Consider the following 56,532-nt stretch of genomic DNA (forward strand, 5'->3'; position numbering starts at 1 on the left):
TCAAATCACCCGACGCCCTCATCGCCCTCGCCATGCTCAGCCTCGGCGGCCACAAACCAGTGCTCCCCGGCCGGGATTAACCCACAGAAGCAGCAGGAGAGCCGAGATTTTGCCCGAAACGGCCCCAGAACCTTCGGGAACCGCCTTTTTCCCAGAATCTCCGTCGAATTGGTTCGACGCGGGCGGCAGGGACGGGCCAGGACAGGGACGCGACGGGTCAGTCGCGGCCTGTGAACGCGGGCTTGCGCTTCTGCTGGAAGGCGGCGAAGCCCTCGCGGTAGTCAGCGGTGTCGCAGAGGGCCGCCTGCGCCCGGTTCTCGGCGGCGACGCTCTGCCAGAGGCCGAGCCGGTCGTCCCGGAGGGCGCGCACGAGCTCCTTGCTGGCGAGGAACGCCTGAGTCGCCCCTTGTGCGGCCCGTTGGGCGGCCGTCAATGTGGCATCCGTCACCTCGTCGGCCGGGAATGCCTGGCTGAACAGGCCGGCGGCCACGGCCTCCGCGCCCGACATGAGCCGGCCGGAGTAGATCAGGTCGAGAGTGCGGTGCGCGCCGAGCCGGTCGACGAACAGGGCATGGCCGCCGGAGTCGAGCGTGGCACCGAGGTTCGCGAACGGGGACCCGATCTTCGCGGTGTCGGCGACGTAGACGACATCCGTGGCGATCAGCAAGCCGAGGCCAACCCCGAGGCAGGCCCCGGTCGCGGCGGCGAAGGTGGGCGCCGGGAAGGCGCTCATCCGCTGCAACAACGGCGTGACGAGTCCCCCCAGGAAACCCATCACATCGTCGTCGCGCGGGTCGACGCCCGAGATGTCACGGCCCGCGCAGAATGCGCGGCCCTCGCCGCGCAGCGCGAGGGCGCGCACGCCGGCCGCCTCCGCGGTCTCGTATGCGGCCGCGAGCTCGGCCAGGCCGGCCTCGTCGAGCGCGTTCAGCTTGTCGGGGGCGTTCAGGACGACGTAGGCCACGTCGTCCCGGATAGACAGCTCGATCACGGGAACCGCTTTCTGCGCTTGCGCGCCATACCTGATGGGCGAGTGGCGCTACACGTCGTAGTCGACGACGACCCGGTCGGTCGTTGGGTGCGACTGGCAGGTGAGCACATAGCCGCGGGCCAGTTCGTCCGGTTCGAGGGCGTAGTTCTCGGTCATCGTGACGTCACCGCTGACGAGCTTGGCGCGGCAGGTGCCACACACTCCCCCAGCGCAGGCAAACGGAACGTCCGGCCGCACACGCAGGGCGGCGTTCAGGATGCTCTCCTTCGCGTTGACGGGCGTGGTCACCGTGGCGCTCTCGCCGTCGAGCGTGAACTCGATCTCGAAGGTCTTGTCACCGATTCCGACGACCACCGGCCGCCCAGTGTCGCCGACCGCGTGCGTCGGCTCCCCCGTCGTGAACAGTTCGAACCGGATGTGGCCCGGTTCGACGTCCACGCTCTCCAGCGTGTCGCGGCACAACTGCACCAGTTCGAACGGCCCGCAGAGGAACCACTCGTCGACGGCGTTGGGACGGATGATGCTGGCCAGCATCAGGCGCAGCTTCTCCTCGTCGATCCGGCCGGAGAGCAGGGCGGAGGAGCGAGACTGGCGCGAGAGCACGTGGTGCAGTGCCAGCCGGGCCGGGTACCGGTCTTTCAGGTCGGCAAGCTCGTCGAGGAACATCACGTCGAGCGCGGTGCGGTTTGTGTAGACGAGCGTGAAGCGGGAGGTCTCCGAGCGTTCGAGCACGGTGTGTGCGAGCGACATCAGCGGCGTGATGCCGCTGCCGGCGGCGATGCCGACGATGTGCTTGTCGTCCAGAGTGTCCAGCGCGGTGGTGAACGTGCCCTGCGGGCTCATCACGTCAAGGCGGTCCCCGGCCCGGAGTTCGGTGTTCGCCCAGCTGGAGAAGACCCCGCCGAGGTCGCGCTTGATCGCGACGCTGACCGAGCCGAGCGCGTGCGGACGACAGATCGAGTAGCTGCGGCGCAGCTCCCGGCCGCCGATCGTGGCGCGCAACGCCAGGTGCTGCCCGGGGTCGTAGTCGAACTCCCCCTGCAGCGCCTCGGGAACCAGGAAGGTCACCTCGACGCTGTCCTGGGTGAGCTGACGCACCTCGCCGACGGCGAGGGTGTGGAACCGGGCGCGGCGCTTTGTAGGCTCGGTGGCAGGGTCGAGAACGGCTGAATCGGTACTGCGCAGATTGAGTGCGGCCATGGTTACAACACCTTGAAGTAGTCGAACGGTTCGAGGCAGTCCCGGCACTCGTAGAGTGCTTTGCACGACGTCGAACCGAAGCGGGCGAGTTCCCGCGTATTCAGTGAGGAGCAGCGCGGGCACTTGACCACGAGTTGGAGCCGGACGGTGCCGGTCGGGCGCACGCCGGAGTGGCCGGTCGGGGCAGCGATGCCATAACTGACCAGCTTCGCCTTGCCCTCCTCGCTCATCCAGTCGGTGGTCCAGGCCGGGGCGAGCACGAGTTCGACGGTGACGTTCTGGTAGTGGGCATTGGTGAGGGCCGCCCGGACGTCGTCGCGCATGGCCTCCATCGCGGGGCATCCGCTGTAGGTCGGCGTTAGGATGACGTGGGTTCCGTCGGCCGAAACGGCGACCGACCGAAGCACTCCCAGATCTTCAATCGTGAGCACGGGGACCTCCGGGTCGCAGACCTCGGCGGCGATGTCCCAGGCCTTCTGCGACGCCGCGTCGCCCGGACGCGGACGGGCAAGGGAGGCCACGGTCACCATTTCGCGCCGGGGTGCGCCCGCGCCAGCACCTGCATCTCGGCGAGCAGCGGCCCGAGGTTCTCGGAGTGGTCGCCGCGGCGCCCGCCCCCGGAGGAGATGAAGCCGCGGGGAACCTCGAGCTCGGCTTCGGCGAGCACGGGGAACATGGCGCTCAGGACTGAGGCCTGGAGAGAGGACGGCCGCACGGCGACGCCCTCGAGCCGGTCGATCAGCGGCTCGTCGACGAAGAGCTCCTCCACGAACGGCCATAGGTCGGAGAGACCGGTGATCATGCGCCGGCGGGATTCCTCGGTGCCCTGAGCGAGGCGCAGCACCCACTGGATGGAATGGTCGCGGTGGTAGTCGACCTCCTTGACGGCCTTGGCCGCTATCGCGGCGAGCGTCGCATCCGTCGACTGCATCAGCGCGCTGTAGAGCTCGAACAGGTAGTGCGCCGCGATGAACTGACGGGCGATCGTGTGCGCGAAGTCACCGTTGGGCTGCTCGAACAGGTGCGCCGAGCGCCACTGGGGTTCGTCACGCCAGTACGCCAGGTCGTCCTCGGTTCGGCCGGATTCGGCCCCGGCGTAGTGCAACAGGGAACGGGCGTGCCCGATCAGGTCGAGGGCGATGTTGCCGAGAGCGATGTCCTCTTCCAGCTCCGGGGCGCGGGAGATCCACCAGCCCAGGTTCTGGGCCAGCACGAGCGAGTCGTCGCCGAGCCAAAGCGCGTATTCCGCCACGTCGTGCGAGGCGACGGATGCCGCTTCGACCAGTTCCGCGGAGAGCTGGACCGTGTCGACGTCGACGTGGCCGTGGCCGTCCTGCTCGATGGTGTCGCTCACAGGTGCTTCACCCCTTCGCTCTTCGTGTAGTAGCTCGCGTGGCGGTAGTTCTTGCCGGCGGGCGATTCGAAGAAGGCACCCTTCGCATCCGGATCGCTCGTGGTGATCGCGTCGGCAGGCACGACCCAGATCGAGACGCCCTCATTGCGGCGGGTGTAGAGGTCACGCGCGTTGCGCACCGCGAGGGTGGCGTCGGGGGCGTGCAGGGAACCCACGTGGGTGTGGCTGATTCCGCGGCTGGAGCGCACAAAAACCTCCCAAAGGGGCCAGATCTCCTTCTCGGATGCACCGGGAGCGCTCATTATGCGACCGCCTTCACGCCCTGCTTGGCGGCGTACGCGGCAGCAGCCTCACGCACCCACTGACCCTCGTCGTGCGCGTCGCGGCGGCGCTGGAGGCGCCTGGCGTTCGCCGGTCCGCGGCCCGCGAGCACCTCGTGGAATTCGGTCCAGTCAATTTCGCCCATGTCGTACGCACCCTTTTCTTCGTTCCAGCGCAGGTCCGGGTCCGGCAGCGTCACACCGAGCACCTCGGCCTGCGGCACGAGCATTCCGACGAAGCGCTGGCGCAGGTCGTCGTTGGAGAACCGCTTGATGTTCCAGGCCATCGACTGCGCAGAGTTGGGCGAGTCGTCATCGGGCGGCCCGAACATCTGCAGGGCCGGCCAGTACCAGCGGTTGACCGATTCCTGGGCCATCTCGCGCTGGGCGGGCGTGCCTTTCATCAGCTCGAGCAGGATCTCGAAGCCCTGCCGCTGGTGGAAAGACTCCTCCTTACAGATGCGCACCATGGCGCGCCCGTACGGACCGTAGGACGCGCGGCAGAGCGGCACCTGGTTGCAGATCGCGGCGCCGTCGACGAGCCAGCCGATGGCGCCCATGTCGGCCCAGGTGGGACTCGGGTAGTTGAAGATGGAGGAGTAGCGCGCCTTGCCCGCGATGAGCTGGTCCGTCATCAGGTCGCGGCTGATGCCGAGAGTCTGCGCGGCGGAGTAGAGGTAGAGACCGTGGCCGGCCTCGTCCTGCACCTTGGCCAGTAGGATCGCCTTGCGCTTCAGGCTGGGCGCCCGGGTGATCCAATTGCCCTCCGGCTGCATCCCGATGATCTCGGAGTGCGCGTGCTGGGAAATCTGGCGGATGAGGGTCTTGCGGTAGCCGTCCGGCATCCAATCACGCGGCTCGATTCGCGAATCGGCGGCAATCAGGTCGTTGAACTGCTGCTCCTCGGCAGACACCGTGGCGGCGCTGTCCGGGGCGATAGCGTAGGGAACTGGCGGGATTGTCATCGTTGACTCCTGGGTTTGGCGAACTTTTACCAACCGATCGTTCAGTTAGTATATGGTTTCCCTACGACCCCCACAACCATGCGTTGCGGCCCGCGGAACTCAATGAGGAGAACCACATGACGGAAGTTTTACCGCCCTCCAACGGGGCCATGATGGAGAACGACCGGGCATCGGCCGCACTCGGCATGGTCGTGCACGCCTCAGAGCCCGGCCGCGCGGTCGTCTCCATGCTCCTGCGGGACGACATGATGAACGGCTTCGACGTGACGCACGGCGGGATCGTCTTCGCTCTGGCCGACACGGCGTTCGCGATCGCCTGCAACGACGACCACCACGTCACGCTCGCGTCGGGCGCCGACATCACCTTTCTGAAGCCCACCGCCGCCGGGCAGACCCTCACCGCGACCGCCGTGTTGCGCACCAAGAGCGGTCGCTCCGGACTTTATGACGTGCGCGTTGCCAACGAGCACAACGTACCGGTGGCGGAGTTTCGCGGGCGCAGCCGCACCACCAACTTTCCCGTGCCTGGTTCCGTCGCTCCTCTACTTTAAATCCGCATTCCACCAGGAGGCCTCATGTCAACGATGACCAAGACCCGCTTGCACGCCCCGGCCCAGGATGAACTCGATCCCGAGGAGCGGATGTCCCGTGACGAACTGCAGGCGTTACAGCTGACCCGGCTGCAGAAGACCGTACGGCTCGCCTACCAGAACGTTCCTCTCTATACCCGCAAGTTCAACGAGGCCGGAGTGCACCCGGACGACATCCGCACCCTGGACGATGTGGCCCTGCTGCCCTTCACGACCAAGGACGACCTGCGCGTCTCCTACCCGTTCGGCATGTTCGCGGTGCCGTTGGACCAGGTCGCGCGCATCCACACCTCCTCCGGGACCACCGGGCTGCCGACCGTCGTCGGCTACACGAAGAAGGACCTCAGGATGTGGGCGGGCCTGGTGGCGCGCAGCCTTCGCGCCTCCGGCGTGCGGCCCGGCATGCGCGTGCACAACGCGTACGGTTACGGCCTCTTCACCGGCGGCCTCGGCGCGCACGCGGGCATCGAAGCGCTGGGCGCCACCGCCATCCCGATGTCCGGCGGCCAGACCAACAAGCAGGTCAAGATGATCCAGGACTTCGAACCGGACGTCATCATGGCCACGCCCAGCTACCTGCTGACGATCACGGATGCGATGGTCGCGGCCGGCATGGACCCTCGCTCGTCCAGCCTGAAGGCGGGCGTGCTCGGCGCAGAGCCGTGGACCAATCAGATGCGGCTCGAGCTGGAAGACCGCCTCGACTTCGACGCGCTCGACATCTACGGGCTCAGCGAGGTGATGGGCCCGGGCGTGGGCAACGAGTGCATCGAGACGAAAGACGGACCGCACCTCTGGGAGGACAACTTCCTGCCCGAGGTCATCGACGGCGACAGCGGACTCGTGCTGCCTGACGGCACCCAGGGTGAGCTCGTGTTCACGTCGCTGACCAAGGAAGCTTTCCCGGTCATCCGTTACCGAACCCGCGACCTGACCCGCCTGCTGCCCGGATCGGCGCGCCCCGGCATGCGCCGGATGGAGAAGATCACGGGTCGCAACGACGACATGATCATCCTGCGCGGCGTCAACCTGTTCCCGACCCAGATCGAGGAGATCGTGCTCAGCATCCCGAGCCTCTCCCCGCACTTCGTGATCGAGCTGACCCGGCCGAACCGGATGGACGAACTGACCGTTCGGATCGAACGGCACGAGCACGCCAGCGATGTCGCCTCCGACATCGCCTCAGCGCTGCTGATCCATAAGATCAAGGACCTGATCGGGTCCAGCGTCAACGTGTTGATCGTCGAACCCGGCACGCTCGAGCGCAGCACCGGCAAGCACAAGCGTGTCTACGACCTGCGCTGAGTCTGCCGCACAACCCGCGCAGTCACGGGCCGGTCGTTCCTCCGGAAACCCGGCTCGTGACAGACTTCTCGATTATGTCTGAACCAGCCCTGGCCAAGCGTGGCCGCCCCGGATACGACCAGCCCGCCATTCTCGAGGTGGCGGTCGCCGCCTTCAACGAGTTCGGTTACGACGCCACCTCGATGGGCGTGCTCGCGACCCGCCTCGGCCTGTCGAAATCGGCGATCTACCACCACTTCACCTCGAAGGAGGAGCTGCTGGAACAGGCTCTCGGCGAGGCCCTCGACGGACTCGAAGGGGTGCTGCTCAAGCAGAGCGCCCAGTGCGGCCCGGCCATCGACCGGCTCGCCGCGGTGCTGCGCGGAGCCGTGGAGGTGCTCACCTCCCGGCTGCCCTACGTGACGCTGCTGCTACGGGTGCGCGGAAACACGGATGTCGAGCGCGCCGCGCTCGCCCGCCGCCGCTTATTCGACCGGGCCGTATCCGCCCTCGTGGTGGAGGCCCGCGATGAGGGTTCCCTGCGCGGCGACATCGACCCTCGGATCGTGACCCGGCTGCTGTTCGGCATGGTGAACTCGATCGTGGAGTGGTACCGGCCGGAGGGGCCGGAAGATGCCGGTCAACTCGCCAACGATGTGCTCGCGGTGGCGCTCGACGGGCTGCGGGTGGCGCCGGGCTCGCGGGTCTCGGCGAGCTCGACCACCGAATAGAGGAGACACGTGAACGAGAACTGGAAGATCACGCTCGGCGAACTTGACGAGAAGATGGGCGTGACCATCCTCGAGCAGTCCGCGGAGCGGGTCGTCGCGACGATGCCGGTGGAGGGCAACCGACAGTCCTTCGGGCTGCTGCACGGCGGGGCATCCGTCGCCTTCGCCGAGGCTCTCGGCTCGTGGGCTGCCGTGATCCATGCGGGCCCGGGGCGAAGCGCGGTGGGCCTCGACATCAACGCGACCCACCACCTCGCGGCGCGGTCGGGAATCGTGACCGGGGTGGCGACGGCCATCCGGCTCGGGCGCACGATCGCCTGCCACGAGATCGTGATCAGCGACGACCAGGGCCGTCGGTTGTGCACCGCGCGCATCACGAACCTGATCGTCGACGCGCCCGACCGGCCGCCGTTCGTGCCCCGGGCGCAAGACGGCGCGACACCGGTGGACTAATCTCACTTACATGAACGCATCGGACCCTGACCAGGAGCCCCGGCCCACCCCCGGGAGCGACGCCCGCTGGACGTTCCTGACCAACCACGCACACGTTCTCGTCACGATCGCGCGGGATCCGCAGTGCCGGATGCGCGAAGTGGCCTCCCGGGTGGGCGTCACCGAGCGCGGGGCCCAGAAGATCATCGCCGATCTCGTGGCGAGCGGTTACATCACGAGAACCCGGGTCGGGCGGCGCAACAGCTACCAGATCGCCCCCGGGAGACTGTTCCGGCATCCGGTGTCCGAAGGACACGAACTCGACGAGCTGCTCGCCGTGCTCGTGCCGGTCTCACCCCCCAAGTTGGACACCTGAACGGCAGTTCGCTAATCTGGGAGTGTTCTGATCGTTCTTCCTCATTCATCCCCCAGTTTGGAGAGTCCGCCGTGAGCACCGAAGGCACCACCCCTGCAGGCACACCGGAAACCGCCGAGGCGTCCACGCCGGCGCCGTCGCCGGCCGGCAGCATCGTCGTCGGCCACGACGGCTCGGCCTTCGCAGACCACGCGCTCAGCACGGCGCTCGGGCTCGCCGATCAGTTGCACGCCCCGGTCGTGATCGTGCGCGCCTGGTCAATCGACACCGCCCCCAGGCCCGCGAACTGGGAGTTCGGCTACGTGTCGACGTTCGCCGAATACTCGGAGGCGGTTCGGGCCGCACTGATCGAGGACACCGCTGCGCTGGTGCATGCCTTCCCGAACGTGACCGTCGACTACCGGGCCGTGCATGCGGGGCCTGCCCGCAGCCTGATCGAGGTGTCGCGTGAGGCGCGGATGCTCGTGGTCGGTTCCCGCGGGCGCGGCAACCTGGCCGGACTGTTGTTGGGCTCGGTCAGCGACCAGTGCACCCGGCTCTCGGTCTGCCCAGTGCTGGTGACGCGCAAACGGCCGAATCGCTGACCCAGACGGATGTCCACCACCTCTCCCGCAGCGGCGGCCACCGAGCACGCCGCCTGGCACACCCTCTCGGCCGCTGAAACCACGGCGGCCCAGGACGTCGACGTCCGCGCCGGGCTCGCCGCATCCGAGGTCGACGACCGCCGTCGGCGATACGGACCGAACTTGCTGCGTAAGCCGAAACGCGTGCCGACCTGGCGCAAGATCGTGCGCCTTCTCGGCGAGAAGATGACGATCGTGCTCCTGGTGGCCGCGGTCGTCAGCGCCGTCGTCTCGCAAGAACTCGAGACACCGATCGTAATCCTGGTCGTGATCATCCTCAACACGGTTCTGAATTATGTGCAGGAGCGGAGGGCCGAGAGCAGCCTCCAGGCGCTGCAGCAGCTGTCGGAAGGCAAGGCCGTCGCTCGGCGGGACGGAACCGAACTCGAGGTGCAATTCTCCGATCTTGTGCCGGGCGACATCGTGCTCCTCGATGCCGGGGACTCCGTTCCGGCGGACGGTCGCATCATCGAGAATGCCGGCTTGCAGGTGGCCGAGGCGACCCTGACCGGGGAATCCGAGCCGGTCGGGAAGACGATTCCCGCTCTGGACGATGCGGAACTGCCGCTCACAGACCGCACCAACATGCTTTTCATGAACACCCTGGTCACTCGCGGCCGCGCCACCATGGTGGTCACCGACACCGGCATGGGCACGGCCGTCGGCGGCATCGCGGTGCTGTTGAACGAGGTGAAGAACGACCAAACACCGTTGCAGCGGAGGATCGACCAGCTGGCCCAGCTGCTCACCGTTGCGGCGCTGGTCGTGGTGGCGATCGTCTTCGTGCTGGGCCTCCTGCGCGGGGACTCCTGGACCGAGCTGCTGATCACCGCCGTCTCGCTGGCCGTGGCGACCATTCCTGAGGGTCTCACCGCGGTCGTCGCGTTCACCCTGGCGATGGGCGCCTCCCGGCTGGCCGCCCGAGGCGCCATCATCAAGCAGCTCTCGGCGGTGGAAACCCTCGGCAGCGTCAGCCATATCGCCACCGATAAGACCGGCACGCTGACCATGAACGAGATGACGGCCCGCCGACTGCACACCCATGGCCGCGATTTCCGCATCACCGGCGAGGGCTACTCCACCGACGGCCGGATCCTCACCGGTGATGACCGGCCCCTGCCTGACCTCACCGAGGCGTTCCTAACCATGGCCCTGTGCAATGACGCCGTACTGAACGACGGCGTGCTGGTCGGCGACCCCACCGAAGGAGCCCTGGCCGTTCTCGCCGAGAAGGGCGGCATCGACGTCGCAGCTGCGAGGCGGACCCACCCCCGGGTAGCCGAAGTGCCCTTCGACTCCGACTACAAATTCATGGCCACATTCCACCGGCCGGCAGAGCCGACGACCGGACTGCCGCGACCGCCCGGACACCGCTGCTTCGCCAAGGGCGCACCGGGCGCACTGCTGCCCCTGACCGACTCGGTGCTCACCGACGACGGCATCCGCCCTCTCGATGCCACCATGCAGCAACGAATCCACGACACCATCCAGGAACTGGCCGGTGAGGGCCTGCGCACGATCATGGTCGCCGGACGCACCCTCGACGCCGGCACCGTTCCGGGCGACGACTCGGGTCGCTCCCTGGTCACCGGTCTGACCCTCTACGCCATCGTCGGAATTGTCGATCCACCCAGGGTTGAGGCGGCCAAGGCCATCGCGGTGGCGCTCGGCGCCGGCATCCGCGTGCACATGATCACGGGCGACCATCTCGTGACGGCCTCGGCCATCGCCCGCAACCTGGGCCTGCCCGGAGAGGCTGCTGCCGGTCCTACGCTGGACGACCTCGACGATCACGCGCTCGCCGCCCGGGCCGCTGACTACGGGGTACTCGCCCGGGTCACCCCGGCCCACAAGATCCGGGTGGTCAGGGCGTTGCAGGCCGGCGGCAATGTCGTTGCAATGACCGGTGACGGCGTCAACGACGCGCCGGCCCTGAAGCAGGCCGACATCGGCATCGCCATGGGTATCACCGGCACGGATGTCTCCAAAGGCGCCGCAAACATGATCCTCACCGACGACAACTTCTCCACGATCGTCGCCGCGGTGCAGGAGGGACGCGGCATCTACGCCAACATCCTGAAGTTCGTCAGGTTCCAGCTGACCACGGCGTGGGGATTCGTGCTCATCTTCCTGATCGCGGGCGTCACCGGGTGGGCCGCGGGCGCGCCGTTCACGGCGCTTCAGATCCTCTGGGTCAACATCATCATGGACGGCCCACCCGCACTGGCGCTCGGCTTGGATCCGGCCGAACCCGGAACGATGAGCTGGCCTCCGCGCCCGTCCGACGAACCTCTGCTCACTCGGGACAGGATGCTGCGTATTCTCGGGCTTGGCCTCGTCATGGCCGCGGGAACCCTGACCGTGTTGACCCAGGCGTCCGCCCTGTTCCCGGACAGTGCGGGCAACGCGGCCTTCGCCACCACCCTCGCGTTCACGACCTTCGTCTTCTACCAGGTGTTCAACCTGCTCAACGTGCGCTCGGACACCCACTCCGTCTTCTCACTCCAGACGTTCACCAACCGCAGCATCTGGCTGGCACTCACCGCCGTGATCATCCTGCAGGTCCTCGTGGTGCAGATGGACGTGCTCCAGGGACTCTTCGACACGACCTCCCTCACGTCGGGCCAATGGGGTCTGTGCGTGCTGGTCGGGTCGTCGGTGCTCTGGATCGAGGAGGTCCGAAAAGCCATCGTGCGGGCAGCCGGGCATCGCGCAGCTCGCCGCTGAGACCTGCCCGACCCGCAACGCGAGAAGGGGCATCCACCGTGACGGCGGATGCCCCTTCTCGCGTTATTTCAGGAGGTGCTGGAGTTGCTGCCGACTACATTCCGGCGAGGTCGCGCACCGACGTGTCGCCGGGGGCCGCGTTCGTGAAGGAGGCCTCGATCTCGGCGCGGCCCAGCAGCTCATCCATGCGGCGGCGACGCTGCTTCGGGATGAGCGTGACGACGGTACCGGACTTGCCGGCGCGCCCGGTACGACCGGAGCGGTGCAGGTAGGTCTTGTACTCGTCGGGAGCGTCGGCCTGGATGACCAGGTCGATGTCGTCCACGTGGATGCCGCGAGCCGCGACATCCGTTGCCACCAGCACGTTGACGCGACCGCTGGTCAGCATCTGCAGGTTGCGGGTGCGGCGAGCCTGGTTCAGGTCGCCGTGCAGGCTCGTGGCCTTCACGCCGGCGTCTTCGAGCTGCTCGGCGAGCTGTTCGGCGTAGGCACGGGTGCGCGAGAAGATCAGCGTCTTGCCCTGGCGGTCGACGAGCTGGCCGATGATGGCGCTCTTGTCGCGGTGTTCGATGACGAGCACACGGTGGTCAATGGTGGAGGAGGCCTGATCTTCGCCGGCAACCTCGTGCACGGCCGGGTTGACCAGGAATTCCTTGACCAGCGAGGCGACGCCCTTGTCGAGGGTGGCCGAGAAGAGCAGCTTCTGGCCGCCCTTCTTGGTCTGACGCAGGATGCGCTGAACCGGCTCGAGAAAGCCCAGGTCGCACATGTAGTCGGCCTCGTCAAGGACGGTGACGACGACCTCGCTGAGGTCGAGGCGACCCTGCTCGATGAGGTCTTCGATGCGACCGGCGGTGCCGATGATGATGTCCACGCCGCGCTGGAGGGCGCTGACCTGGCGGTACTGCGGAACGCCGCCGTAGATCTGGGTGGTGAAGAGGCCGACGCTGCGGGCGATGGGCTGGATGGTGCGGTCGATCTGCAGGGCCAGCTCACGGGTCGGGGCCAGAATGAGCGCGCGGGGCTTGCGGGCCATCTTGCGGTCCTTGGCGCCGTTGTTCTCCAGCAGCTTCTCCACGAGGGGAGCGCCGAAGGCAATGGTCTTGCCGGAACCGGTCTTGCCACGGCCGAGCACGTCGCGCCCGGCGAGTACGTCCGGGATGGTCGCGGCCTGGATCGGGAACGGCGCTGCGGCACCGAGGGTGGCGAGCTCGCGCACGATGTTCTCACCGAGGCCCAGGTCGCCGAAGGTCACGCCGACGACTTCGGCAGCCGTCGTCGCGATGGCTTCGAGGCGCTCAAGCACGACGTCGTCACCAGCGGCGAAGTGCGCCTTGGTGTCGCGGTCGGGGTAGAAGTTGCTGGAGTGGCCGCCATCGGACGCCGAGCGGGCCGGACGCGCCGGACGGTCGGAGTTCGAACGCTCGGAACGGTCGTAGCCGCCACGCTCGGTGCGGGCCGGACGGTCGCCGTAGGACGAACGGTCGTTGTTGTTGTACGCCGGACGATCCGTACGCGGGGCACGGTCGCCGTAGGAGGGTCGGTCGTTGCCGTAGGACGGACGGTCCGTGCGCGAACGGTCGTTGTTGTACGCCGGACGATCCGTGCGCGGGGCTCGGTCGCCGTAAGAGGGTCGGTCGTTGCCGTAGGACGGACGGTCCGTGCGCGGACGGTCGTTGTTGTACGCCGGACGATCCGTACGCGGGGCACGGTCGCCGTAAGACGGACGGTCGTTGGTATACGCCGGACGATCCGTACGCGGGGCGCGATCGCCGTAGGACGGACGGTCAGTGCGCGGACGGTCGTTGTTGTACGCCGGACGATCCGTACGCGGGGCACGGTCGCCGTAGGACGGACGGTCAGTGTTGTACGCGGGACGGTCGCTGCGGGGACGGTCGCTGTTGTACGAGGGGCGGTCTCCGCGCGGGGCGCCACCAGAAGAGGGACGGTCGCTGCGGTTCGGGCGGTCGCCGTAGGCGGGGCGCTCGGAGCGCTGGCCGTAGGCCGGGCGGTCGTTGCCGGCAGGGCGGCCGTTACCGTAGGCCGACCGGTCATTGCCTGCGGGGCGGCCGGCGGCACGGTCGGCCCGCTCGCCGGCGTTCCACCGGGCTTTCTTGGGTGCACCCTCGGCGGCGTTGTGGCCGCGGTGTCCGGGGCTCTTGCTGCCGCCCTTGGACGGTCCACCCTTGGCGGAGTACTTGGGATCGAAGTTCTTAGGCATGAAGAATGTTCCTGGGTTGTATTGGGTACATGGCAGAACAACGCCGCACACGCGACGCAACCTGAGAACCCGGGCAGTCTATGGCCGGGGCCGTTCACATACAGTGATTTTTCACCAGCGGATTACTGGAAAACCGGCCCATCCTGACTTACAAACCCATCCGCGCACACAAAAAAACACACGGTGTCAAGAGCCGACCTGTCTACGTTACCTGATCGATGCCGCAATGTCACGGATCACCTTCACCGCTTACTCTGTTCACATGCTGACGACCATCAACATTGAGTCCCCGCGGCAGCCGGAGATCGCCGAGTTGCTGCGACTGAGCGGCGATTACGCCCACTCACTGTACCCACCGGAGAGCAACTTTCTGCTCGACGTCGACGAGCTCGAGCAGCCGGGTGTCGCCGTGTACGTCGTGCGGGATGCGACGGCCCGCGCCCTGGGGATCGCCGCGCTGGTGGGTGGGGCCGGTACGACCAGCGCGGCGGAGCTGAAGCGCATGTTCGTGCACCCCGACGCCCGGGGCCGCGGCGTGGCCGCCCGCCTGCTGGCGGGGATCGAGACGGATGCCGCGGCCCGCGGCATCCGAGAAATCGTGCTGGAGACCGGACCGGAGAGCTATGCCGCGCTCTCCTTCTATCGGAGCGTCGGCTACCGGGAGGTTCCCCTATTCGGTCAGTACGTGGGCGAAGCCTTCAGCGTCTGCTTTGCCAAGACGATCCCGGGAACCCTGCCATGACCCGGGATCGGGCAGCCGCCGGCACTTTGGCGCAGGTGAGTGTGCATCGCGCACGGAGGACGGTGTCCTGGCTGGGAGTGGCCGCGACCAGCCCGAGAATCGTGCAGGCGGTCAAGGCCGCCATCGCCGTCGCCATCGCCTGGTCGATCGCGCCGTTGCTGCCTGGTGTGGCGGATGACTACCCCTACTACGCCCCGCTGGGCGCGCTAGTGAGCATGTACCCGACGCTGATGAGTTCGGTGCGGAACGCCCTGCAGACCCTGGGCGGCCTCACCGTCGGAATCCTGCTCGCGGGGGCGGTCATCGTTCTGAGCGAGCCGAACGTTCTCACCATCTCGCTCGCGGTCGGCGTCGGCGCCGCGATCTCGGCCACCGGCTGGTTCGGCTCCAGCCGGGAGTACATTCCGGTGACGGCGCTGTTCGTGCTGATCGTCGGCGGGCCGAATGCCGACGGTTATTCCATCGGGTATCTGGTGCAGATGACGCTGGGAATCGCGATCGGCCTCGCCGTGAACCTCCTCTTCTTTCCGCCGTTGGCCTTCGAAGCCGTCGGCCAGCAGCTGATCCGCTTTCGCCGCACCCTGGCCGACCAGCTCTCGGAGGTGGCCGACGCCCTGGCCGACAGCTGGCCGCCTGAACGGGACGGTTGGGCCTTCCGCAGTCAGGAGCTCGTGGCGGTCGGCCGCGCGGTGCGCGTGGCGGTCAGTCACGCCGATGACAGCCGCAAGGGCAACCCGCGCGCCCGCGTGCATCAGCGGGATCTTCGCTCGGACTACGACGAGCTGTCGGCCCTTGAGGACGTGACCTTCCACGTGCGCGACTTGACGGAGGTGCTAGCCGCGGCGGTCTGGGGTCAGCCGGTCCAGCTCGAGTTGCACCCCGAGTTGCGGCCGGCGCTCGGCCGGACCTTACACGCCGCGGCCGCCGTGCTGCGGGACTGGGACACGGATGATGACGAGCAGGCGGCATTCGCCGAGGCGGGTGCCGCTCTGACGGACCTGATGACCGAGCTGGACGAGCGGCGAAACTCTGCCCCGGTGATGTCGCTGGGGGTCGCGGCGACGGTCGCGATGGACGTCACCCGCATTCTCACCGCCCTTCGGCCGCATATCCTGCCGGAGGCCGACGAGGGCGACCAGGCCGACGAGGCCAACGCCGCCCCGGGCCCGACGCCGACGCGCTAATCCAGGCGAGGACGCCCCGCCCCGTTCCCGGACGGGATTCGGTGCGGCGCGAGAAACGAATTAGTCTCGATGCACTACCCCGCAGCTCGGAGCACACGTGAACACCGGCCCACGCCATCCCCGATTCGGCTCGCATCGCATCCGTTTTCTGACGATTGCCGGCGCGGTGAGCATCGCCGTGGCTGCGACGGCCCTCCTCGGCGGCTTCCGCCCCCAGCTGTATTCCGTGACGCCCGACGAACCCGGCGACCAGCGCAGCGAGCTCGTCACGACCCAGATCGTCGGCATCCGAACATTCGAGCGGCCAGGTGGCATCACGGTCGACGAAAATGTTGAGTACGGCACCCAGGCGGACGGTGCCGTGCTCACTCTCGACGTGTGCTCGCCGGCGATCACCCCCGCTGCGGAAACGACCCTCGAGGCGGCGCCGCCGATCGTGCTGTCATCGGAGGACGCGGCGGCCGCGCTGCGTCCGGCCGTCATCTCCATCCACGGCGGCAGTTGGGCTCGAGGCGACAAGGGCAACAGCGACTGGCGCGCAGTCTGCGCCTGGCTCGCCTCCGAGGGATTCGTCGCCTACTCGGTGAACTACCGGATGGTACCGGATGCCGTGTTCCCCGCCGCGCTCGACGACGCCGTCCTGGCCGTGGAGTGGGTCCGCGACCCCGTCAATGCGCAGACCCACGGCATCGACCCCGACCGGATCGGCGTGTTCGGCGGCTCGGCCGGCGGCAACCTCGCCGCACTGCTCGGCACCCGCGGTTCCGGGTCGCTGACCACGGGGGCCCGGGTCGCCGCGGTCGCCGAACTCTCCGCGCCGCTCGACCTCAGCCACAAGGCGCTCGTCACGGGCCGGGCCCCCGCGGGGCTGCAGAACATTGTGCGCGACTACGTCGGCTGCGAAACCCTGCGCGACTGCGCCAATGCCACAGCCGCGTCGCCGGCGAGCACCCTTGACCGCAGCGATCCGCCCGTATTCCTCGGCTCGTCGACCGACGAGTACATTCCGCTGTCGCAGGCCACCGGGTATGCGGCGGCACTCGAACGCTCGGGCGTCGCCCACGAGCTCGTGACGGTGCCGGGAACGCTGCACTCGATCGGCATCCTCGACGCAACCATGCGCGAGAAGGTAGCTGCCTTCCTGCACACGACGCTCGGTGAGTAGCCGCGAGGCCGTCTGGCGGCGGCGGGCCGGCGATGCGGCGCGTCCTCGCGGCGCAGGGTAGGAAAGCGGGCACATGTTCTAACGTGCGCCCGCCTCCACAGGGTGCGCCGCGAGCGTTGTGGAGGCCGCGAGCCACGGCAGGCAGCGCGGAGGCGGGGAGCCGAGGGCAGGCAACACATGCGCCGCAGGGCTACGTGCCGCGGATGCGCCGGGAGAGCTGCGCGGCGGTGCCGCCGAGCTGCGCGGCGAGCGCCGGCCAGTCCGCCTCGGCGATGCGCTCGCGTGAGAAGGTGACGGCGATGCCCGCGGCGGGCCAGCCCGCGTGGTCGCGCACGGCGACGGCGACGGATGCCATCCCCTCCGTGATCTCCCCGTCCTCCAGGGCATACCCGTCTCGGCGCACCTGTTCAAGCAGGGTGCGCAGCTCCGCCGTGGTGCGTGGTCCCCGGCCGTGGCGCGTGGCGAAGGCGGCGGCGTTGGGGTACAGCGCCCGCAGCTGGGCTGCCGGCAGCGCGGCGAGGAGCGCACGCCCGCTCGCGGTGAGGTGGCTCGGGAGGCGCACGCCGACATCCGTCACCAGCGACGGGCGACGGGGGGCGCGCTCCTCGACGAGGTAGATCACGTCGCGCCCGTGCAGCACGACGAGGTGGGCGCTCTCACCGAGCCGGTCGACCAGCGCAGCGACGAGCGGACGGCCAAGGTGTGAGAGGGGCTGCTGCCGGGAGAAGCCCGAGCTCAGCTCGAAGGCGGCCAGGCCGAGGCCGTATCGCTGTTCCTCGGGCAGGTGCACCACGAAGCCCTGATCGGCGAGCACCGCGAGCAGGTCGTAAACGCTCGAGCGGGGCAGGCCGAGGGCCGTGGCGATCTGGGACGCCGGCACCGGGCCACGCTGCGTGGCCAGATGGGAGAGGATGCGCAGCGTGCTTTGCGCCGCCGGAACCTTCGACGGGGTCATGCGCCTGCCTCCCGTGAACGGTGTGCGTGAACGGCACCGCTGAATGTCCGGTATCCCGGACAGCATCCACTCTAATCCCGTCGTGCAGGCGGTCCGGCTGGTGTCGAATCGGAGTATGAACCTCGCTAGCGCATCCGTCACCGTGGGTACCGGCCCGATCTCGTTCGCCGACGTCACCGCGGTGGCCCGCCGCGATGCGCCCGTCCTGCTGCCCGCGGCGGCGCGTGAGGGCGTCGCCTCGACCCGCCGCATCATCGAGGGACTCGCGCAGGACGTGCACCCGCACTACGGGATTTCTACCGGATTCGGGGCTCTTGCGACGACGTTCATCGAGAGCGACCGCCGCGCCCAGCTGCAGGCGAGCCTGGTGCGCTCGCACGCCGCGGGCAGCGGTCCCGAAGTCGAGCGCGAGGTCGTGCGCGCGCTGATGCTGCTACGCCTGTCGACTCTGATGACCGGGCGCACCGGCGTGCGGCCCGTGGTCGCCGAGACCTACGCGGCCCTGCTCAACGCCGGGATCACCCCCGTCGTACACGAATACGGCTCGCTCGGCTGCTCGGGCGACCTCGCACCGCTCGCGCACTGCGCGCTCGCGGTGATGGGCGAGGGGCTGGTGCGGGATGCGTCCGGCACCCTGATGGACGGCGGTCTGGCCCTGGCCGCGGCCGGCATCACCCCGGTCGTGCTGGCCGAGAAGGAGGGGCTCGCCCTGATCAACGGCACCGACGGCATGCTCGGGATGCTCGTGCTCGCCCTCGCCGACCTGTCCCGCCTGCTCACGACCGCCGACATCGCTGCGGCCATGAGTGTCGAGGCCCTCCTCGGCACGGATGCCGCCTTCGCCGCCGACCTGCAGGCCCTCCGCCCCCAGCTCGGCCAGGCCACGAGCGCGGCCAATCTGCGCACGCTGCTGGCCGGTTCCCCGCTGCTCGCCAGCCACTCCGGTCCCGACGACCCCACCGTGCAGGACGCCTACTCCATCCGCTGCGCCCCGCAGGTGCACGGCGCCGCCCGGGACACGATGGACCACGCCGCCCTGATCGCCGGCCGCGAGTTGGCCAGCGCGGTTGACAATCCCGTGGTCACCCTTGACGGCCGGGTGCAGTCCAACGGCAACTTCCACGGCGCCCCGGTGGGCTACGTGCTCGACTTCCTCGCGATCGCCGCCGCGGACGTCGCGAGCATGAGCGAGCGGCGCACCGACCGCCACCTCGACGCGAACCGCAACAAGGGACTGCCGCCGTTCCTGGCGCACGAGGTCGGAGTCGACTCGGGGCTGATGATCGCCCAGTACACCGCCGCCGGGATCGTGTCGGTTTTGAAGCGGCTGGCGGTGCCGGCATCCGTCGACTCGATCCCGTCGTCGGCCATGCAGGAGGACCATGTGTCGATGGGCTGGGCGGCCGCCCGCAAGCTGCGGCACTCGATCGACGGCCTCGGCCGGGTGCTCGCGATCGAGGTGATGACGGCGTCGCGGTCGCTCGACCTGCGCGCGCCGCTCGCTCCCGGCGCGGCGACCGGCGCGGTGCGGGCCCTCGTGCGCACGGTGGCCGACGGCCCCGGCCACGACCGGTTTCTCTCCCCCGAGATCGAGGCGATCGTGGGCCTCGTGGCGTCGGGCGCGGTGCGGGATGCCGCGGCGGGCGTGGTCGGGCCGCTGGCCTGAGGCCCCGCAGGCGTCGCAGGGCAGCAAGGCATCCGGGCTGCGTCAATCGCTTGTCGGCCCCTCGGGCCCATGTCATGATGTGACCCGCTAACCCGTTGCAACCGCCCCGGGATTGCCCGTCGATGCCCTGAATCGATGCCCTGAAACAGTGAACTGCGGAGACTCATGAACCTCTCCCCCCGATTTCGTCTCCGCCTTTCCCTGCCCCCGGTCCCGCCGCGGTACCTGGCGACGCCGCTCGCCGCCGCCGTCATCGTCGCCCTCGCGATTTTCGGGACACCCACACGGTCCCTCGCCGACGACGCCCCTATTGCTGCAACGGAGGATCCGGCTGCCGCGGTGCCCGCTGTCCCTGAGACATGTCCCACGCTCCTCTCGACGAATGCCCCGCCGGCCGCGGATCCGGTCGACTCGGTCGCCGCGCCCTGCCCCATCAATGCGCCGACTTCTTCCTCGGTGCCGACGCTCACCCCGACACCCGTCCCCGAGCCCGAGCCCGAGCCCGAGCCCGAGCCCGAGCCCGAGCCAACAATCACCCCTACCCCCACGCTCGAACCGGCACCGGCTCCAGCCCCCACCACGGAGCCGACGGGTGAGCCGACCCCGACACCAACACCCACCACTCCCCCAGCGTTCGGCGAAGAGCCGTCCGCACCCACGAAGCCTGAACCGTCCGCCGAGCCGACTGCACAGGTACCGGCACCGGCAGAGCTGACCGCGGATGCCGGATCCGCCTCAGCCGATCGAGCTGCAGCAGCAGTAGAAGTAGCGCAGGCCGCCGCCTTCTCAGCCCAGCAAGCGGCCGCGGCCGCCCGCACGGCCGAGGCCCAGGCATCCGCCGCCCGGGCAGCAGCAGCAGACGCCCGAACGACCGCCGCCGCCACTCAGGCCACCTACGACGCAGCGAAACTGGCCTACGCCGGGGCAAAGGCCGACTATGACGCCACTGTCGTTCAGGCCGATCTGGTGCGCGACCACGGCGCCGACGCCGCCGCCAGGGCCGAGGCATCCCGGCGGGCGCTGGCGACGCTCGTTCGCGCCACCCTGCAGCGATCGGGGCCCGAGGCCGTGGACGTGCTGCTCGCGGGCAGCAGCGACGGTAATGATTTGCTCACCCGGCTCGCCACGCTCGAAAGCCTGGACCGGCTCACGAACAGCCTCGAAGAGGTGCAGGCCCAGGTCGACGCCGACACGAAACGTGAGAATGCGCTGCAGGACCAGGACGCCGCACTTCGGGCAGCGATCGAGGCCATCCCGCTCGCCGACACCCGCCTCGCTATGGAGGGCGCCCAGCAGGAGCTCGATGCGGCCTCCGCTAAGGTGGCCGATCTCGCGGCGAGCACGCCGGTCGCCCTGGTTCTGACACCGCTGCCCAACCTGGTTCCCGCGGCCGGCACCGACGACTTCGGCGGCCGGCTCCGAGGCCAGCCGAGCAGTGCGGGCTGGGCCGCGCCGGCAGTCGGCTCCCTGACGGATGCCTTCGGTCCCCGGCACGATAAACCGCTGCCTGAGGTGAACGACTTCCACGGCGGCACCGACATCGGCACGGCGTGCGGGGCGGCCGTCTATGCGGCGAGCGCGGGGGTCGTGGCCACGGCAGCACCTCTGGGTACCTACGGCAACTGGATCCTGATCAACCACAGCAACGGTATCGCCACCGGCTACGCGCATCTTGCCGAAGGCCAGACCCTCGTGAGCGTCGGCGAGACGGTCATCGCCGGGCAGGTCATCGCGAGCGTCGGCAGCACCGGGGCCTCCACCGGCTGCCACCTGCACTTCGAGGTGCGAACGGACGGCACCGCCGTCGACCCGCAGCCGTTCCTGGTGCAGCGCGGCGTGCAGTTCGGCTGAGTGCCTCGTGAGCGCGCCAAACTGGGGTCGTTTACGCCCGACGCGGCCGCGCGTGCCGTGCAGATAAACGCCGACCCAAACCACTACATGATCAACTTGGCAGCACATGGCGGAGCACGACGACTGCGACTCGACCGAGCATTGACGAGGCCATGGTCGACGTCCGCCAAATGTTCCTCGACTGGCTCACCAGCCACCTCGCCACTGTCGAGGTCGTCGGAACTAAACCCATACCGTGGTGCGCCCATTGGTGGCTCCACCCGGGAGAAGTCGCCCGGTTCAAGGCCCTCTGGCACGCCATCATTCAAGCCGACGCCAGCGTCATGGACGGCGACCCTGAGCAAGGACACCTCTACCGCCGCAAGGGCACAACCGCCAGGATCGTGCCCGCGTTGATGCCGCCTAAGGCGTGGAATTCTAGCGGGACGCACCGCAGCGACAGTCTCGATACTTAGGTTGTTGCACCCCTGAGATTCCGGGTCAGGTGCCCGATCATTTGTCGACGAGGGTGTTTTCGAAGCTATAGAAGTCGGGCGCGTAGCAGTGCTGCCCGAACTCGCCTGCACGGCCGGAGTTCTCAAACGCTGTCCGCGTCATGGTCAACACCACTGCGCCCTTGGGCAGGAAAAGGAGCAGCGCGCTCTCGGATGCGTTCGCTGCGATGCGCTGCTTCGCGACTGACATAGTCACGCCGCGCGAGCCGGGCGAATGCCTGGCCGACCCGTCCAGGTCCCGCAGGGAACCGCGGTCGTGGCTCGTGCGCCAGCGACCGAAAGGCCTGGGAGCTAATGGCCCCATCGATCCTTCGCGCATGCACCCCGGGCCGTGAAATCAAATTCAGGGGCATCAGTTCCCCAGCACTGGCATCTGCCGTGTAAGTCGCAGCCCTTAGGATTCTTGACACAGAGGTGCACAGCACCCGCACCACCGATCAGAGACGAAATATGAAACTCCTTGCTCCTTCACTTCGCCTGACCATCGTGCTCCTCGGCATAGCGGCGATCGTGTCGACATTCTTCGACACAGCCACCCACGCCACGATCAACCCTTTCAACTTTTTTGGGTTTTTCACGATGCAGAGCAACATCATTGTGGTCATTGTGCTGGCAGTCTCCGCCTTCGTTTCCTTCTCCGGGAGACACCAATCCCTACGTTTGGTATTAGCGCGCGGGTGTGCCACAACCTACATAGTTATCACCGGATTCGTTTACAACTTGCTGCTCGCCGGGCTCGAAGGAGGCGTCTCTCTGGCCTGGGCCAACACCGTGCTGCACGTCGTCCTGCCCCTCTACGCAGCCCTCGATTGGCTGATCTTCAACGACCGCAGCCCACTCCGATGGAACGAACTATGGATTGCCCTCATCTACCCCATCGTGTGGATCATGGTCGTGCTCCTCCGCGGGGCAACCGACGGATGGGTGCCTTACCCCTTCTTGAACCCGGCACAGGGATACGGCATCGTCGCGCTCTATGCCCTTGCTATCGCTGTTGCCACCGTCATTTTCGCCGCCGTCATCTGGACCGTAAGTCGGTTGAACCCCCTTCGCAGCCCCGCGCTGGCAGAGATACGGTAGCCGAACCCCTTACGGTGTTCGGAACCGAGGCGTCCGGTGGCATGACCAATAGCCGTGCATCGTAGGCTCCCCAACCGCTGATTTCGCCGAGGAGGAGGACCACTTCCTCTTGGGTGAGGCTGGGTGAGGCCACTGATCGGCCAGTCGTCGTCGGCCGAGAGGAGTTGGCCAATATGGCCTGCGACTTCTGCGGTAGTCAGCAGAAATGTGGAAAGTCCGTGTTCGCTTCCACCGGCGTTGTAAATTCCGGTGAGGCGTCGGTGTCCGGCACTGATATCTTCTCGAATCACGACTCAACCGTTCAGGAGACAGCCCCAGACCGGCAGCGAGTGCTAGTGTCGCGATGACCTCAACCTGTATCGCACGTAGATCACTTGGTCATAATCAAGTTTCACCACATGTCACGAGCCTCGGCATTTCAGCAGTGGAGATCCTATGTGCAGAACAATGTCAACGGACGCGAGCTATCGAAGCGGACCAGTGCAGTGACGCCGAAGTCTGAGGCATCTGATCAGCAGACGCTGATGCTCAGCATGGCTTCCGGTAATCAGGCCGCGTTCGGCCTGATCTACGACCACTTGAGCGTCACGACGTTTGCGATCTGCAACCACCATCTAAAGACCCCGGCCGCGGTCGACGAGGCCATGCTCGGCCTGTGGCTGTACGTCTGGCAAAATGCGACGAAGTTGTCGGGACTGGACGGGTCGCCTTGGTCCATCATTATTAGGACAGCGGAACACCACGCCGAGTTTCACGCTCAGACCGAGTGCCTGGCCCGAGAAACGGATACCACTCTGCTCGGATGAGTCCCGGTCCCCGGATGGCTCATCAGCACATCAGTGATGAGGACAACGTCGCATGTAAGTTCGATAATTTCGTCCCCGTCACTGCCATTGACCGAGTCGTAGGCGCCGGGTACACACCGGTCAGATCAGACGGACGTCACCCCGGAAAGATCGTATTCGGGATCTTCGCGGCCTGGCCGAATCGGAGCGACCACTCATTTCGGAGCACACCGTTACCGGGCTCGCAGTGGCGCGAGCGAGAGGCAGGTCCGGTGGGTACCATTTCAAGTTCAAGATGACGCCGGGCCAAGATTCTCCAGGCCATAGCTGCGACGGGGCAGAGAAACGAAGGTGGGCTCACCCGGGGAATACGGGCAGCGTCGAAGCGCACTTCGGAGTGTCGCTCAAGTCAAATACTGGCCGCGTCCTGAGTTAACGAGACATTTGCATCGCCGCCTGGTTTCGCTGGCTCCTATTGGCATCCAAAAAAATTTGCCGCCGCGTGCCGCTACTTAGTCACGGTCACTTGCTTGAGAAATCATTTGGGTGCAGTCCGGCAATACGACGTGCATGGTCCTGGAGAGCTGCCTCGCTCAGGGTGTACCAGTATTTGCGAACCGTTCACGCAACGCGTCGAGAACTTGGGGCTTGCTGTGGCCAGCGAGGTCTGCCTCCTCCTGTGCGAGAATCCCCGCGACCTTGTAGTCATCCGATTGAGAGTGCTGGGCCTCAATCGGTTCATTCTGGGTGCTGCCATTGCCATTCATGCTGATCCTCTAATCTCCGAGTTTTGTCGGTAGCGGCGAACGATAAGCGTGACGGCGCGCCGCGCGATCCTCCGAGGAGTCTCTCGGTCCTGGCGCTGCCGTTCGGACGCGATGATGATCAACCTCGAAAGGCGTCTTTGATGTCTTCGCCGGCCTGCTTCAGGTCGGCTTTTGTTTGATTGGCCCTGCCTTCGGCTTGGAGTTTGTCGTTGTCCGTGGCACCACCCGCCGCTTCTTTAGCCATACCGATGACTTTTTCTCCGTCATTCTTGAATTTGTCAGTGCCGCTCAAGTTTTCATTCCTTTCGTTTCCGCAATGATCATATGCATCAACTCGTATGTACACACCTGCGGGGAGTGCACCCGGGGGGCTAGCATGCGAAGCGCATTTTCAGGAAAGCCATCTAGACCGCCAACGCCTGCGTTACCAGGGGCGGAACACGAATGGATACCGCCGATGTGTTGTGGATCGTCGCCGTGATCGTTGTTGTTTTGATGGTCGTCAGCTTGGTTTTCTACGTCGTGCGCCGTTGTGATCAGGAGCTCCGCAAGCGTGACAAGTTGGATCTGCGCCGCGCAAATGCGATAGAAGGCAGACGTGGTCGAACTTGAAGCCCGTGAACACGCAGCACCTGCACCCCGCGCCCGCGCCCGGACAGCCCTCGGCGTGAACGCGGCTCTGAGGTCTATCGGGCGTGGGGGCCGCTGACTCCTAGCCTCAATCCACCGGTGTGCCCCTGAGCGAGTCCTGATTTCGGTTTGGCGGGCTTGGGGAGATTCAAGTGCGGGTGAGGTCTGGGTCTCGCGGCCCGGGGTGATACCTGGCACTCCAGTTGATGCCGATGCTGGCTGGTTGGTTGGTTGGTCCGATTAGGCGGGTTGTCGTGGGCGGAAGTTCTGGTCGAACAGGGCCGTCCAGGGTTTCTCACAGTGCCAGTGCTCGGGCAGGTGCAGCGTAGTGCGCCGCGGGGAGGAGGAGATCCAGGCGGGGACGTTGACCAGCTTCCGGGGGATCGGTGCGGTGGTGCTCGTGCGAGACCCTTTTCAGCGATCGTTGCGTCGGCGGGGCAGTCCCAAACGCCACGACGCACAGGACGAACCACGCTGCGTCGGCGCTGAACACGCCTATATACAGGTGCGCCAAAACGCTGCTTGTGAGATTTGTCGGAACCCCGTTTTCATGTTCCACCGAGCCGGATTCACCGAAATCGTCGCACCTCCCGAACCCGCCCCATGATGAAACAGGCGCTCCTGCAGCGGCGCGCTTGGTGAACTCCGCACCTTTCTATTACGTCATACCTTCTTCAGTGGATCATTTCCCCAGTTCATCAGCGAGTATCGCCATCGTGAGTGCTCGATATCAGAATCCGGTCCCTGTGCCCTGTGCCGCTTCACGTAGCTGACCACCTTATGCATGTGTTCGACATCGGACGCAGTCAGATCGGCTTTCTTCGTTCCAAGAATTGTCACGATCCTGCGACCGGACTTGTGCCCGATGGACTCTCCGCTGCCATCGATTTTTTGTCCGACCTCCTTGGATTCGTCCGTGTCGAGCCACGATTTGATCTCACTGGCGGTCATCGTGACCGCGTCTTTCCAGTCATCCCAGATCTCATCGACATCGTTCTGCTTATCTGCCATAAATCCATCATTGCGGTGATGATGCGCGGCAACAAGGGTCGTTCAGGCTTTGCGTGTGATCTCAACTTTCACGAAGTAGGGTCGAGCCACACATGGCCTTGACCCCGGAGAGTGGACACGGGTTGAGCGGCGAGTTGGATCTCTGCGGCCTGTGACGAGTATTGCATTTCGAAGTCCATTGGCGTGACGTGCCCGATCGAGGAGTGCCGGCGGTAGCGGTCCTCGATCCAGTCCGCGTCGCCGCGGATCGCGCGGGCTCGGGTGGGCCAAACCCGGCGGTAGTAGAACTCGGTTTTCAGGGTCGCGAAGAAGCTCTCGGCCATGGCGTTGTCGCAGCAGATCCCGGTGTATCCCATCGACCGGGTGATGCCATTCTTTGCCGCGAAGAGAATGATCTGTTCCGACGCCCTGGGTGCCACGGTCCGAGTGGACGATCACCGTCGCCGGGCGGTCCCCGCACGGAACCATGGCCATCGTGAGGCATCCTGGATGAGGTCGGTGTGCATGTGGTCCGCGATGGCCCACCCGATGACGCGGCGGCTGTGAGCGTCGATGATGGTGGTCGTCTTCCACTTCTTCGGACAGATGCCCGCCAATCCCAGGCGGCGCATGGTCGCGGCGACGGTTTTGCGGGAGATGATCTCCCCGTCCGCACGTAGATCGGCCAGGATCCCGGGGGCGCCGTAGACCTCGTCGGAATCGCCGTGGAAGAAGGAGACTTTCTGCTCGATGTGCACCCGGCGCATCGACGCCGGCGACGGCGCTCCGCCGATCCAGGCGTAGTAGCCCCAGCGGGAGATCTCGAGGAGGCGGACCATGCGGGTGATGGTGAAGTTGGTCTTCTCCGCCAGCATCAGTTCGAACGCAAGACGCTCGTATCCGATGCTTCCTGGGCGAAGAAGATGGACGCTTTTTTCAAGAACGCCCTGTCCATCTTCAGGTCCGCGTTTTCCTTGCGTAGCCGCAGCAACTCGGCTCGTTCAAACCCCGTCACCTCGGTCTGCCCAGTCTCGTTCCGAGCCTTGAACGCGCTCACCCAGCGGCCCAGAGTGGCCTCGTTGACTCCGAGCTCGCGGGCGACAGTTGCGACAGCCCTGCCGGTGGTTAAAACCAGCTTCACGGCCTCGTCTTTGTACTCAGGGGTGAAGTCCCGACGTGATCTTGCCAAAGTGAACATTCTCTCTTGTGAGGTGTCCACTCGACGGGGTCAGGGCCAGAGCGACTTCCTCGACCATGAAGATGCGCTCTCCCTGGTCGACGCGATGCTGCTGCCAGCCCTGAGCGCCGAAATCGAGGACGGGGCCTGGGACCCATCACAACAACAGTGGGTCCGCCGGAGCTGACCGGTGCGAAACCCGCGACCAAGCCACGAACTTACCGTCACTAGGCGCGGCGGAATGATCAACGGGCGACACGCGGGTGCCGTTATGGCTCGGAGTCCTCCCACTCCAACGATTAGCCCCGGTACTCATGCTCGTCTGTCCTTGGCGATACATGCCGGGGCTTTTTCGTTCGGACTCCCCGGCTCGCGTATTTGCAGCTCGCGAGGTCGGGTTCGGCCTCTATGGACACCCGGCCGTCGACCCCATGCGTCGAATCATAAATGGTGGGGAAGACGTCGCAGGCGTTGGCAACGGCTTCCGTGCTGAGCTCGAAGACGGTGTCCTCGACGCTGGTGCCAGTTGCTGCCTTCTGCGAGATAGCCGCGTCATATTCCGTACCCGATGTGATGGCGGCATGGAAGATGCTGGGGTTGGTGGTGACACCGGTAACGGTTTTCTGCTCAATCAGCTTCCGGAGGCTGCCGGTCCGGAGGCGGCCGCGGGAGAGATCGTCCAGTCAGATGGAAACGCCGGCGTCGCACAGTTGCTGTGCGGGGGTAGTTGTCATGTCATAACTCCTTGGACTCGGGGATTGTCGTCAAGATTGTGCTCCGGACGTGAAACCGGTTAAGGTGGCGCGCAGTGCCGCAGCAGTGTTCAGCGTCGGTCCTTGGGTATCCTCCCTGCCAACCGCCGCTACGCCAGGGCGGCGATGACCCAGCTCGCCCGGTGGGACGCGCCCGGCGACAGCCAGATGAGGTCGGTCCCGGAATTGAAGGCGTCCGGCGCGCAGGTCATCGGCTCGACGGCCAGGCCGAGCCGGTTCATCCCCGGCGTCGGCAAGTCCGCGGTGTGGATCTGTAGCCAGGGGCAGTCCGTTCCCCAACTCATGGCCACGCCGCTGCCGTCGGTATCGCGCAGCTCGACGGTGGCAACGCCGTCGGAGTCGCGCACGAGCCCGGTGAAGGCGTGGTCGATCTGCACAGAGCCGATCGGGCACGGCTGGCGGAAGTCGAACGGGCCGTCGACGACGTCGGCGAGGCCGTCGGGCAACAACCGGTCGGGTGTGACCCGCAAGTATCGCTCGGCTGGAAGGCTGAGCTGCCAGGTGTGCAGCGGCGAGTCGCCTGCGCGCAGGTAGGGGTGCGGGCAGACTCCGTATGGAGCCGTGCCGGTGCCGGCGTTCGTGGCCTCGATTGACGTCGTGAGCCCAACCGGTGAGAGCCAGTAGCGGGCTAGGAGGTCGAGCTGGAACGGGTAGCCGTCGTCGACGGGTAGCCGGAGGCCCAGCACCACCTCGCTGTCACTGTGGTGCACTAGTCGCCAGGCACGGTCGTAGACGAGCCCGTGCAGGGCGCACTCGCGCGAGGGCTCGTTGATCGGCAGCTGTTGGGTCACCCCGTCGAGGTGGTACCGCCCGTCGGCGATCCGGTTGGGCCAGGGCGCGGCGAGCACCCCGCGGAAGTTCACCATCGGCTGATCCTCCGCAAAGCTGACGATCAGGTCCCGTGAGTCATACTGCAGCACTCGCAGGGTGGCTCCGGTCCCCGTCACGACGGCACGGTAGCCGTGGCCGGTGATTTCGTACTGAGCCCCTGAAGGCGCCGCAGCCATCACACCCTCTTCGCTCATGACGACTCGGTCACTCCGCCCGCAGTTCGAGAGCCGTCCAGGAGACCGGCGGAAGAGTGAGCGTGACCACTCCGTTCGCGCACAGCGCCGACGCGTTGGTGGCCAGGCCGACGCGGTCGCGGGCCTCGAGCGTGTTCGCGGCGTAGACATCCGTGTCGCTTAGGGTCTGCACCTCGACGATGCCCACGGGCCCGAGCGCGGCGACATCGATCGTGATCGTCGCGTCCTCCATCTGCGAACGGTTCACCAGGAACACGGATGTCCCCCCGGTCGCCGCGTCGTGGGTCGCGACCGCGTCGACGAGCGGCACGGTGCCGTATACCTCGGTGTCGTAGTGCTCTGCCTCGAGCTTGACCTCGAGGGCGACCCCTGTGGCGAGCCGCGAGGTGACCGCGAACGGGAAGAAGGTCGTCTGCCGCCAGGCCGGCCCGTTCGGCTCGGTCATGATCGGAGCGATCACGTTGACGAGCTGCGCGAGCGACGCGCTCGTCACGCGGTCGGCATGCTTGAGCAGTGAGATCAGCAGGCTGCCGAACACCACGGCATCCGCCACCGTGTAGGAGTCCTCTAGCAGGCGCGGCGCGACCGGCCAATTGTCGATTCCGGTGATCTTGTCGACGCCCTCGAACCGGTCGATATACCAGACGTTCCACTCGTCGAAGGAGATGTTGATGGTCTTGTCGCTCCCCCGAACGGCCTTCACGTGGTCGGCGGTCGCGACGACCGATTCGATGAAACGGTCCATGTTGACGCCGGAGGCCAGGAAGGAGTCGAGGTCGCCGTTCTTCTCCTCGTAGTAGGCGTGGCAAGAGATGTAATCGACGTCGTCATAGGTGTGGCCGAGCACAACGCGTTCCCACTCGCCGAAGGTCGGCATCTGCGCGCTTGAGGAGCCGCAGACCACCAGTTCGACCGATGGGTCGAGCTGGCGCATCCCCTTCGCGGCGCGGGAGGCGATCTTGCCGTAGTCCTCGGCCGAGCGGTGGCCGAGCTGCCACGGGCCGTCCATCTCGTTACCGAGGCACCACATCTTCACGCCGAAAGCATCCCGCTTCCCGTTGGCGATCCGACGTTCGGCGAGGTCCGTGCCGTTGCCGAGGTTGGCGTATTCGAGCAGGTCAAGCGCTTCCGCCACACCCCGGGTACCGAGGTTGACGGCGAGCATGAGCTCGCTGCCGACCTTCTCCAGCCACGACGAGAACTCATGCAGGCCGATCTGGTTGGTCTCGGTGGAATGCCAGGCCAGGTCGAGCCGGGTCGGCCGCGCAGCCCGCGGGCCCACGCTGTCCTCCCAGCGGAAGCCGGAAACGAAGTTGCCGCCCGGGTAGCGGATCGCCGACACGCCGAGTTCCTTGACGAGGTCGATCACGTCTTCGCGGAATCCTTCCGCGTCGGCCGAGGCGTGCCCGGGTTCATAGATGCCGTCGTAGACGCACCGGCCGAGGTGTTCGACGAACGATCCGAACAGGCGGCGGTTGATGGCTCCGACCGTGAAGTGCGGGTCGAGGGTGAGGCTGGCGGTAGACATGGTGTTTCTTTCTTCGTGCTGGTCAAGACGTGGGAGAGTGCGAATGACGGATGTCCGGGGCCCGGGCCGCCGCCTACTTGAGTGCGCCGAGCGAGAGGCCACCCTGCCAGTACTTCTGTAGGGAGAGGAACGCGATGATGAGCGGGAGCACCGAGACGAAGGCCCCCGTGACGATCAGGTTCCAGACCTGTTCGCCGCCGGCTCCGGCGTTGGACAGCGCCTGCCAGTTGTTGAGTCCGACAGTCACAGGCAACAGGTTTGGGTCGCTGAGCACGGCCAGCGGCAGGAAGAAGTTATTCCAGGTACCGACCACCGAGAGCAGCAGTACCGTGACGATGGCGGGCCGCAGCAGCGGCAGCGCCACCTGGAAGAAGGTGCGCAGTTCGCCGGCTCCGTCAACGCGGGCGGCGTCGAGCAGTTCATCCGGAATGGCATCCTGCGTGTAAACCCTCATCAGGTAGACGCCGAAAGGACTCAGCAGCGAGGGCAGGATGACGGCCCAAATCGTGTTGACCAGGCCGAAGTTGCTCAGCAGCACGAAGGTCGGGATCACAAGCGCCGTCATGGGCACCATCACGGCGCCCAGCAGCAGCGAGAAGAAGGCGTTGCGCCCGCGGAACCGGTACTTCGCGAAGCCGTAGCCGGCGAGCACCGCGAGGATGGTGGCGCCGATTCCGCCGGTGAACGCGTAGAAGAATGAGTTGCCCAACCAGCGCCAGTAGATGCCGCCCTGGTGTTCGAACAGCCCCGCGATGTTGTTCCACAGGTTGAAGTTCTGATCGAACCAGAGCGGCCCACCAGTACCACTGAAGAGCCCAGCGGTGTCCTTGGTCGCGGCCACGGCGAGCCACCACAACGGGGTGATGAAGTAGATCACGAGGATGAGCAACAGGACGTGCGACCCAATCCGTCTGCCACCGTCGCGCGTGGTGTTACGGCGGCGTACGAGGGAGCCTGAGTCGACCTGGCTGGGCTGCACGGCGGCATCCCTCCGGGGCGTGAGAATCGCCATTATTTGAGTCCGCTCTGCTTGCGGGTGAGGAAGAGGAAGAGATAGGAACCGATGAAGACCACGATGCCGAGCGCGAACGAGATCGCCGCGGCGTAGTTGAACTGGCTGTAGGAGAAGGCAAGCGAGTACGCGTACATGTTCGGTGTGTAGGAGACAGGAATGGCACCCTGGGCGACGGCGCGCAGCACCTGCGGTTCGGTGAAGAACTGGAGGGTGCCGATCAGGGAGAAGATCAGCACCATCACCATCGAGGAGGAGATCATCGGCACCTTGACTCGGAGGGCGATCTGCCGGCCATTCGCGCCGTCCAGCCGGGCGGCTTCGTAGATCGCCGGGTCGATACCGCGGAGGGCTGCGTAGATGATGATCATGTAGTAGCCGGCCCACTGCCAGGTGACGATGTTGACGAGGCTCGCGAAGATGCTGCCCTGGGACAGGAAGTCGGGCGCGGCGAGGCCGACGAGGCCGAAGATATCGGTGGCCGGTCCGAAACGGGGGCTGTAGAGGAAGCCCCACATCAACGCCCCGATCACGACGGGGATGGCGTAGGGCACGAAGATCATCAGTCGGGAAAACTTCGACAGGGCGGTGGAGAGGTTGTCGAGCACGAGCGCAGCCACGAGGGCGACGATCATCTGGGCGGGGATCATAATCAGCGCGAACTGGCCGACCCGTCCGAGTCCGCCGAGGAAGATCGGGTCGGTGAAGGCTTTCACGTAGTTCGCGAACCAGGTGAAGGTCGTGCCGGTGGCTAGGGTGCTCGTGTGCAGGCTCATCCAGAACGCGTAAGCGAGCGGTGCCACCAGGAAGGTGAGGAAGACGATACCGAACGGGGCTACGAACAGCCAGCCCCAGCGTTGGCGCTTGCGGTCCATCAGATCGATGCTGTTTCTTCGCGGCTTCCGAACCGGCAGCGGCGGGGCCGCCTTGGTGGCCGCAGGCGTGAGTGCCATGAATTCATCCTTTTTCCAAGCGAAGCCCAGATGGGCTGAGGGATGCTGTCGGCCAGCCAGTGCGACCGGCCGACAGCGGGTGCGGTGTGAGCCGCCTTACTTGGCGACCGTGAACCCCTGCTCGGCCGCGTACTTCACGAGGGTGGCCTGCAGGTCGTCGAGCGCCTGCGAACCGTCCTGTTCGCCCTGCACCATGGAGTAAAGCTCCTCGGTGAGCTGGTCGTAGGCGTAATTCTGGAACGGGCTGAACGTCGCGCCGCCGTAGCCGGCAGCCGCAGTCAGGAAGACCTCCTTGTTGATCTGCTGTCCACCGAAGAACGGGTACTCAAGGTTGACGAAGTATTCGGAGTCGAGCATCGGCGTGTAGGAGGGGAACAGTGCGCCCTTTTCGACGCCGATCTTCCACGCCTCGTCTGTGCCGAAGATCTCGATGGCTACCTGGGCGGCGAGCTCCTTGTCCGTGGCCTGGCTGGTCACGGCGAAGGTCGAACCACCCCAGTTGACCTGCACAGGGTTGGCCGTGTCCCACTGCGGCAGCGGGGCGACGCGCCAGACGGCCCCCGTGTCGGCGTCGGAGAGCCCCTGCAGATAGCCGGGTCCCCACGCCGCGGCGAGGTAGACGGCGTAGGTGCCGTCGACCAGGCTGGTGTTGTAGTCGGCGGTGAAGGCGTCGTCGGTTGTGACAAGACCCTTCTGTACGAGGTCGTTCCAGTAGTTCAGCACGTCCTTCGATCCCTGGTCGTCAACGGCGATGCCAATGTCGATCGGGCTAGTCGAGTCGTAGGTGAACGGCACAGATCCGGCCTGGGCGAAGAGAGCCTGGTTGAAGGCCCGGCCGTTGGTGGGGAAGTTGACGAGCACGCCATCGGAGCCGGCGGTCTTGAGGGCCTGCGCCGCGGTCGCGAACTCGGCCCAGGTGGTGGGAACGGGAATACCGTACTGGTCGAAAAGATCCTGTCGGTAGAGCATTCCCATCGGGCCGCCGTCGACCGGGATGGCATAGACGGCGTCGCCGCTCGACGCGTCCTTCCAGGAGCCCTCGGTGTACTTGTCCTTCACGTCGTTGGCGCCGTATTCCGTGAGGTCGACGAGGGCATCGCGGATGGTAAAACTCGAGAGCACCTCGGACTCAAGCATGATGACGTCCGGGGCGCCGGACTTCGACTCGATCGAGGTGGAGAACTTGGTGTATTCATCGTTGCCCTGGCCGGCGTTCGTCCAGCAGACCTGCACGTCGTCGTGGCTGGTGTTGAACACGTCTACGACCTCTTCGAACGCGGGGTACCAGGCCCAGACCGTGACCTGGGGTGCTTCCTTATTCACGATCTTGTTCGTGCAGGAGGCTTCCGGCTTCGACTTCGATGCGGCGCCATCGGCGGAGCATCCGGTGAGTGCGGCGGCGGCGACGGCGATGACGCCGATCGCGGCCATGAACTTGACCTTCATGTTTTTTGGTTTCCTCTCACGGTGGTGGAACACCGTTGTTCGTACTGTGATCAGCGCGCGAGGCGGCTGAGTGGTGCAGGAGTTGGTGCGGTCAATCCGAGACACCAGCGGGGGGCGCGGGCCGTTGCTGGCAAATTTACAACGTTGTAGGTAAACGTTGTAAATTTATCATTGCGAGTCCAGAGGCTTGCTGTCAAGCGAATTGCCGAGATTTCTCCGAGTACAGGCGGTCAAGCGGTGAGGGACACCGTGGACTCACGTTCAACCACGCGGAAATCGGCCAGCACCTCCCGGGGCGGGGCGGCCGGGTTCGTCTCCGCGATGCGTTCGAGCAGGATTCGCACGGCGGTCTCGGCAATCTCCTCCCGGCCGGGATCGACGGTGGAGAGGGTCGGCAGGCTGTACTGGGCCTCGTCGAGGTCGTCGAAGCCAATCGTCGAGACATCCTCCGGGATGCGCAGACCTGCCTCCTGCATCACCCGCATGGCGCCGAGGGTCAGGGTGTCGTTGAGCCCGAAGACGGCATCGAATCGCACCCCCGACGCGAGGAGGTCGCGCATCGCGGACGCGCCGTTCGATCGGTGCCACAGCGTCGTATTTCCGACCAGGGCAGGGTCGAACGGGATGCCGGCAGCCTCAAGTGCCTCGCGGTAGCCCCGAAGACGCAGACCGGCCGATCCGATGATTTCCCCCTCGTGCGCGCCAATAATGGCGATGCGCCGGCGCCCCTGACTGATCAGGTGTTCGGTCGCGGCCCTCGCGGCGTCCACGTTGCGCATCGTGACGTGATCCGTCGGGCCACCGAAGATGCGCTCACCCAGCAGCACGAGCGGATAGCCCACCCGCAGGTACTCGGAGTCGTCGCTGTCCATGCCGAGGGCGCTGAAGAGCAGGCCGTCGGTCATCTGTCGGCGCGGGCTGGAGAGCAGCTCGATCTCCCGTCGGCGGTCGCCACCGGTCTGTTCGATCAGCACGGTCATGTGGTGGCGCTCGGCGGAGCGGATCACGGCGTCCGCGAGTTCCGCGAAGTAGCTGAGCGACAGCTCCGGCACGGCGAGCCCGATCACACCCGTGCGCCCGGAGCGCAAACTGCGGGCCGACAGGTTGGGCTGATAGTCGAGTTCCGCAATCGCCTCAACGACGCGCTGCTTGGTCGACGGCCGGATGTGTGGGTAGTCGTTGATGACATTGGAGACCGTCTTGATAGAGACCCCGGCGATCCTCGCAACGTCGTGCAGCGTTGCCGCCATGAGGACTCCTTAAGTGTGCGATTGACGAATGCGTCGACATCCGACCACATTTTACAACGTTGCATCTACCGCCCGCACGGTCAGGTCAGGGGTGCGGGGTCGCAGTGCTCCCCCGAACCATCAGCTCGGGTTGAATGACGGGGATCAGCTCCGCGGGCTCGCCGCCCATCAGGCGAAGCACCCGCTCAACCGCCAGCCGGCCGACCTCGTTGAAGTCGAGGCGGACGGTCGTGAGGCTCGGCTGGAAGTAGCGGGCCTCGCTCATGTCGTCGAAGCCGACGACGCTCACATCGCCGGGTACCTGGACGCCCCGCTCGTAAAGCGCTTTGATCACGCCGAGGGCCATCGAGTCGTTGGCCACCAGAACCGCGGTGATAGAGGAATCATCGGCGATCTCCAAGCCTGCCCGGTAGCCGGAATCGGCCGTCCAGTCGTCGGTACGAAACTCGGGATTGACCGTGCGGTGGTGCGCAGCGAGTTCGGACAGCCACCCAGCACGCCGCGCCTCCGAGGCCATCCAGCCGGGTGGGCCTCCCACGTGCCAAACGGTTTCGTGACCCAGCCCGATCAGGTGCCGGGTTGCCAGTCGCGCGCCGAGCACATCGTCCATCGACACGGCCGTCGAGCTTGCCGGTGAGCCCTGTTCGAACCGCACGATCGCAACGTCGGGGTCCAGTGCCCGCAGCACCTCGACGGCTGCCGTCATGGGGGCGAGCACGATGATCCCATCCACCGCGTCCGCGACGAGCGTGTCCAGCGCGGCACGAATGTCGGCCGAATCGACCTGGGGAATGCTCACCAGGCTCGTGGCGTAGCCGTTGCGCCGCGCCTCCTCGGCAATCCCGAAGAGGACCAGGGCTGAACCGTGCACCGGGAGGGAGTAGGAGACCACGCCCAGGTTCATGGACCGGTTCGTGGCGAGGGCGCGTGCGGCGGAATTGCGGTTGTAGCGCAACTGCGTGATGGCCCGTTCGACCCGTTCGCGCACGTCCGGACTGACATTGTTGTGTTCATTGACGACGCGAGACACAGTCTGTTGCGACACTCCGGCGAGTTTCGCCACGTCGATCATGCGCACGCTGCGGCCGCCCGGTCGAGGTTCCCTGCCCATGCGCACCCCCTCCCGAAAAGAAAATCCCCGATTCAGACATGTTAGCGCACCATGCCTGGTGTCATAAAGGCCTGAAGGGAGCGGATATCAGCACCGTCAATGGCAGACTTGTCAACCTGACAGGGCGCCCATCATCGATTGACAGCACTTGATAGTGCGCTAACATTCACTAACGCCAACAGTTATCGACGGTGAATCTCAGACGAAGTTGACGTTCTGTATCCGCGTGCCGGCAAGGGAGTCGATTCATGAGTGAGACCGCAGCACAACCAGATGCGCAGACACCAACCGGCGCCGAGTCCTACGTCATAGGTGTTGACTACGGCACCCTTTCCGGCCGGGCGGTCGTCGTGAGGGTCTCGGACGGCGCCGAACTCGGCTCGGCCGTGCTCGACTATCCCCACGCAGTCATGGACACCACCCTTGCTGCCACGGGCGCGACGCTGCCGCCGGAGTGGGCGTTGCAGGTTCCGCAGGACTACGTCGCCGTGCTGAAGAGCGCCGTGCCGGCCGCCATCGCCAACGCGGGCATCGACCCGGCCCGCGTCATCGGCATCGGCACCGACTTCACCGCCTGCACCATGGTTCCCGTCGTCGCCGACGGCACCCCGCTGAACGAGCTGCCGGAGTACGCCGGGCACCCGCACGCCTACGTCAAGCTATGGAGACACCACGCGGCACAGCCCCAGGCCGACCGGATCAACCAGCTCGCGGCCGAGCGCGGCGAGAGTTGGCTGCCACGCTATGGTGGCCTGATTTCCAGCGAATGGGAGTTCGCGAAGGGCCTCCAGCTGCTGGAGGAAGACCCGGAACTTTACGCCCGGATGGACCATTGGGTCGAGGCGGCAGACTGGATCGTCTGGCAGTTGACCGGCCACTATGTGCGCAACGCCTGCACCGCCGGCTACAAGGGCATCCTGCAGGACGGCGCTTACCCCGGCGAGGATTTCCTTGCCGCTCTCAATCCCGGCTTCGCGCGGTTCGCCGTCGACAAGGTGGCTCATGAGATCGGGCAGTTGGGCGCATCCGCCGGCACTCTTTCCGCGGAGGCCGCCGCCTGGACCGGACTGCCGGAGGGCATCGCCGTGGCGGTCGGCAACGTCGACGCTCACGTCACCGGCCCGGCCGCCCAGGCCGTGCTGCCGGGCCAGATGGTGGCCATCATGGGCACCTCGACCTGCCACGTGATGAACTCGGACCGGCTCGCGGAGGTTCCCGGCATGTGCGGGGTCGTCGACGGCGGCATCGTCTCCGGACTCTACGGCTACGAGGCCGGGCAGTCCGGCGTGGGCGACATCTTCGCCTGGTACGTCAACAACCAGGTCCCCGCCCGCTACTTCGCCGCGGCGGAGGCGGCGGGCCTGAGCGTGCACCAGCACCTCACCGAGCTGATCAAGGACCAGCCCGTCGGCGGGCACGGGCTGATCGCCCTCGACTGGCACAGCGGCAACCGCTCAGTGCTCGTCGACCATGAACTCTCCGGCCTCGTGCTGGGCACGACCCTCACCACCCGGCCCGAGGAGATATACCGGGCCCTGCTCGAGGCCACCGCATTCGGCGCGCGCACGATCGTCGAGACCTTCAACGCGAGCGGCGTGCCGGTGACCGAGTTCATCGTGGCCGGTGGGCTACTCAAGAATGCCTTCCTGATGCAGACCTACAGCAATATTCTGCGGATGCCGATCTCAACGATCGACAGCGAGCAGGGGCCCGCGCTCGGCTCGGCCATCCACGCGGCGGTCGCCGCCGGCGCGTACCCCGATGTGCGCGCGGCCGGCCAGGCCATGGGCAAGCTCAACAAGAACGTGTACACACCCAACGACGAGTCGGCGACGGCCTACGACAAACTGTTCGCCGAGTACACGCTGCTGCACGACTACTTCGGCCGGGGCGCGAACGACGTGATGCACCGTCTGAAGGCGCTGAAGCGTGAGGCGGGTGCATCGCTGCACTCGGCGGCGGTGCCGGCATGAGCCGCTTCGGCCCCACCGTCGACGCCGCTGTCATTCGTGTCCGTGAGGACGTCGCCCGCCTACACGGCGAGCTCGCCCGCTACGGGCTCGTGGTCTGGACCGGCGGCAACGTCTCCGGCCGGGTGCCCGGCGCCGACCTCTTCGTGATCAAGCCCAGCGGCGTCGACTACGCCGACCTCACGCCCGAGAACATGATCCTGTGTGACCTCGCGGGCGCCGTCATTCCCGGCTCCCCCGGTTCCGACCGGTCGCCATCGAGCGACACCGCCGCGCACGCCTACGTCTATCGCAACATGCCGGAGGTGGGCGGAGTCGTGCACACGCACTCCACTTACGCCACAGCATGGGCCGCCCGCGGGGAAGAGATCCCGTGCGTGATCACGGCGATGGCCGACGAATTCGGCGGCCCCGTGCCCGTCGGCCGGTTCGCTATCATCGGTGACGACACCATCGGCCGCGGCATCGTCGACGCCCTCACCGGCCACCGGTCCCGCGCGGTGCTGATGCAGAACCACGGCCCGTTCACGATCGGCAAGGACGCCCGCGACGCCGTCAAGGCCGCCGTGATGGTCGAGGACGTCGCCCGCACCGTGCACCTCGCCCGCCAGGGCGGAGACCTCATCCCGATCCCGCAAGCCGCGATCGACTCCCTCTTCAACCGCTATCAGAACGTCTACGGACAAGCACCGCAAGGAGCACTGCGCTAATGCCAACACTCACCACCACCCTCGATCACTACGAAGTCTGGTTCCTCACCGGAAGCCAGAACCTCTACGGCCAGGAGACCCTGCGTCAGGTCGCCGAGCAGTCCAGGACCATCGCCGACGCGCTCGGCGCAAGCAGCGACATCCCGGTGAAAATCGTCTGGAAGCCCGTGCTCACCGACTCGGACTCGATTCGCCGCGCGGCGCTCGACGCGAACTCGGATGACCGGGTGATCGGCCTGATCGCGTGGATGCACACCTTCTCACCCGCGAAGATGTGGATCTCCGGGCTCGACGCCCTGACCAAGCCGCTGCTGCACCTGCACACCCAAGCCAACGTCGAACTGCCCTGGAGCGAGATCGACTTCGACTTCATGAACCTCAACCAGGCCGCGCACGGCGACCGTGAGTTCGGCTACATCCAGACCCGTCTCGGCGTGTCCCGCAAGACTGTCGTCGGCCACGTCTCCAACCCGGCCGTGACAAACCAGATCGGCACCTGGACCCGCGCGGCCGCCGGTTGGGCCGCGTCCCGCAGCATGAAGCTCGCCCGCTTCGGCGACAACATGCGCTACGTCGCCGTCACCGAGGGCGACAAGACCGAGGCCGAACTGCGCTTCGGGGTGCAGGTGAACACCTGGCCGGTCAACGAACTCGCCGAGGCCGTGCACGCGGCGACGGATGCCGAGATCACCGCTCTGGTCGCGGAGTACGAAGACCTCTACGACGTGGCCCCCGAATTGCGCGTGGGCGGCGAACGCCACGAGTCGCTCCGATACGGTGCCGCGATCGAGATCGGACTCAAGTCCTTCCTCGAGGCCGGCGGCTTCAGCGCCTTTACCACTAGCTTCGAAGACCTCGGCGCGCTCCGCCAGCTGCCGGGCCTCGCCGTGCAGCGGCTGATGGAACAGGGCTACGGCTTCGCCGGGGAGGGCGACTGGAAGACGGCCATCCTCGTGCGCGTGGCCAACGTGATGGGCGCCGGCCTGCCCGGCGGTGCGAGCCTGATGGAGGACTACACCTATGACCTCACCCCCGGGGACGAACTGATCCTCGGTGCCCACATGCTCGAAGTAAACCCGGCGCTCTCAACCGAGAAGCCCACACTCGAAATCCACCCGCTCGGAATCGGCGACCGCGAAGACCCCGTGCGCCTGGTCTTCAACGCCGCCCCCGGCCCCGCCGTCGTGGTCGCGATGAGTGACATGCGCGAGCGGTTCCGACTCATCGCCAACGTGGTCGAGGTCGTCGAGCCCACCGAGGCACTCCCGAAGCTCCCGGTCGGCCGCGCCGTCTGGCGCCCCGCGCCCGACTTCGCCACCTCCGCCGCCGCCTGGCTCACCGCCGGCGCCGCCCACCACACGGTCATGTCGACTGCCGTCGGCATCGAGGTCTTCCAGGACTACGCCGAGATGGCTCACACCGAACTCCTCCTGATCGACCAGTCCACGACACTGCGTGACTTCGGCCGTGAGGTGCGATGGAACCAGGCATACTACCGGCTGGCGCAAGGACTGTAGCTCCGGGGCGAACACGGGACTCCCGCCTCAGCTTGGCGGAGGTTTCGCCGGTCTTACCGTTCGAGGCCGGCGGCACGGGTACGAGGGTCGTCGGTCGATTTCGACTCGTCGCCGCGGGTAGCCGGGCGGGCCTTTACGGTCAGGCCGGCAGCGCGCATCGCGCACCTCGTCGAGCGCGGTAGCCGGCATCTGCTGGCCGGCCCCGCACTTGCTCGGCGGCGCGCTCTGAGCCTGCTTCTCTTGCAGGTCCGCCACTCGTACCGCGAGCTCCGCGCCAACGCTGCGCTCATGGTACGCCATCAGGGATGGCCTGGGTTTGGGTCGGTTCAACCTTGTACCGGTCACGGAACACGTCGACTTCGGCGGCAAGGCGCACCCACTCCTGTCGGCGGGTGCTCTCGGTCGGGATGTCTCCGAACGGACCGCGGGGCGGTCTGAAAGTCGCGCGATTGCCCGATCGCCCGGGTGCTCAAGGATCAGCAGTTTCAAATTCGCGTCGTTTCGAAAATCGATCAAATGAGGCTCGGGACTTCCTTGCTCGACGGCATTGAGGTGTCGGATTTTCTACCGTTCGCGGCCGTCATCGCGGGTACGCTGGTCATCGGAATGTGTCGTCTGGTCTCCGCGCGTGGCCTGCCGCGGCATTACGGTGAGGCCGGCGGCGCGTTGCGCTTTACGCTGCTTACCTGCCGTAATCCGGTTCGCGGCGCGCATCACGTCGAGTGCGGTGTCCGGCCTATGCCGGCCGGTTTCGCGAGCGTTCGGCGGGGTGCTCTGAGCCTGCTTCTTCTGCAGGGTAGCTACGCGCGCCGCGAGTTCGGCACCAACCGCGCGCTCACGGTACGCCGCGGGAATGGCCTCGGTCTGTGCCGGGTCCATATCGTACCGGTCGCGGAACACGTCGACTGCGGCGGACGCCCGGCCACTGCTGGCGCCTGGTTGGCGGGGGCCGTTTCGATACGTCGTTCCATTCGGCGGGAGAAGACGGGGCCGACGTCGTCGGCGGTGCCGCGTTCTCGTTCGTTCCACGAGTCCCGCAGCACACTGGCTGGGTCAAGGCCGTGGGTTTCGGCGTGGGTGTGGCTGCTCGTTCAGGCAACGTCGACTGATCGAACGCTCGGACTCGCGCAGCTGAATTCTTCAGACAGCCAGAGCCGTCCGCACGAGTTCGGAGAGTTGCTTGACTGGGACCTCGCGCCGATAGAGGAAAGCTTTCAACGCTTCGCCGTAGATGACGCTGCGCACGCGGCTGGCGCTCATGGTGTCCCACCTGAGTTCAGACCAATGCGGCTAACTGTTCCCGTACCCATGAAGACAACGTGTCAGCTTCCACCTCGCGCCCGGACAGAACAATGCCTGGCCAGGTCCGCCGTGTCGAACGGGATCGTGAGTGTGCCCGGCTCCAGCGCCAGAGGGGCATCGATCTCGATCGGCGGGGCTCACTCGCCCGGCACTTCATTGAGCCGCTCGTCGTCAGAGACGCTTAGGCTCACGGACAACACGGCCTTGCCGAGTCCGCGGGCTTCAAATGTTGCAGCGGATTCGACGGCAAGGACATTCTTCGAAAAAGCTGTCGTCACCGTCAGCGATGCCGTTTTCGGTCGAGCGGCGGTCGTCAGGGCGACAGCGGGTCACACTACTCAGAGTCCCATGAATTCGCGGAAGTGAGCTGTTCTAAACCTTCAGCCACCTGAGTCCACCGCAGGGCACTAGCTCACTGCTGGCGCAGGAGAGCAAGGAATTCGTCGGCCATTGCGAGCTGATCCCGCAGCCCCTGGCGCCGCTCCTCGGCCTGTGCGATGAAGGACTCCAAGTCTGACCTCACGGCGGCAATGTCGGCGCCCTCGATGGCGCCATCCAGTGTGTCGATGGTCTTGAGGAGCGACATCATTTCTTCAAGCGAGAAGCCCAGCGGCTTCATGCGCCGGATCAGGATCAACCGGGCCAGATCTTCGTCCGTGTAGAGACGGAAGCCGCCATCAGTCCGGCCTGAGGCCCTGAGCAAACCGATTTCGTCGTAGTGGCGGATGGTTCGCAATGACAGTCCGGTGCGTTCGGCCAGTTCGCCGATATGCATAGTTGCCGTTGGCTCAGTCGGTGACATGGCGGGACCTCTCATGCGTGGACTCGAACATAACCCTAACGTTAGGGTAGAGTTGTGATCGTCGGCTGACATTGTGTGACAGCCCACCATCCATCCTCGCCGTATCGGCGGATGATTGTGCGCACCGGGCGCACCCCTTCCCCTTCCCCTTCGCCCTATTCTGGCCCGCCACCGCGAGCCCCGTCCCTGGAGGCCCCATGGCACTCGCTCAAAAATCCCCCACGCCCGACCGTTACAAAGCCGAGCCATCGGTGATGACAGCACTTCGAACTCCGCGGCTCCTCACCCGAGAAGCTCTCGCCGGCCTCGTCGTCGCGATGGCGCTGATCCCGGAAGCGATCTCGTTCTCCATCATCGCTGGCGTCGACCCACGGGTTGGACTGTTTTCGTCCTTCGTGATGGCCGTATCCATTGCGTTCCTCGGCGGCCGCCCCGCGATGATCACCGCCGCAACGGGAGCCATCGCCCTAGTGATCGCCCCGGTAGCACGCGAGTACGGCATGGATTATTTCATCGCCACGGTCATCCTGGCCGGGCTCCTGCAGGTGATCCTGGGCGTGCTGGGCGTGGCCAAGCTCATGCGTTTCATCCCGCGCAGCGTCATGGTCGGATTCGTGAACTCCTTGGCCATCCTCATCTTCATCGCACAGTTGCCGCATTTGCTCGGGGTGCCGTTCATGGTGTACCCGCTGGTGGCGATCGGGATCATCATCATGGTCGTCATGCCCCGGTTCACCAAGATTATCCCCGCCCCGTTGGTCGCCATCGTGGTGCTGACCATCGCAACCGTCACCATCGCAATCAACGTGCCCACCGTCGGCGACCAGGGCGAACTGCCCAAGAGCCTCCCCGAACTCTTCATCCCAAACGTTCCCCTCAACGGGGAGACACTCACGATCATCGCCCCCTACGCGCTGGCCATGGCCATGGTCGGCATCCTCGAGTCCCTAATGACGGCCAAACTCGTCGACGAGGTCACCGACACCCACTCCCACAAGACCCGCGAAACCTGGGGTCAAGGCGTCTCCAACATGCTCTCCGGCTTCTTCGGCGGCATGGGCGGGTGCGCCATGATCGGCCAGACCATGATCAATGTGAAGGCCTCCGGCGCCCGAACCCGCATCTCCACGTTCCTTGCCGGCGTATTCCTGCTGATCCTGGTCGTCGCTCTCGGCGATGTCGTCGCCATCATCCCCATGGCCGCCCTGGTGGCCGTGATGATCATCGTCTCGGTGCTGACCTTCGACTGGCACAGCATCCGTCTGTCCACACTTCAGAGGATGCCAAAAAGCGAAACTACGGTCATGGTCGCCACAGTCGCCGTGGTCGTAATTACCCACAACCTCGCCATCGGCGTAGTCGTCGGGGTTCTCGTGGCAATGGTCGCCTTCGCCCGCCGGGTGGCGCACCTCGTAGACGTTGAACGCAGCTTGTCCAATGATGAGTCTGTCCCGACTGCGTACTACACCGTGACCGGCGCGCTCTTTTTCGCGTCAAGCAACGACCTCACCACCCAGTTCGAGTACGCAGAAGACCCGGACCGCATCGTCATCGACATGGCCGCCTCCCACATCTGGGACGCCTCCACCGTCGCAGCCCTCGACTCCATCACGAACAAATACGAACGTCTCGGCAAACGCGCCGTGATCGTCGGTATGAACGATGCCAGCACCAATATCCACGCCCGCCTCGCCGGCAACCTCGGCGGAGGTCACTGACCCCACCGGCTGAGCAGCATCCCTCGTCGACTCCCCGCCGCGGCGTAGACAAGTTCGCGAGAGGTGGAGGAGTCGGCGAGGACGTGGGCGGTGTTCGCGGTCATGCCCTGGACCCGGTGAATGGGAACGGGTCCCCCATCCGCCTCTTGCCATAGAGTGGCACTTAAGTTTTACTGGATGACATCAGCATCCGCACGAGAACCGGGAAAGCACCCATGGCCGAGTCGTCCACCCGAACCGTGGAACGAGCCCTCGACCTGCTCGCCGTGATCTGCGACGCCGACGGGCTCACGCTCTCGGAGAGCTCACGCGCCGTCGCCCTCGCACCGAGCACCGCCCTGCGCCTGCTGCGCACGCTCGAGACCCGCGGCTTCGTGCACAAGACCGACGACGGCGCCTACCTGCCGGGCAGCCGCATCATCCAGCTCGGCGCGCAGTCGCTCAGCAGCGAGTCGCTGGTCACCCTCTCCCTCCCGGCCATGGAGCGGCTCGTCGCCGAGACCGGCGAGTCCGTCTACCTCAGCGTCGTGGGCCACAACGCCACCGGGCTCTACATCGCCATCGTCGAGGGCACCCACTCGGTGCGGCACACGAGCTGGGTCGGCCGCACCGTGCCGCTCGAACGCTCCGCGGCCGGGCAGGTGCTCACCGGGCATACCCCGGAGACCGGCTACGTGGTCGTCGAACGCGGCGTCGAAACGGATGTCACGGCCCTGGCCGCGCCGATCCGTTCGGAGGCCAGAACAATCGCCGCCCTGAGCCTGGTCATCCCGAGCTACCGGGTGGAGACCGCGGACATCCGTCGCTACGGCCCGCTGCTGGCCCAGGCTGCCGGGCACGTGTCCGCCGGTCTCAGCCGTGCCGTCCCCAACCTCCCTACGGACTGATCGACCCCGAATCGCCCGAACCCCCGAACCCCCTAGGAGACAGTGATGTCCGAATCCCGCCCCGTGCGCGCCGCCCGCGGCACCAAGTTGACCGCGAAGAGCTGGCAGACCGAGGGCCCGCTGCGGATGCTGATGAACAATCTCGACCCCGAGGTGGCCGAGCACCCGGAGAACCTGGTGGTCTACGGCGGCACGGGCAAGGCCGCCCGCAACTGGGAGGCCTACGACGCCATCGTTCGCACGCTCACCACGCTGGAAAAGGACGAGACGCTGCTGGTGCAGTCCGGCAAGCCGGTCGGCGTGTTCCGCACGCACGAGTGGGCGCCGCGGGTGCTGATCGCCAACTCCAACCTGGTCGGCGATTGGGCGACCTGGCCGGAGTTCCGCCGCCTCGAGGCCCTCGGCCTGACGATGTACGGCCAGATGACGGCGGGTTCGTGGATCTACATCGGCACCCAGGGCATCCTGCAGGGCACGTATGAGACCTTCGCCGCCGTGGCCGCAAAGATCGCCGCCCGTGAGGGCGGGCCTCACAAACACAGTGGCGACACCCTGGCCGGCACGCTCACCCTCACCGGTGGGGCCGGCGGCATGGGCGGCGCGCAACCGCTGGCCGTGACCATGAACGGCGGCGCCGTGCTGATCGTCGACGTGGACGAGTCCCGGCTACTGCGCCGGGTCGAGCATGGCTATCTCGACGAACTGGCACCCACCCTCGACGACGCCATCGCCCGGGTACTCGCGGCGAAGAACGAGAAGCGCGCCCTCTCCGTGGGCGTGGTCGGCAACGCGGCGACCGTGTTCGCCGAGCTGCTGGAGCGGCGGGTGCCGATCGACATCGTCACCGACCAGACCAGCGCGCACGACCCTCTGGCCTACCTGCCGGAGGGTGTCACTGCGGAGGAGTGGCATGACTACGCGGCCGCGAAGCCCGAGGAGTTCACCGAGCGCGCCCGGGCATCCATGGCCAAACAGGTCACCGCGATGGTGGGCTTCCAGGATGCCGGTGCCGAGGTCTTCGACTACGGCAACTCGATCCGGGCGGAGGCGGAGCTCGGCGGCTGCGCGCGGGCGTTCGATTTTCCCGGGTTCGTGCCCGCATATATCCGCCCGCTGTTCGCCGAGGGCAAAGGCCCGTTCCGCTGGGTGGCGCTCTCGGGCGACCCGGCCGACATCGCGGCGACCGACCAGGCCATCGTGGAGCTGTTCCCCGAGGACGAGCACCTGCGCCGCTGGATCACGAAGGCGCAGAACACCGTGCACTTCGAGGGCCTGCCCGCCCGGATCTGCTGGCTCGGCTACCAGGAACGGCACCGGGCCGGCCTGAAGTTCAACGAGATGGTGGCGTCGGGCGAGCTGAGCGCGCCGATCGTGATCGGCCGCGACCACCTCGACTCCGGCTCGGTCGCCTCGCCCTACCGGGAGACCGAGGCCATGCTGGACGGGTCGGATGCGATCGCCGACTGGCCGCTGCTGAACGCGCTGCTGAACACGGCGTCGGGCGCCACCTGGGTGTCGATCCACCACGGCGGCGGCGTCGGGATCGGCCGCAGCATCCACGCCGGCCAGGTGATCGTGGCCGACGGCACCCCCCTGGCCGCCGAGAAGATCGCCCGGGTGCTCACCAACGACCCCGGCACCGGCGTGATGCGGCACGTCGACGCCGGGTATCAGCGGGCCGAGGAGGTGGCCCGGGAGCGCGGCCTGCGCGTGCCGATGTGGGAGTCGGAGTGAGTGGGGTGTGCGCATGAGCGAGCTCGCCCACGGAATGCTCGCCGGACTCGCCGAGATCGCCGACACCGGGCGGGACTCCCGCCGCGGCGGCTACTCCCGGCACCTCTGGCAGGGTGCCGACCTCGAGCTGCGGACCTGGTTCGCCCTGCGCGCCGAGCGCCTCGGGCTCAGCGTCGAGACCGACCGTAACGGCAACCTCTGGGCCTGGTGGGGAGAGCCGGGGCCGGATGCCGTGGTCACGGGCAGCCACCTGGATTCCGTTCCCGGCGGCGGCGCCTATGACGGCCCCCTCGGCGTGGTCAGTGCGCTCGAGGCCGTCGCGCGGCTGCGGGCATCCGGGTTCACGCCGTCCCGCCCCTGCGCTGTGCTCGTCTGCGCCGAGGAGGAGGGCTCCCGATTCGGGATCGCCTGCCTGGGCTCCCGGCTGCTGACCGGCGGCATCGACGCCGACCGGGCCCGCGCGCTCATCGACGCCGACGGGATCACCCTGGCCCAGGCTGCCCGCCGCGCCGGGCTCGACCCTGCGCACCTCGGCGCCGACCGGGACGCCCTGGCCCGAATCGGCCTCTTCATCGAGCTGCACGTGGAGCAGGGCCGCGGCCTGGTCGACCTCGGCCGGCCCGTGGCGGTGGCGTCGTCGATCCTCGCGCACGGGCGCTGGCGCCTCACCGTGACCGGCCAGGGCAACCACGCCGGCGCCACCCCGATGGAAGACCGCCGCGACCCGCTCGTGGCCGCTGCCCGCGCGATCGTCGCCGTGCAGGATGCCGCCGGGAACCACCCCGGCGCGCGCGCCACGGTCGGCCGCCTGGAGGTGGTGCCGGGCGGGACCAACGTGATCGCGTCATCCGTGCACGCCTGGCTCGACGCCCGCGCGCCCACCGACGCCGAGACCCGCGACCTGGTCGCCGCAATCGAGGCGGCCGTCGGCGAGGCCGCCCTGGTGAACGGATGCTCCGTGGCCGTCACCGAGGAGTCCTGGACCGGAACGGTGACGTTCGACCCCGAGCTCGTGGGACGATTCCGGTCGGTGCTCGGCGGTGACGCCCTCGTTCCGGCCCTGCCGACGGGCGCCGGGCACGATGCAGGCGTGCTCGCAGCGAGCGTGCCGAGCGCCATGCTCTTCGTGCGCAATCCCACCGGCGTCTCGCACTCCCCCGAGGAATTCGCCGAGGTGGGCGACTGCGTCGCCGGGATCGACGCCCTGGAGACCCTGCTGCGGAGCCTGCTGTGAGCGCGCGGGGGGTCGAGGCTGGGGCTGGACAGTCGGGGACACCGGTGGCCGCCTACTGGTGCGAACTGGCGCTGGTCGACGGGGCTGCCCTGCCCGGCGTGCGGCTGGAGGTGGGCACGGACGGGCGCCTTCAGGCTGTCACACCGCGCTCCGAGCCGCGGCCCGGCGACGTGCGGCTCGGCACCGTGCTGCCGGGGCTGGCCAACGCGCACTCGCACGCCTTCCACCGGGCGTTGCGGGGCCGCACCCACGACGCCGGCGGCGACTTCTGGCAGTGGCGGGAGGCCATGTACCAGGTGGCCGCCGGCCTCGACCCCAAGCGGTACTTCCTGCTGGCACGGGCGGTGTTCGCCGAGATGCTGGCCTCCGGTTTCACGGCAGTCGGCGAGTTCCACTATCTGCATCACCGGCCGGGCGGCTCCCGATACCCCGCCGAACACGCCATGGAACTGGCGTTGGCGGCCGCGGCACGGGAGGTGGGCATCCGTCTGGTGCTGCTCGACACGCTCTACCTCGACGGCGGGATCGGGATGCCCCTCACCCCCGCGCAGCGCGCCTTCGGCGACGGATCGGCGGCCGCCTGGCTGGCCCGGTGGCACTCGCTGCGCGCGGCGCTCGGCCGTGCTGCCACGGCCGATGACGGCGACGGCTCCCCTGCTGACAGCCAGGCCGACATCCAGGCCGGCACGGATGCCCGCGTCACCCTGGGCGCGGCGATCCATTCGGTGCGGGCGGTGTCCCCGACCGCGATCCGGGAGGCGCTCGCCGGGCTGCCCGATGCCGTTCCACTGCACATCCACCTGTCGGAGCAGCCTCAGGAGAACGCGGACTGCCGGGCCGCCTACGGCCGGACCCCAACCGAGGTGCTGGCCTGGATCGGGGCGCTCGCTCCGCGGCTGAGCGTCGTGCACGCCACGCACCTCACCGACGAGGATTTGGCGCTGATCGGGACATCCGGGGCCTCGGTTGTGATCTGCCCGACCACGGAAGCCGACCTCGGCGACGGGATCGGGCCGGCCCTGGCGTTGCAGCGGGCCGGCGCGCGGATAGCCCTCGGCTCGGACCAGAACGCCGTCATCGACCCGCTGCTCGAGATGCGCGGCCTGGAGGCCGGCGAGCGCCTGGCATCGGGCCGGCGCGGCCGGTTCACGCCCGCCGAACTGCTCGTGGCCGCTTCGGACCACGGCTATGCCGCGCTCGGACTCGGCCGGCAGCGCCTCATCCCCGGTGACCTGTGCGACCTCGTGGAGGTGGCGAGCGACAGCATCCGCACAGCCGGATCGTTGCCGGAGCAGCTGCCGCTGACCGCGACGGCCGCCGACGTGCGCCGGGTGATCGTGGGCGGACGCGTCGTCGCCGACTCCGGGGTGCTGGTGGGTGGCGCGGGCGGGCCTGGCGGGCGCCCGTCGAGCACGTTGCAACCCGAGCTGCGACCCGAGCTGCGACCCGAGATCCTGCTGCGCGACGCCCTCGCCGCGCTCGACGGCACCGCCGCGCTCGCGTCAGGAGAACGACCATGACCCCCGAACCGACCGAGCTGATCACCGGTATCCGGGAACTGACCACGCAGGCGGACGGCGCCCCGCGCCTCGCCGACGCCGCCCTCGTGATCGAGGGCGGCCGCATCGCGTGGATCGGACCGGCGTCCGCGGCACCGGCGGCCGATGTCCGCACGGATGCCGGCGGCCGGGCCGCTCTGCCCGGCTGGGTCGACAGCCACACCCACCTGGTGTTCGCGGGCGACCGGGCCGCGGAATTCGAGGCCCGGATGGGCGGGCAGCCCTACGCGGCGGGGGGAATCCTGACCACCGTGGCTGCCACTCGCGCCGCAACCGAGGCGCAGCTCACGGCCACGGCGGCCCGGCTGCGGCGAGAGGCGGAGGCGCAGGGCACCACGTTCCTCGAGAGCAAGACCGGCTACGGCCTCGACCTGGCGAGCGAGGCGCGGTCGGCTCGGGTGGCGGCATCCGTCGCCGATGTCGTCACATTCCTCGGCGCGCATATCGTGCCGCCGGGCATCGACCGGCGCGACTACCTGGACCTGGTCACCGGGCCGATGCTCGCCCTGGTGGCTCCGCACGCACAGTTCGTCGACGTGTTCTGCGAGGTCGGGGCGTTCGATGTGGCGGAGAGCCGGGAGGTGCTGCTGGCCGGCCGCGCCGCCGGCCTCGGCCTGCGCCTGCACGGCAACCAGCTGGGATTCAGCGGCGGGGTGCGCCTCGCGGTGGAGCTCGGCGCGGCGAGCGTCGACCACTGCAACCACCTCGAGCCGGCGGACCTCGACGCCCTCGCCGCCTCAGCCACCGTGGCCACCCTCCTGCCCGCCTGCGACCTCTCCACGCGGCAGCCGTTCCCGCCGGCCCGGCGGCTGCTCGACGCCGGCGCGAGCATCGCCCTGGCCACCAACTGCAATCCGGGCAGCTCCTACACGACGTCGATGGCGTTCTGCGTGGCCACCGCGGTGCTGCAAATGGGTCTGACGATCGAGGAGGCGGTGTGGGCGGCGACCCGCGGCGGAGCCCGGGCTCTCGGCCGCGACACGGGAACGGACGCGGTCGGAGCCCTGCGCGTGGGCGGGCGGGCCGACCTGCAGGTGCTTGACGCGCCATCCGTCGCTCATCTCGCCTACCGCCCCGGCGTGCCGCTGACCTGGGCGGTCTGGCGGCAGGGTGTGCGGGCCGGCCGCCGCGGCCCATCACCGCTCCCGGCCTGACCGGGGGATTCCCGCCTCGCGCCCTCACTGTCCCCTCTCCCTCGCCGTCCCCCTCCAACCCACCCCGTCGTGCATGACTCCTGCACATTGCTCAATCACTCATCGGGCACCCCCGGAATTCCGCGGATGTCCGGCGCCGGTCCCGAGAAATCGCAGGAGTTATGCACGCGAGGCATCGAAGACCACCTCCCGGGCCAGGACACTCCGTCGCCGGACAGCCATCCAGCCGACGTCCAGGCAGCTCGCCGGCCGGCCAGGAGCCCACCCGCCCGTGGCCAACTCAGGAGAATGGCTGGCTTCGTCACCACGCCCCCTGCAATTCCGCGGCACCGCGACCCGATGAGCAGCCGACTCGCCGGATCTCCTGAGTTAGCCACACGCCGGAGGAGCCGACGCAGCGGCGCGGCCCGGGTGGAGTCCTCGAACGGCTTTAGAATGACCGGCATGGACGTTTATACCTGGCTCAACCTGGCGCTCGTGCTGCTGTTCGTGCTCATCGGCGGCGTGTTCGCAGCGACCGAGTTGGCGTTGGTGTCCCTGCGCGAGAGCCAGCTGCGCGCGCTGGAACGCGAAAGCACCCGTGGCAAAACGGTCGCCCACCTGGCCCGGGACCCGAACCGGTTTCTGGCGGCCGTGCAGATCGGCGTCACCGTCGCCGGATTCCTGTCCGCCGCCTACGGTGCCTCCACGCTGGCGCCCGACCTCGCTCCACTGCTGGTGGTACTCGGGCTGTCGAAAGGCGCCGCGGACACGCTTGCCCTGGTCGGTCTGACGCTCCTCGTCGCCTACCTCTCCCTGGTGTTGGGGGAACTCGTGCCGAAGCGATTCGCGCTGCAGAAGGCCAGCAGCTTCGCGCTCGCGCTCGCGCCACCGCTCCAGGTCTTCGCGACCCTGATGCGCCCCGTGATCTGGCTGCTGTCCGTCTCGACGAACGCCGTTGTGCGGCTCCTGGGCGGAGACCCGCACGCCCGGAGCGAGCTCGTGTCTGATGAGGAGTTGCGCGACCTCGTCGACGCACACGAGGGCCTCGAGGTCGAGGAACGGCACATCCTGAGTGAAGTGCTCGACGCCACCAACCGGCTGGTCAAGGAGGTGATGCGCCATCGCGGAGACGTCGACTTCCTGGTCGGCACGCAGACGATTCCCGCCGCCCTGGAGGAGATCCGGTCGCTGCCGCACTCGCGCTACCCGGTGATCGGCCGCTCAATCGACGAGGTGCTGGGCTTCGTACACGTGCGCGATCTCCTGGACCCCGACGCCCACCCCGGCGCGACGACCGTAGCCGAGGTGGTGCGGGCCATCGTCTTCCTTCCCGGCACCAATCGCATCCTGCCGGCCATGACCCAGCTGCGCCGTGCCGGCGTGCACATCGCGATCGTCGTCGACGAATACGGCGGCACCGACGGTATCGTGACTCTCGAGGATCTCGTTGAGGAGCTCGTGGGTGAGATCCACGACGAATACGACCTGCCTGTGCCCGAGGGACACTCCGACGAGAACGGCCAGGCCCGGCTGGCGGATGGCGGCCTGAATATCGAAGACTTCACGGATGCCACAGGAGTCGAACTCGAGGACGGCCCCTATGAGACCGCGGCCGGCTTCGTGACCTACCGGCTCGGACGCATGCCCCAGGTGGGCGACACCGTCTCGGCCGGGGACTACCAGTTGCGGGTCGCCGCTCTCGACGGGCTGCGCGTCAGCGTCATCGAGGTCGGTGCCGGCTGAGCGAGGACTCCGCGTGACCACTGCGCCTGGCCACACCGCCTGACCGCTCATGGGGCCGCTTCCCTTCAGGAAAGAGCGGCGCGCCGGCTTTCCAGCCGCAGTTCGAGTTCGCTCATCACCAGAGCGGCAAGGTCGGTGAGGGTGCGGAGCTCGGGCGCGGTGATGGCGCGCGGTCGGAAGTCGATAACGCACAGGGTGCCGAGGTTGTAACCGTTCCGGGTCGTCAGGGGTACTCCGGCATAAAACTGCAGGCCGAATTCCTCGGCCACGAGTGGGTTTGCGAGCGCGCGCGGGTCGGTGCGGGCATCCTCTACCACCCAGGGTCCCTCGGACATGATGGCCGAGGCACAGAGGCCCGGATCGCGGGGGATCTCCTCGAGGTCGAGGCCGTGGTGCGATTTGAACCAGATACGGTCGGTGTCGACGATACTGACGATCGCGATCGGCACATCGCACAACCGGGCGGCGAGCGCGGCAATCCGGTCGAAGGCGCCGTCGGCGGGAGTGTCGAGAATGTCGAGGCGCGCGACCTCGTGCAGCCGTGCGGGTTCGTCGCTGACGAGGTGATCCACGGCACTACGATGGCGGCCGGTTTCCGCGATAACAGCCTGGTGCAGAGCGAGCACCACCTCCGCGGTCGGCGGGCGCTGCTCCGGCTTGCGGGCCAGCATGGTCGACAGAAGGTGCCGCCACTCCGGGGCGAGTTCCTGCGGGATGGCAGGGTCGCGCTGGAGTCTGGCCAGGGCCGACGGGATCGGCTCCCCGGGGAACGCCGTCTCACCGGTGAAGCATTCCAGGAGCACGAGCCCCAACGCATAGATGTCGCTCGCCGGGCCGAGGTTCTCTCCCCGGGCCTGCTCCGGACTGAGATAGGCGGCCGTGCCCGTCGTCATCCCCTGGGTGGTCACCCGCGCGCTGTCCGGGAACAGGGCGATGCCGAAATCGGTCAGCCGCGCGCGCGCTCGGGAATCCGAGCTGTATTCCGCGAGGAGGATGTTCGCCGGTTTGATATCACGGTGGATGACGCCGCGCCCGTGGATGTAGTCGAGCCCCTCCGCCAGGTCGTAACCGATCTGGGCGATGTGCCGCGTCGACATCGGATCCCGGTCGAGTCGCTGACGCAGGTTGACGCCGTCCACGAGCTCCATCACGAGGAAGATCTGCGGGTGGTCCGCCTCGGTCCGGTCCACACCGACGTCGAACAGGGTGACAATGCTGTGGTGGTTCAGGCTTGCCAGCACGTTGATCTCGGCTTGCTGGCGCTGAATATTGGGCACGTCGGTGGCGCGAAGTTCGAAGATCTTGATCGCCACGTCCCGACCCAGACGCTCGTCGGTGGCCCGGTAGACCGAGGCCATTCCGCCGCGGCCGATCAGGTCCTTAACCCGGTAGCGTGCGTCCAGGAACTTCGGAAATTGCGTGGTCATCAGACCCCCCCTTTGGAAATGAGTCTAGGTCAGCTTCGCGGGGGATGTTACATATCTTTGGCCCGCGCCCGTGTCCCTGGGCGACAACGCCCAGGCAGTGTGAAACTGGGGCTATGACGGTGATGCGGGGTCTAGGGCGGTCAATGGCAGTTGGACTGGGGTGCGCGGCGGCGTTGGTGCTGGCCGGATGCGCGGGGCCGGGTTCACCCCCGACCGGCGATGTTTCGCCGCCCGGTTCGACCCCGACGGCAGCTTCGACCCCGACCTCCCCAGCCACGCAGTCCTCGACACCCGCTCCCGCCGATTCGGCCTCCGCCGGCACCTGCGGTTCGAACCAACTGGCGCTGTCGCTGCAGTCGAGGCCTCAGGACAGCGGCATGGGCAACTTCTACTGGGACCTGCGCCTCACGAACACCGGCCCGGCGGCGTGCACGGTCGAGGGCTACCCGGTGACGACTCTGGTCGGCGCGGCCCCGAATGTGCCGGTCGGGTCCGCTTCCGACACCGAGCCGGGACGCTGGTACCCGGTGGCGGTCCTCGCGTTGGCGCCCGGGACATCCGCGTACAGCCTGCTGCACCTCGGCCAAGCCGGCGCGTACGGCTGTCCCCTCGTGCCGGTCGGCGCCCTCGACGTGACGCTGCCCGGCTGGGACACCGCGAGCCGGGTGGCCACTCCGAACCCGATCGAGGGCTGTGACGACGACAGCACCGTGCTCGTGCGCACCGGCCCGCTGGCCCCGGCCCCGGTCAGCTTCTAGAGCCGGGCCGGCTTCGGCCGCACGGTGGCCAACTCAGGAGATCCGGGGCAGGCCGCGGCATCCGTTGCCTGATTCCGGGGGCAGGGGCTGCAGCCGACACAGGTTTTCCTGAGTTAGCCGCAGCGTTGCGTGCATAACCCCGGCGAATGCGCGCCGCTCGGCCCGGCGGATGCGCGGAAACATACGGCCGTTCGCCGCGCGGCTCACACTGTGCAGAAGTCAGGCACGGGACACGTCGGAGATGGCGCCGGCGGATGCGCGCAGCTCGCGCCGCTCGGCCCGGCGCTCCCGGCCGCCCTCGACCAGGAAGTACAGCACGGGCAGCACCACCAGGGTCAGCACGGTCGAGGAGACCAGCCCGCCGATGACAACGAGGGCCAGCGGCTGCGAGATGAAACCACCCGTTCCGGTGAGGCCGACCGCCATCGGCAGCAGCGCGAATATCGTGGCGAGCGCGGTCATCAGGATCGGGCGCAGACGACGGGACGCACCGTTGACCAGCGCCTCCCGCACCGACTGCCCGCGACGCCGGTACTGGTTGACCAGGTCGATCAGCACGATGGCGTTGGTCACGACGATGCCGATCAGCATCAGCACGCCGATCAGCGAGGGCACACCCAGCGGGATGCCGGTGATCACCTGCAGGGCGATCGCGCCGGTCGCCGCGAACGGCACCGACACCAGCAGCAGCAGTGGCTGCAGCAGCGACCGGAAGGTCGCCACCATCACGATGTAGACGATCAGGATGGCGATCAGCAGCGCGAGCCCGAGCTGCGCGAACGCCTCGGTCTGGTCGGCGGTGACCCCGCCGAGGGTCGCCGTCGCGCCCTCCGGCAAAGCGGTGTCGGCCAGGGCTGCCGTCATCTGCGCGTTGGCCGCACCCAGGTCGTCGATGCTGGGGGTGGCGGACACGGTCGCCGTGCGCAGCCCCTTCGTCGTGGTGAGGGTGGACGGACCCTCGACCTGCTCGACCGTGGCCAGGGTGTCCAGGGCAACCGGTCCGGCCAGGGTCGGGATACTCAGGGCCGCGAGCTCGGCCGTCGTCGTCGGCGGCGCCTCGGACTGCAGGTAGACCGACAGGGTCGTCTCGTCGATCACGATGGATCCGATCACGCTCGGCTGCATGGCCTGCGACACCAGTGCGCCCAGGGCGAGCTCGCTCAGGCCCACGGCACCCGCGGCATCCCGGTCGACGGTCACCGCGATGTAGGGGCGTGAGGCCGCCAGATTGCTTGAGCTCTCCTTGATCGCGTCGAGGTCCTCCACGGAGGCGAGCACCGCGTCGGTGGCCCTCTGCAGGTCGGCGTTCGTCGCCGCGGTCACATCCACGGCGATATCGGATGTCCCGCCGAACCCTCCGCCGGACGAGATCGAGAATTCTCCGCTTCCGTTCAGGGCCGTGAGCTGGTCTCGCACGACATCCTGAACCTCGTCGGGGTTGGCCTCCCCGTCGGTGGTGATCGAGTAGGTCACGGTGTTTGACGACACGCCGCCGCCGAATGCGGCCAGGGCGTTGCCGCCACCGATGGAGACCTGCACGATTTCGACGCCGTCGGTGCCGCGAAGGGACTTCTCGGCGGCCGTGGAGGCGTCGTCCTGAGCTGCGAGGCTGGTGCCCACCGGCAGTGTCTGGGTGA

Annotated in this window: 53 protein-coding genes and 2 pseudogenes (1 of these 55 only partly in view); 29 read left to right on the plus strand and 26 right to left on the minus strand. The window is 67.2% G+C overall.

Going from position 1 to position 56,532, the window contains the following annotated elements; all coding sequences use genetic code 11:
- Positions 1–217: 217 nt before the first annotated feature.
- The 6 genes from E3O47_RS04970 to paaA are packed head-to-tail and all read right to left on the minus strand — an operon-like array spanning position 218 to position 4,830.
- Positions 218–991, minus strand: a complete 774-nt coding sequence (locus tag E3O47_RS04970) for an enoyl-CoA hydratase/isomerase family protein (protein WP_104102554.1) — start codon at positions 989–991, stop codon at positions 218–220.
- Between the two features lie 48 nt (positions 992–1,039).
- Positions 1,040–2,191, minus strand: a complete 1,152-nt coding sequence (gene paaE, locus E3O47_RS04975) for a 1,2-phenylacetyl-CoA epoxidase subunit PaaE (protein WP_134341838.1) — start codon at positions 2,189–2,191, stop codon at positions 1,040–1,042.
- Positions 2,192–2,193: 2 nt separating this feature from the next.
- Complete coding sequence (paaD, locus tag E3O47_RS04980) at positions 2,194–2,712, minus strand: 1,2-phenylacetyl-CoA epoxidase subunit PaaD (RefSeq protein ID WP_241986095.1); 519 nt, start codon at positions 2,710–2,712, stop codon at positions 2,194–2,196.
- A gap of 2 nt (positions 2,713–2,714) precedes the next feature.
- Positions 2,715–3,545, minus strand: coding sequence for a 1,2-phenylacetyl-CoA epoxidase subunit PaaC (paaC, locus tag E3O47_RS04985; protein WP_104102561.1), 831 nt, complete (start codon positions 3,543–3,545; stop codon positions 2,715–2,717).
- Positions 3,542–3,847 (minus strand): 1,2-phenylacetyl-CoA epoxidase subunit PaaB, encoded by a 306-nt coding sequence (gene paaB, locus E3O47_RS04990; protein WP_104102564.1) that lies wholly within the window; start codon positions 3,845–3,847, stop codon positions 3,542–3,544. The genes paaC and paaB overlap by 4 nt, the downstream gene beginning before the upstream one ends.
- Entirely contained in the window at positions 3,847–4,830 is a 984-nt protein-coding gene (gene paaA / locus E3O47_RS04995; RefSeq protein ID WP_104102566.1) for a 1,2-phenylacetyl-CoA epoxidase subunit PaaA, read from the minus strand. The genes paaB and paaA overlap by 1 nt, the downstream gene beginning before the upstream one ends.
- Positions 4,831–4,946: 116 nt before the next feature.
- Here paaA and paaI point away from each other — a divergent pair, with 116 nt between their 5' ends.
- The 7 genes from paaI to E3O47_RS05030 all read left to right on the plus strand — a co-directional run bounded on the left by paaI (position 4,947) and on the right by E3O47_RS05030 (position 11,593).
- Positions 4,947–5,381 (plus strand): hydroxyphenylacetyl-CoA thioesterase PaaI, encoded by a 435-nt coding sequence (gene paaI / locus E3O47_RS05000; protein WP_104102568.1) that lies wholly within the window; start codon positions 4,947–4,949, stop codon positions 5,379–5,381.
- 24 nt (positions 5,382–5,405) lie between these two features.
- Entirely contained in the window at positions 5,406–6,725 is a 1,320-nt protein-coding gene (gene paaK / locus E3O47_RS05005; RefSeq protein WP_233191500.1) for a phenylacetate--CoA ligase PaaK, read from the plus strand.
- Positions 6,726–6,799: 74 nt separating this feature from the next.
- Positions 6,800–7,435, plus strand: coding sequence for a TetR/AcrR family transcriptional regulator (locus E3O47_RS05010; RefSeq protein ID WP_104102571.1), 636 nt, complete (start codon positions 6,800–6,802; stop codon positions 7,433–7,435).
- A 54-nt stretch (positions 7,436–7,489) separates the two neighbouring features.
- Positions 7,490–7,888, plus strand: a complete 399-nt coding sequence (locus tag E3O47_RS05015; protein ID WP_104102727.1) for a hotdog fold thioesterase — start codon at positions 7,490–7,492, stop codon at positions 7,886–7,888.
- A gap of 10 nt (positions 7,889–7,898) precedes the next feature.
- Positions 7,899–8,243, plus strand: coding sequence for a helix-turn-helix domain-containing protein (locus E3O47_RS05020; RefSeq protein WP_134341836.1), 345 nt, complete (start codon positions 7,899–7,901; stop codon positions 8,241–8,243).
- A gap of 71 nt (positions 8,244–8,314) precedes the next feature.
- A complete protein-coding gene (locus E3O47_RS05025; RefSeq protein WP_233191501.1) occupies positions 8,315–8,827 on the plus strand; it encodes a universal stress protein in 513 nt (170 codons plus the stop codon).
- Positions 8,828–8,836: 9 nt separating this feature from the next.
- A complete protein-coding gene (locus E3O47_RS05030; RefSeq protein ID WP_134419698.1) occupies positions 8,837–11,593 on the plus strand; it encodes an HAD-IC family P-type ATPase in 2,757 nt (918 codons plus the stop codon).
- Positions 11,594–11,687: 94 nt separating this feature from the next.
- Here E3O47_RS05030 and E3O47_RS05035 read toward each other — a convergent pair whose 3' ends face one another.
- Complete coding sequence (locus E3O47_RS05035; RefSeq protein WP_134419700.1) at positions 11,688–13,814, minus strand: DEAD/DEAH box helicase; 2,127 nt, start codon at positions 13,812–13,814, stop codon at positions 11,688–11,690.
- Between the two features lie 262 nt (positions 13,815–14,076).
- Here E3O47_RS05035 and E3O47_RS05040 point away from each other — a divergent pair, with 262 nt between their 5' ends.
- The 3 genes from E3O47_RS05040 to E3O47_RS05050 all read left to right on the plus strand — a co-directional run bounded on the left by E3O47_RS05040 (position 14,077) and on the right by E3O47_RS05050 (position 16,905).
- A complete protein-coding gene (locus tag E3O47_RS05040) occupies positions 14,077–14,556 on the plus strand; it encodes a GNAT family N-acetyltransferase (RefSeq protein ID WP_134419702.1) in 480 nt (159 codons plus the stop codon).
- Between the two features lie 62 nt (positions 14,557–14,618).
- Entirely contained in the window at positions 14,619–15,740 is a 1,122-nt protein-coding gene (locus E3O47_RS05045; RefSeq protein WP_134419704.1) for an FUSC family protein, read from the plus strand.
- 97 nt (positions 15,741–15,837) lie between these two features.
- Positions 15,838–16,905, plus strand: coding sequence for an alpha/beta hydrolase (locus tag E3O47_RS05050; protein WP_134419706.1), 1,068 nt, complete (start codon positions 15,838–15,840; stop codon positions 16,903–16,905).
- A 190-nt stretch (positions 16,906–17,095) separates the two neighbouring features.
- Here E3O47_RS05050 and E3O47_RS05055 read toward each other — a convergent pair whose 3' ends face one another.
- The gene (locus tag E3O47_RS05055; protein ID WP_134419708.1) at positions 17,096–17,860 is read right to left on the minus strand and encodes an IclR family transcriptional regulator; all 765 of its coding nucleotides are present in this window, start codon (positions 17,858–17,860) and stop codon (positions 17,096–17,098) included.
- 115 nt (positions 17,861–17,975) lie between these two features.
- Between E3O47_RS05055 and hutH the strand changes: the two genes are divergently transcribed.
- From hutH to E3O47_RS05075, 3 genes are all read left to right on the plus strand, one after another.
- Entirely contained in the window at positions 17,976–19,526 is a 1,551-nt protein-coding gene (gene hutH / locus E3O47_RS05060) for a histidine ammonia-lyase (RefSeq protein ID WP_134419710.1), read from the plus strand.
- 165 nt (positions 19,527–19,691) lie between these two features.
- Complete coding sequence (locus E3O47_RS15890; protein ID WP_166785325.1) at positions 19,692–21,377, plus strand: M23 family metallopeptidase; 1,686 nt, start codon at positions 19,692–19,694, stop codon at positions 21,375–21,377.
- 152 nt (positions 21,378–21,529) lie between these two features.
- Positions 21,530–21,832, plus strand: coding sequence for a DUF4913 domain-containing protein (locus E3O47_RS05075; protein WP_104102593.1), 303 nt, complete (start codon positions 21,530–21,532; stop codon positions 21,830–21,832).
- A gap of 37 nt (positions 21,833–21,869) precedes the next feature.
- Here the strand turns inward: E3O47_RS05075 and E3O47_RS05080 are convergent, their stop codons facing one another.
- A complete protein-coding gene (locus tag E3O47_RS05080) occupies positions 21,870–22,061 on the minus strand; it encodes a hypothetical protein (RefSeq protein ID WP_104102596.1) in 192 nt (63 codons plus the stop codon).
- Positions 22,062–22,321: 260 nt separating this feature from the next.
- On the opposite strand from E3O47_RS05080, the gene E3O47_RS05085 reads away from it, so the two are divergent.
- The 3 genes and pseudogenes from E3O47_RS05085 to E3O47_RS16460 form a co-directional block, all read left to right on the plus strand.
- Positions 22,322–22,951 (plus strand): Pr6Pr family membrane protein, encoded by a 630-nt coding sequence (locus tag E3O47_RS05085; RefSeq protein ID WP_104102598.1) that lies wholly within the window; start codon positions 22,322–22,324, stop codon positions 22,949–22,951.
- Positions 22,952–23,484: 533 nt separating this feature from the next.
- Complete coding sequence (locus E3O47_RS05090; protein ID WP_134419716.1) at positions 23,485–23,757, plus strand: hypothetical protein; 273 nt, start codon at positions 23,485–23,487, stop codon at positions 23,755–23,757.
- Between the two features lie 143 nt (positions 23,758–23,900).
- Positions 23,901–24,013: pseudogene (locus tag E3O47_RS16460) on the plus strand (recombinase family protein); the annotation flags it as partial.
- A 608-nt stretch (positions 24,014–24,621) separates the two neighbouring features.
- Here E3O47_RS16460 and E3O47_RS05100 read toward each other — a convergent pair.
- On the minus strand, positions 24,622–24,795 hold the full coding sequence (locus E3O47_RS05100) for a CsbD family protein (RefSeq protein WP_134419718.1): 174 nt from the start codon (positions 24,793–24,795) through the stop codon (positions 24,622–24,624).
- Between the two features lie 152 nt (positions 24,796–24,947).
- Here E3O47_RS05100 and E3O47_RS15895 point away from each other — a divergent pair, with 152 nt between their 5' ends.
- Complete coding sequence (locus E3O47_RS15895) at positions 24,948–25,115, plus strand: hypothetical protein (RefSeq protein WP_158250303.1); 168 nt, start codon at positions 24,948–24,950, stop codon at positions 25,113–25,115.
- 681 nt (positions 25,116–25,796) lie between these two features.
- Here E3O47_RS15895 and E3O47_RS05105 read toward each other — a convergent pair.
- The 4 genes from E3O47_RS05105 to E3O47_RS05120 form a co-directional block, all read right to left on the minus strand.
- Positions 25,797–26,144 (minus strand): DUF3140 domain-containing protein, encoded by a 348-nt coding sequence (locus tag E3O47_RS05105; protein WP_104102610.1) that lies wholly within the window; start codon positions 26,142–26,144, stop codon positions 25,797–25,799.
- A 68-nt stretch (positions 26,145–26,212) separates the two neighbouring features.
- Positions 26,213–26,563: an integrase core domain-containing protein gene (locus E3O47_RS05110; RefSeq protein WP_134401819.1), complete on the minus strand. Its 351-nt coding sequence runs from the start codon at positions 26,561–26,563 to the stop codon at positions 26,213–26,215.
- A 15-nt stretch (positions 26,564–26,578) separates the two neighbouring features.
- On the minus strand, positions 26,579–26,998 hold the full coding sequence (locus E3O47_RS05115; protein WP_134401820.1) for an IS3 family transposase: 420 nt from the start codon (positions 26,996–26,998) through the stop codon (positions 26,579–26,581).
- Positions 26,998–27,321, minus strand: coding sequence for a transposase (locus E3O47_RS05120; RefSeq protein ID WP_134401821.1), 324 nt, complete (start codon positions 27,319–27,321; stop codon positions 26,998–27,000). The genes E3O47_RS05115 and E3O47_RS05120 overlap by 1 nt, the downstream gene beginning before the upstream one ends.
- 13 nt (positions 27,322–27,334) lie before the next feature.
- Between E3O47_RS05120 and E3O47_RS15900 the strand changes: the two genes are divergently transcribed.
- Positions 27,335–27,487: a hypothetical protein gene (locus tag E3O47_RS15900; protein WP_158250304.1), complete on the plus strand. Its 153-nt coding sequence runs from the start codon at positions 27,335–27,337 to the stop codon at positions 27,485–27,487.
- 202 nt (positions 27,488–27,689) lie between these two features.
- On the opposite strand, the pseudogene E3O47_RS05125 reads toward E3O47_RS15900, so the two are convergent.
- From E3O47_RS05125 to E3O47_RS05160, 8 genes and pseudogenes are all read right to left on the minus strand, one after another.
- Positions 27,690–27,983: pseudogene (locus tag E3O47_RS05125) on the minus strand (transaldolase family protein); the annotation flags it as partial.
- A 179-nt stretch (positions 27,984–28,162) separates the two neighbouring features.
- Complete coding sequence (locus E3O47_RS05130) at positions 28,163–29,098, minus strand: aldose 1-epimerase family protein (protein WP_241976907.1); 936 nt, start codon at positions 29,096–29,098, stop codon at positions 28,163–28,165.
- Between the two features lie 10 nt (positions 29,099–29,108).
- Positions 29,109–30,626: an alpha-N-arabinofuranosidase gene (locus tag E3O47_RS05135; RefSeq protein WP_134419720.1), complete on the minus strand. Its 1,518-nt coding sequence runs from the start codon at positions 30,624–30,626 to the stop codon at positions 29,109–29,111.
- Positions 30,627–30,699: 73 nt separating this feature from the next.
- Positions 30,700–31,638: a carbohydrate ABC transporter permease gene (locus E3O47_RS05140; protein WP_134419722.1), complete on the minus strand. Its 939-nt coding sequence runs from the start codon at positions 31,636–31,638 to the stop codon at positions 30,700–30,702.
- Complete coding sequence (locus tag E3O47_RS05145) at positions 31,638–32,591, minus strand: sugar ABC transporter permease (RefSeq protein ID WP_233191503.1); 954 nt, start codon at positions 32,589–32,591, stop codon at positions 31,638–31,640. Before E3O47_RS05145 ends, E3O47_RS05140 begins: the two co-directional genes overlap by 1 nt.
- Positions 32,592–32,687: 96 nt before the next feature.
- Entirely contained in the window at positions 32,688–34,037 is a 1,350-nt protein-coding gene (locus E3O47_RS05150) for an extracellular solute-binding protein (RefSeq protein WP_104102630.1), read from the minus strand.
- 230 nt (positions 34,038–34,267) lie between these two features.
- Positions 34,268–35,287, minus strand: a complete 1,020-nt coding sequence (locus E3O47_RS05155) for a LacI family DNA-binding transcriptional regulator (RefSeq protein WP_134415594.1) — start codon at positions 35,285–35,287, stop codon at positions 34,268–34,270.
- Positions 35,288–35,372: 85 nt separating this feature from the next.
- Positions 35,373–36,398: a substrate-binding domain-containing protein gene (locus E3O47_RS05160; protein WP_233191504.1), complete on the minus strand. Its 1,026-nt coding sequence runs from the start codon at positions 36,396–36,398 to the stop codon at positions 35,373–35,375.
- A gap of 248 nt (positions 36,399–36,646) precedes the next feature.
- Here E3O47_RS05160 and araB point away from each other — a divergent pair, with 248 nt between their 5' ends.
- Genes araB through araA form a run of 3 tightly spaced genes read left to right on the plus strand, consistent with a single transcriptional unit; the run spans position 36,647 to position 40,595 of the window.
- Entirely contained in the window at positions 36,647–38,371 is a 1,725-nt protein-coding gene (gene araB, locus E3O47_RS05165) for a ribulokinase (protein ID WP_134401824.1), read from the plus strand.
- Positions 38,368–39,078, plus strand: coding sequence for an L-ribulose-5-phosphate 4-epimerase (locus tag E3O47_RS05170; RefSeq protein WP_134401825.1), 711 nt, complete (start codon positions 38,368–38,370; stop codon positions 39,076–39,078). Before araB ends, E3O47_RS05170 begins: the two co-directional genes overlap by 4 nt.
- The gene (araA, locus tag E3O47_RS05175; protein ID WP_104102641.1) at positions 39,078–40,595 is read left to right on the plus strand and encodes an L-arabinose isomerase; all 1,518 of its coding nucleotides are present in this window, start codon (positions 39,078–39,080) and stop codon (positions 40,593–40,595) included. Before E3O47_RS05170 ends, araA begins: the two co-directional genes overlap by 1 nt.
- A 564-nt stretch (positions 40,596–41,159) precedes the next feature.
- Here the strand turns inward: araA and E3O47_RS05180 are convergent.
- Together E3O47_RS05180 and E3O47_RS05185 are read right to left on the minus strand one after the other, a co-directional pair.
- Entirely contained in the window at positions 41,160–41,495 is a 336-nt protein-coding gene (locus E3O47_RS05180; protein WP_134401827.1) for a hypothetical protein, read from the minus strand.
- An 814-nt stretch (positions 41,496–42,309) separates the two neighbouring features.
- Entirely contained in the window at positions 42,310–42,672 is a 363-nt protein-coding gene (locus tag E3O47_RS05185) for a MerR family transcriptional regulator (RefSeq protein WP_233191505.1), read from the minus strand.
- Positions 42,673–42,953: 281 nt separating this feature from the next.
- Between E3O47_RS05185 and E3O47_RS05190 the strand changes: the two genes are divergently transcribed.
- The 7 genes from E3O47_RS05190 to E3O47_RS05220 all read left to right on the plus strand — a co-directional run bounded on the left by E3O47_RS05190 (position 42,954) and on the right by E3O47_RS05220 (position 52,710).
- Positions 42,954–44,417, plus strand: a complete 1,464-nt coding sequence (locus E3O47_RS05190) for a SulP family inorganic anion transporter (protein WP_241986097.1) — start codon at positions 42,954–42,956, stop codon at positions 44,415–44,417.
- A gap of 215 nt (positions 44,418–44,632) precedes the next feature.
- Positions 44,633–45,304 (plus strand): IclR family transcriptional regulator C-terminal domain-containing protein, encoded by a 672-nt coding sequence (locus E3O47_RS05195; RefSeq protein ID WP_134415588.1) that lies wholly within the window; start codon positions 44,633–44,635, stop codon positions 45,302–45,304.
- A gap of 45 nt (positions 45,305–45,349) precedes the next feature.
- The gene (hutU, locus tag E3O47_RS05200; protein WP_134419726.1) at positions 45,350–47,038 is read left to right on the plus strand and encodes a urocanate hydratase; all 1,689 of its coding nucleotides are present in this window, start codon (positions 45,350–45,352) and stop codon (positions 47,036–47,038) included.
- A gap of 13 nt (positions 47,039–47,051) precedes the next feature.
- Entirely contained in the window at positions 47,052–48,272 is a 1,221-nt protein-coding gene (locus tag E3O47_RS05205) for an allantoate amidohydrolase (RefSeq protein ID WP_198411495.1), read from the plus strand.
- Positions 48,269–49,792, plus strand: a complete 1,524-nt coding sequence (locus tag E3O47_RS05210; protein ID WP_241976908.1) for a formimidoylglutamate deiminase — start codon at positions 48,269–48,271, stop codon at positions 49,790–49,792. The genes E3O47_RS05205 and E3O47_RS05210 overlap by 4 nt, the downstream gene beginning before the upstream one ends.
- Positions 49,789–50,985 carry an imidazolonepropionase gene (hutI, locus tag E3O47_RS05215; RefSeq protein ID WP_134373520.1) on the plus strand — a complete coding sequence of 399 codons (1,197 nt, stop codon included), beginning with the start codon at positions 49,789–49,791 and terminating at the stop codon, positions 50,983–50,985. Before E3O47_RS05210 ends, hutI begins: the two co-directional genes overlap by 4 nt.
- 444 nt (positions 50,986–51,429) lie before the next feature.
- A complete protein-coding gene (locus tag E3O47_RS05220; RefSeq protein WP_104102664.1) occupies positions 51,430–52,710 on the plus strand; it encodes a hemolysin family protein in 1,281 nt (426 codons plus the stop codon).
- A gap of 65 nt (positions 52,711–52,775) precedes the next feature.
- Here E3O47_RS05220 and E3O47_RS05225 read toward each other — a convergent pair whose 3' ends face one another.
- Positions 52,776–54,137 carry a protein kinase gene (locus E3O47_RS05225; protein WP_134419728.1) on the minus strand — a complete coding sequence of 454 codons (1,362 nt, stop codon included), beginning with the start codon at positions 54,135–54,137 and terminating at the stop codon, positions 52,776–52,778.
- Positions 54,138–54,280: 143 nt separating this feature from the next.
- Here E3O47_RS05225 and E3O47_RS16780 point away from each other — a divergent pair, with 143 nt between their 5' ends.
- Positions 54,281–54,895, plus strand: coding sequence for a DUF4232 domain-containing protein (locus E3O47_RS16780; protein WP_166785326.1), 615 nt, complete (start codon positions 54,281–54,283; stop codon positions 54,893–54,895).
- A gap of 219 nt (positions 54,896–55,114) precedes the next feature.
- On the opposite strand, the gene E3O47_RS05235 is transcribed toward E3O47_RS16780, so the two are convergent.
- Positions 55,115–56,532, minus strand: partial view of an efflux RND transporter permease subunit gene (locus tag E3O47_RS05235; protein ID WP_134419730.1) — the final stretch only. The gene runs 1,810 nt beyond the window's last position; only the last 1,418 of its 3,228 coding nucleotides appear in the window; its start codon lies beyond the right edge, outside the window; its stop codon occupies positions 55,115–55,117.

The sequence above is a fragment of the Cryobacterium sp. TMT2-17-1 genome, from assembly GCF_004402765.1.
In the GTDB taxonomy this organism is placed as follows: domain Bacteria; phylum Actinomycetota; class Actinomycetes; order Actinomycetales; family Microbacteriaceae; genus Cryobacterium; species Cryobacterium sandaracinum.

What these genes read in the sequence shown, in the direction of transcription:
- paaE (WP_134341838.1), bottom strand. Translation starts at nt 2,191, where the DNA reads ATGGCCGCACTCAATCTGCGCAGTACCGATTCAGCCGTTCTCGACCCT.
- paaB (WP_104102564.1), bottom strand. Translation starts at nt 3,847, where the DNA reads ATGAGCGCTCCCGGTGCATCCGAGAAGGAGATCTGGCCCCTTTGGGAG.
- paaA (WP_104102566.1), bottom strand. Translation starts at nt 4,830, where the DNA reads ATGACAATCCCGCCAGTTCCCTACGCTATCGCCCCGGACAGCGCCGCC.
- paaI (WP_104102568.1), top strand. Translation starts at nt 4,947, where the DNA reads ATGACGGAAGTTTTACCGCCCTCCAACGGGGCCATGATGGAGAACGAC.
- paaK (WP_233191500.1), top strand. Translation starts at nt 5,406, where the DNA reads ATGTCAACGATGACCAAGACCCGCTTGCACGCCCCGGCCCAGGATGAA.
- E3O47_RS05010 (WP_104102571.1), top strand. Translation starts at nt 6,800, where the DNA reads ATGTCTGAACCAGCCCTGGCCAAGCGTGGCCGCCCCGGATACGACCAG.
- E3O47_RS05015 (WP_104102727.1), top strand. Translation starts at nt 7,490, where the DNA reads ATGGGCGTGACCATCCTCGAGCAGTCCGCGGAGCGGGTCGTCGCGACG.
- E3O47_RS05020 (WP_134341836.1), top strand. Translation starts at nt 7,899, where the DNA reads ATGAACGCATCGGACCCTGACCAGGAGCCCCGGCCCACCCCCGGGAGC.
- E3O47_RS05030 (WP_134419698.1), top strand. Translation starts at nt 8,837, where the DNA reads ATGTCCACCACCTCTCCCGCAGCGGCGGCCACCGAGCACGCCGCCTGG.
- E3O47_RS05035 (WP_134419700.1), bottom strand. Translation starts at nt 13,814, where the DNA reads ATGCCTAAGAACTTCGATCCCAAGTACTCCGCCAAGGGTGGACCGTCC.
- E3O47_RS05040 (WP_134419702.1), top strand. Translation starts at nt 14,077, where the DNA reads ATGCTGACGACCATCAACATTGAGTCCCCGCGGCAGCCGGAGATCGCC.
- E3O47_RS05055 (WP_134419708.1), bottom strand. Translation starts at nt 17,860, where the DNA reads ATGACCCCGTCGAAGGTTCCGGCGGCGCAAAGCACGCTGCGCATCCTC.
- hutH (WP_134419710.1), top strand. Translation starts at nt 17,976, where the DNA reads ATGAACCTCGCTAGCGCATCCGTCACCGTGGGTACCGGCCCGATCTCG.
- E3O47_RS15890 (WP_166785325.1), top strand. Translation starts at nt 19,692, where the DNA reads ATGAACCTCTCCCCCCGATTTCGTCTCCGCCTTTCCCTGCCCCCGGTC.
- E3O47_RS05075 (WP_104102593.1), top strand. Translation starts at nt 21,530, where the DNA reads ATGGTCGACGTCCGCCAAATGTTCCTCGACTGGCTCACCAGCCACCTC.
- E3O47_RS05080 (WP_104102596.1), bottom strand. Translation starts at nt 22,061, where the DNA reads ATGTCAGTCGCGAAGCAGCGCATCGCAGCGAACGCATCCGAGAGCGCG.
- E3O47_RS05085 (WP_104102598.1), top strand. Translation starts at nt 22,322, where the DNA reads ATGAAACTCCTTGCTCCTTCACTTCGCCTGACCATCGTGCTCCTCGGC.
- E3O47_RS05090 (WP_134419716.1), top strand. Translation starts at nt 23,485, where the DNA reads ATGGCTTCCGGTAATCAGGCCGCGTTCGGCCTGATCTACGACCACTTG.
- E3O47_RS15895 (WP_158250303.1), top strand. Translation starts at nt 24,948, where the DNA reads ATGGATACCGCCGATGTGTTGTGGATCGTCGCCGTGATCGTTGTTGTT.
- E3O47_RS05105 (WP_104102610.1), bottom strand. Translation starts at nt 26,144, where the DNA reads ATGGCAGATAAGCAGAACGATGTCGATGAGATCTGGGATGACTGGAAA.
- E3O47_RS05115 (WP_134401820.1), bottom strand. Translation starts at nt 26,998, where the DNA reads ATGCTGGCGGAGAAGACCAACTTCACCATCACCCGCATGGTCCGCCTC.
- E3O47_RS05120 (WP_134401821.1), bottom strand. Translation starts at nt 27,321, where the DNA reads ATGTTCACTTTGGCAAGATCACGTCGGGACTTCACCCCTGAGTACAAA.
- E3O47_RS05130 (WP_241976907.1), bottom strand. Translation starts at nt 29,098, where the DNA reads ATGAGCGAAGAGGGTGTGATGGCTGCGGCGCCTTCAGGGGCTCAGTAC.
- E3O47_RS05135 (WP_134419720.1), bottom strand. Translation starts at nt 30,626, where the DNA reads ATGTCTACCGCCAGCCTCACCCTCGACCCGCACTTCACGGTCGGAGCC.
- E3O47_RS05140 (WP_134419722.1), bottom strand. Translation starts at nt 31,638, where the DNA reads ATGGCGATTCTCACGCCCCGGAGGGATGCCGCCGTGCAGCCCAGCCAG.
- E3O47_RS05145 (WP_233191503.1), bottom strand. Translation starts at nt 32,591, where the DNA reads ATGGCACTCACGCCTGCGGCCACCAAGGCGGCCCCGCCGCTGCCGGTT.
- E3O47_RS05150 (WP_104102630.1), bottom strand. Translation starts at nt 34,037, where the DNA reads ATGAAGGTCAAGTTCATGGCCGCGATCGGCGTCATCGCCGTCGCCGCC.
- E3O47_RS05155 (WP_134415594.1), bottom strand. Translation starts at nt 35,287, where the DNA reads ATGGCGGCAACGCTGCACGACGTTGCGAGGATCGCCGGGGTCTCTATC.
- E3O47_RS05160 (WP_233191504.1), bottom strand. Translation starts at nt 36,398, where the DNA reads ATGGGCAGGGAACCTCGACCGGGCGGCCGCAGCGTGCGCATGATCGAC.
- araB (WP_134401824.1), top strand. Translation starts at nt 36,647, where the DNA reads ATGAGTGAGACCGCAGCACAACCAGATGCGCAGACACCAACCGGCGCC.
- E3O47_RS05170 (WP_134401825.1), top strand. Translation starts at nt 38,368, where the DNA reads ATGAGCCGCTTCGGCCCCACCGTCGACGCCGCTGTCATTCGTGTCCGT.
- araA (WP_104102641.1), top strand. Translation starts at nt 39,078, where the DNA reads ATGCCAACACTCACCACCACCCTCGATCACTACGAAGTCTGGTTCCTC.
- E3O47_RS05185 (WP_233191505.1), bottom strand. Translation starts at nt 42,672, where the DNA reads ATGCATATCGGCGAACTGGCCGAACGCACCGGACTGTCATTGCGAACC.
- E3O47_RS05190 (WP_241986097.1), top strand. Translation starts at nt 42,954, where the DNA reads ATGACAGCACTTCGAACTCCGCGGCTCCTCACCCGAGAAGCTCTCGCC.
- E3O47_RS05195 (WP_134415588.1), top strand. Translation starts at nt 44,633, where the DNA reads ATGGCCGAGTCGTCCACCCGAACCGTGGAACGAGCCCTCGACCTGCTC.
- hutU (WP_134419726.1), top strand. Translation starts at nt 45,350, where the DNA reads ATGTCCGAATCCCGCCCCGTGCGCGCCGCCCGCGGCACCAAGTTGACC.
- E3O47_RS05205 (WP_198411495.1), top strand. Translation starts at nt 47,052, where the DNA reads ATGAGCGAGCTCGCCCACGGAATGCTCGCCGGACTCGCCGAGATCGCC.
- hutI (WP_134373520.1), top strand. Translation starts at nt 49,789, where the DNA reads ATGACCCCCGAACCGACCGAGCTGATCACCGGTATCCGGGAACTGACC.
- E3O47_RS05220 (WP_104102664.1), top strand. Translation starts at nt 51,430, where the DNA reads ATGGACGTTTATACCTGGCTCAACCTGGCGCTCGTGCTGCTGTTCGTG.
- E3O47_RS05225 (WP_134419728.1), bottom strand. Translation starts at nt 54,137, where the DNA reads ATGACCACGCAATTTCCGAAGTTCCTGGACGCACGCTACCGGGTTAAG.
- E3O47_RS16780 (WP_166785326.1), top strand. Translation starts at nt 54,281, where the DNA reads ATGGCAGTTGGACTGGGGTGCGCGGCGGCGTTGGTGCTGGCCGGATGC.